Genomic DNA, 46,986 nt, shown 5'->3' with positions numbered 1-46,986 from the left:
TACATGAGCCGTATACGAGGCCCGTATGTACGGTTCTGTGAGAGGGATGAGGCGGTGACGCCTCACCCTACTCGATGATCCCGGTGGTTGAAAACACAGGCACACGCTAACGTGCCCCTGCGGCTGCGCCGCGCGTTGCAATCCCGGAGCGAGGCACCATTATTCAGAAAGCCCTGCATGAAAATGCGGGGCTTTTTGTTTTAGCAGTCTAACTTTATTTTACTGTGAGTAAGTTTGAAGTTTCGGTAATTGAATATGTGTATAAAATCTTCAGAGAATTTATACAAAGTAGATTTAGGGTCTTTGATATTGTTATTAGGATAATATCCTTTCCCAAAGAATTTGCTTAATATAATTTTGACAGTCTTATGTAGGCGGCCGAGAATGGAAAGGATGATCTGCGTGGACTATTCCAATGTTGTCAAAGTTCGTTTCAATAGATATCGAAAGAGGTAACTTGTTAGCTAAGTTAAAATATTTATTCTTAAGCTCATTGTCTAAGTATTGCCACCATTTACCTTCATTCTGATACCAAAGCTCAGATTGGTATAGCTTGCTCAAATTGATTTCTAATATTAGTTTTTCATGATTCCCTAATACAGAAAAGAATCATTTCTCATCTAATAAATTCAAACACCTCTCAGAATTTAGGTTTCTGTCAATAAGGTCGCCGACATCAAAAACTCTATCTGTCAGAGCGCGAGTTCCTCAAGCATTTATTTGTCAGCCTCCTCAATTTTTTGTGTAAGTCCGGGTACCTCCTGTTATAACGTTAATGGAACTGGACAAAGAGAAAGCATTGTGGCAACTACTTAGAGCGTTCAAGTTCTATCGCAGTATCTGAATTACGGATTTAGTGGCGCGGCTAAAAATTTGCATTGTTGTAGGCTATTTCTCTCATCATGACTATTTCTAAAATTCTGCCGATGAATGGGCTATTCTGATTACAAATTAGTCTCGACTGTTTACCAATTCGAAAAAATCCATTATTCTCCGTATAGGTTATGTTCAATGCTTAAAAAATGTCTAAATCCCTATCAAAATTAATACTAGTATTTACAGTGCTATCTGCCCTCGTTGGGCAAGCTATGGCTATAGATACTATGAGTTTTGAAATGGCTATTGACAACAAACACTACAATAGCAATTCTGAATCGAATTGCTCTATGAACATGAGCCATGGTATGAGAGTAGATTCTAGCAGTTCCGAGAACGCTAGTATTAAAGATTGTTGCAACACGTCGGAATGCACATGCCCACCAGGTGGTTGTACTCATGCTCCCGTCCTTATAGCTTTCATGATGATTGTTCAACGCCCAGTGGTGCCGGACGCTTCATTTGGCTTATTCTTCCAACAACCAGTTACAGTAACTTCCTCACTTTTTCGCCCCCCGATATTTGCCTAACACAGGGTTAGTGCGTCCAAATTTCACGCACAATTTGTTTCAGTTCCTGTTTATTATCTAGGTGCTAATGTACCTATATGTGCCAGCTTTGTCTGGAGGCAAAAATGTTAAAAAAAATCACCTATCAAGCTGCGGTATTACTGCTAATTCTACCTGGCGTTGCCATGGCAAATATCCACCATGGCGCAAACGATGTCTTCGAATTATTAGTTTATAAATCACCATCGTGTGGATGCTGTAAAAAGTGGATAACCCATCTAGAAAGCCAAGGGTTTCACCTACGTACAAAGGACTTTCATAACTTGAGCAACATCAAGAACGAATACGGAATTTCGCCAAGTCTTCGCTCTTGCCATACCGCTGTTACAGAAAGTGGCTTTGTATTTGAAGGCCATGTCCCTTCTAAGTTTATAAAACGATTTTTGTTAGAAGAACATCCAAAGGCTATCGGGTTATCTGTTCCGGCTATGCCAGTAGGTTCACCCGGAATGGAAGTAGCAGAGCAATTTATGCCTTATACCGTTTTCATTATATATCAAGATGGGAGCTACGAACCTTACGCGAAAGTAGATAGCTACGACAGTCAATTCGATTGAAGTCAAAGTTAAACAAATAAATGCGCACTTTTGACAATCAAAGTAATTTTAATTTTTAAAAACCGAATATTAACCAAAGATAGAGGTAATCATGAAAGCACTTGTTAAATCATTTGCAATATTTAGTGTACTGCTAAGCAGCATGGCATTCGCTACTCTCAGAAGGTGCAAACATATATGAAGATAGTTTATTTTGGAAGTGACTTATTCTCGAATTGTTTGTCACTTCTAATCAAAATTAGATTGAACATTGAGCTCGTTTTCATAAACGATGTTCAGGAAAATGCGAGCTTTATCAAACGAATTTGTCGTACACACAATATTGTTTATTCCACCGAACGCCCAAGTGTCGTGACTCTTAAAGAATATTTAAATGACGAGCAGACAGTCTTTGTTGTAGCAGATTACGGATACAAACTACCCATAAACGAAATAAAATATGCGATTAATATCCACCCATCTTTACTACCCAAAAGTAGAGGCCCAACCCCACTAACCTACATTATCGACAACCCTGAGAACGCGGGTGTTAGCATTCATAAACTTACTGAGAAACTTGATGCAGGTAGCATCCTAATCCAAGAGAAATTTGAGGTCGAAGACAATGAAACGATATCATCATTGATGGTCAAGTCTCAGTTACTCGCAGAAACTCTGTTAGAAGAATTACTCAATAACTTTAATGAGCTTTATAATAACGCCACACCTCAATTGGAAAAGCTAGCGTCATTCCAAAGTCTACCTCCAGTAAAAAGAAGGTTTGTAAATTGGGATCAAAACACCACTCAATTTAGTCATGCTCTTCGACAATACGGGCACTTTGGGATTCTTATTTCGTTAGATAACGCGTTATATATCGCAAATGATGTCGAAGTCACAACTTTCAGTCACGATTTCACGTGCGGTAGCGTAATCTTTGAGGATGCACTAATTAAAAGCATTGCTATAAATGATGGCTATGTTGTACTTTCTAAGCGTAGTTTAAGGCTATATGAATCAAGAGTACTAAACTAGTTGATTACGGCTTTAATATTTAAAGGCCCTACGCACTTTTTTGTGTTGATCTGCGTCAAAGTAAGAATAACGGAATACCGCTACTATTTCCTTACTCACTGATGGAGTTTATTTGTGTCAGGCATTTATAAATGGTTTAAATTAGTACTAATAGCTGCGCTGCTTTCACAGCATGGCTTTGCTATGACGAACCCAATTATATGTGATGGTCACGACACATCAGAATCTCATATATCCTCAAATGATTCCTTATCAAACGTAGAACATACTAATTTAAATAATCACACACTTCATTCAGAAAAAGAACCAAGATGCACAGCACTGCGAAGGAAATGATCAATCGATATGCGCGTGCTGCATAGGTGCTTACTGTGCAACTTCTTTAACCCAATTTTTTGCTCCTGCGCAATCCGTTTTTTCGAAAAATAGCATTTTGGCTTTTTATAAACATACACAATAGCACTGATATTTGTGGCGTCACCGTCCGAGCGTGTGGGAAAATTTCAAACGATGCGAATGAAATAGTCCTAAGTGTGATTGGCCAAAATGAGTCAATGATGACGACTATTATAGCAGCTGAAACAACACGACAGATGTGCGTTTTCCATCTGGCTCCAGGTGTTTTTCACAGTGAGCAGGTTATCATTCTTTATCCAATAATTGAGGAACTGAAAAATGAGTTTCCCAATTTGGTAGTGAGGCTCTAGGCTTGGTTTTTTCCGAAGGTATTAATCAACTTATTCCGAACTGTTAGATCAATCGTTGATACACACAAGTAAAGCCTATACCAGCAACTGTATTAAGATTAATGATGAAATGTCCAGTTTTATGAAGAAGGTGTTGGAAAGTGCAAACATGACAAATGAGGGGAAGTGGCCGATACATCAGCTTCAGAAAGTGACCACCTGTTTAGAGTCCAGGACGAAGTTTGATTGATTATTTGTGGAATGATACAACAAATACGGTTAAGTTGTCATCTGAGCTAACCGTTAGTTTAGCTCCGTTCATGTGAAGCAATGAACGAGCGATAGTCAATCCTAAACCAACGCCTTGACCATGATTTTTTCGTGAAGGGTCTGCTCTAAAAAAGCGATCAAAAAGTCTCTGAAGATGGTCATCAGAGATTTTCGGGCCTGGATTTGAAACGGTAATTTTTGTATGTTCATCGTTGGTAGATACTGCTACCTTAACAATCGCGTTTTCGAAGGAATATCGAATTGCGTTTGACAATAGATTACTCATAGCTTGTCGAAACATGAACCTATCGCAATCAATTGTGGCATCGGCCCCTCGGATGCGAATTTGAATTTGTCTTTCTTCTGCCAGTAGTTCAAAATACTCAACTAATTCTTGAAGCTCTGCCCGGCAATTTAGTCGCTCTAACTGTGGCTTGACGAGTCCATGTTCCGTTTTGGCTAGAAGTAACATGTCACTGACCATCTTGGTCATACGTTCGTATTCTTCCAAATTAGAATATAAAATTTCAACATATTCACTTTCAGTGCGCGGTTGATTCAGAATAACCTGCGTTTGAGTTGTCAGATTTGTGACCGGTGTTCTCAATTCATGCGCAATGTCCGCAGAAAAATATGAAAGTTGCTCAAAGCCAGCTTCGAGTCGTTCAATCATAGCATTAAACGACCCCACTAATCCTGCGAGCTCGACCGGTACCTCTAAAGGATTTAGTCGGATATCGAGCTTGTCAGCAGTAATAGAACCTATTTTTCTACTCAGTTTTCGTAGCGGCGAGTGGCCTCGATACACAGCAAAACGTGCCACTATTATCGTGATCAAACCAGACACGAAAATAATGCCCCATAACGTCTTTTCAAAGTCTTCCATGTAATTCATGTGAAATTCCATGTTGGAGGCTACCACAACACGGTATGTAGACTTATTCTGACCAGTGCTGACGGTCACGAGAGCTTCAGTTGCTCGCAACATATGGGATCCATCAAAAAAAAGTGTCAACATATCAGGCGTTATGAGATCGTTGTCAAACAATTGACCGGGGTATTTGTGCAAGTCAACGCCTTTACTCGAAAATACGGATTCTCCATCTTCATTTTGCACAAGGTAATAGACTCCATGATGACCAGACACTGCTTCAACGAGGATACTCGAAGGTGCCACCTTTTCAGTGTATGCTTCGCTAAGCTTTCGTTTTACAGCATGGAATACCTCATTTAATTCATCAGCATCCTGTTCAGCAAAATGCGTTGCAATTGATTGTTGAACGATTAAGCTGATTATTGTAAGGCACACAAATACGGTAATGCCAACAAGTATAGTGACTCTAAACGCAAGAGAGTTTGGCCGTTTTAGTTTATTCGTTACTATCATCTACACTCATTTTATAGCCCATCCCCCTGACAGTTTGAATTAGCTTTACAGGAAAGTCATCATCAATTTTTGCACGCAATCTTCGGATAGCGACATCAATGACATTCGTGTCACTGTCAAAATTCATGTCCCATACCTGAGAGGCGATCAAAGAACGGGGCAATACTTCACCTTGACGTCTGACCATTAGTTCAAGCAATGTAAACTCTTTAGTCGTCAGATTGATTACTTTGCCACCGCGCTTCGCAACGCGAGAAGGGATATCAAGCTCCAAATCTGCAATGTGTAACGTGTTGTTAGGGACAGAAGTCCCTCTCCTGATCAAGGTGCGCACTCTTGCGAGGAGTTCCGCGAAAGCAAACGGTTTAACCAAATAATCGTCTGCGCCTAACTCAAGTCCTTTGACTCTGTCATTAACGTGATCGCGAGCGGTTAAAAAAAGAACGGGTGTAAATTTACCAGTCTCTCTCAATGAAGACAGGATTTTCCAACCTTCTATGTCGGGCAGCATTACATCGAGTACGATTAATTCATAATCACCAATCATCGATTTGTGGTGACCATCCAGGCCAGTCCTTACTAATTCTACAACAAAGCCGGATTCAATTAGCCCTTGTTTGATGTAATCGCCCGTTTTTACTTCGTCTTCGACTACAAGTATTTTCATGGTATGTGATTAACCTGCTGCATAGCTTTAATTCAATGGAGTAAGCCTGTTGAATACACCGCAATCGTAAAATGCTGTTAGTATACTAATAATAAAACGTATGCCAGCAACCAACAGAGTATTCAATATACTAATGAGCGCACCACATCGTAGCTCGAAGTCGCAAATATTCAACTAAAAATACACTTTCGCTATCAATATCGCTCATGATTACAAAATTGTAATGTCAAGGTAATCTGTCTGTCAGGGCCATTTGATATTCTCATTGCCGTAGCTAATCCGTGAAAACGCGTTTCATTAAAGGAGTCAGGTTTAAGTGAAACTTTCATTCGTCAAATACCTCGTTGTTATCGCTTTGTTGAGCGTGCAAGTAAGCGGGTCTTTCGCGAGTGTAGCTACGCCATGTGCAAGCGATATGGTGCATGAAATAGATAACAGAATCGGTCATCACATGGCCCACTCAACACATGATGTATCAGAGAATTGTTGCAATCAAGATTGCTGTTGTCCCATGGCTGCCTTTCAGCTCGGCATGTTGGCTGGGGCGAATCTCGAAACATCAAAACTGTTGAACACCCCAGTCCTAACCAGACAAGCAAGGCTGCATAAAGTCTTTATCGCTATACATTTACGCCCCCCAAAATACTCTCTCGTGTAATCAGGTTAGTCGATGTAAAGACTAACAGTTACTGCACGTGATGTTTCCATCGTGAAGCGTGCGAAATTCAATATATGTGAGAGTTGTTTATGAAAAAAAATATACCGTTTTGGGCTCTGGTTTCTGTAGTCCTCTTTTTAACGGCGTGCAGTGATGTCCTGCAAGCAAATAATGATGCAAAGTCTGCAACACAGGCCCCGAAAATTACATTGGATGTCTACAAAAGTAGAACATGTAGATGTTGTCAAAAATGGGTACGACATATTGAAGAACATGGTTTTGAAACAGATGTGACAAATGTCGCGCTAATGTCCAGAGTTAAAGATAAACATGGCATCGAACCCCAGTATCGCTCCTGCCATACTGCTCTTTCTCAGGACGGGTTTGTATTTGAGGGGCACATACCCGCAAAATACATCCAACAATTTTTAGAAAACCCTCCTGAAGGGGTTTTAGGGTTGAGCGTTCCAGCCATGCCAATTGGATCGCCGGGCATGGAAGTTGACGAACGATTCCAACCTTACCTTGTATTGCAACTCAATGTAGATGGTTCAGTTACGACCTTTGCTGAAGTCAACACCTATGAGGAGCAATTCTAATGAACCGGTTTTGTCTTTTTGTTTCTATTTGGGGAGCGTTCTCGTTCTCGATGGTCTCTCCCGCTATCGCGAATGAAAAATTAACGCTCAAACGTGCAGTAGAAATAGCGGTAGAAAATGATCCATGGCTCGTTAGCAGTGCACATCGTGAACGTGCCACATTGTCCAGTAGTGTCGTCGCCTCGAGCCTACCAGACCCCGTTGTCAACATCGGTTTAGCAAATGTACCCACTGATGGTTTTGCGTTTGATCAAGAGCCCATGACTCAGCTAAAAGTAGGTGTGTCACAGATGTTTCCTCGTGGTGATTCGTTAGCCATAAGGTCTCGTCAATTGCGGGAGCAAGCAGCAGAGCATCCCCTGATGAGAGCCGACCGAGTGGCCAAAGCACGCGTTCAAGTATCAAACTTATGGTTAGAAATATATCGGGCGCAGCAAAGTGTAAAGCTAATTGATGAAGATAAAGCGTTATTTGAACAGCTCAGCGATATCGCAAAGGCAAATTATTCAACTGCCTTTGGACGCGTAAATCAGCAAGATATCGTTCGTGCAAAGTTGGAATTAACAAGGTTGGAAGACCGACTTACTAAACTACGAGCATTAGAAGAAAGAGCCACAGGGAAGCTTCTAGAGTGGCTAGTTAGAGATCAAAATTATCCAAGTCAATCGGGATTTGATGCCTTTTCTCGATTAACGTTGCCGCATGCCCTACCTGAGATCAAAAACATGGGGCAGAATATGAGAACAATACTTGAGCGCAGAGATCAACAATCGCTTGCAATGGTTCTCAATCAACACCCTTTGATCCTCTCGATAGAGCAAAGAATTCGCGCCAGCCAAACCGGTATTGACCTTGCCAAAGAAAAATACAAGCCACAATGGGGGGTTAACGCTAGTTACGCCTACAGAGACGACACGCCCGACGGTACAAGTCGAGCAGATTTTTTATCGATGGGTGTAAGTTTCGATGTACCTCTTTTTACAGAAAACCGCCAAGACCAAGAGGTTTCGGCTGCCGTAAGCCTATCTGAAGCCATTAAAACCGACAAGCGCTTAGTCCTCAGAGAAATGATGTCATACATCCAGTCTTTATATGCGGAAAATGAGCGATTAATGGAGCGACAAGCGCTGTACGAACTCGAATTGTTAGAGCAAATGCAAGAGCAAGCTGAGGCATCGCTCAATGCTTATACCAACGACGAAGGAGACTTTGCTGAGGTAGTGCGTGCTCGTATTGCGGATCTTAATGCCAGAATTGACGCACTGGATATCAGTGTGGATTTGGTCAAAACAAAAATTCAACTCAACTATTACTTTGATACCAACGCAGGTATTCCTTTGTCTCAAATCGGAGAACAACAATGAGCACAATTAAAGCACTCGTCATAGGCGGGGTAGCAGGCGGTATTATGACTGCGTTGGCATTCACGTTTCTGATACCATCTTCATCATCCACCGCGAATAATGAGCAAAACGAAGAGAAGCAACCGTTGTATTGGGTAGCGCCGATGGACCCAAATTACCGCAGAGACGAACCAGGAAAGTCTCCGATGGGCATGGATCTCATTCCTGTCTACGAAGAAAGTTCAAGTGGTGATGCGGGCTCAGGAACAATTACTATAGCGCCAAATGTGGAGAACAACCTTGGTGTTCGAACTGCGAAAGTGCAGCGCCGCGCGCTGCATGTCCCTATTAGAACTGTCGGGTACGTTCAATACAACGAAGAAACATTAATCCATGTGCATCCTCGCGTTGAAGGCTGGATAGAAACACTGCATGTAAAAGCATCAGGAGAATATGTTAAAAAAGGGGAACCACTTTACTCTCTATACTCGCCTGAGTTAGTGAATGCACAAGAAGAATTGCTGCTTGCTATGCGCAGAAACAACAAAGATCTGATCGTAGCTGCTCGTTCTCGCTTAAATGCATTGCAAGTGCCTGAAGACGTCGTGGAGACGTTAACAAAAACAAAAAATGTTCAGCAAACCGTTACCTTTTCCGCACCCCAAACCGGATTCGTAGATAATTTAAACATTCGAGAAGGTTTTTTTATAAAACCTGGCGTTACAGTCATGTCGATTGGTGCATTGGATGAGGTTTGGGTTGATGCAGAGGTATTTGAGCGACAAACCGCCCAAATAGTGGAAGGGCTGCCTGTTACTATGAAATTAGATTTCCTCCCCGGAAAGACGTGGCAAGGCGTTGTAGACTACGTCTACCCAACCCTTGAACAGAGTACCCGCACACTGCGTGTGCGTCTTCGCTTTGCTAATCAAGATTATACGTTAAAGCCGAACATGTTCGCTCAAGTGACTATCCACTCTGATATGGATTCGACCAACTTGATCGTGCCAACCGAAGCGGTTATTCGAACAGGCAATCAAAATCGCGTTGTATTGGCATTGGGAGATGGAAAATTTAAATCAGTTGCAATCAAAATTGGGCGAGTGGTTGACGAGTTTACAGAAGTACTTGAAGGACTGATCGATGGTGACAGCATTGTCACCTCCGCTCAATTTATGCTTGATTCAGAGAGCAGTATTAGCTCTGACTTTAAGCGAATGGAACCCCCTGAAGAAAGTCCAACATCGGTCTTCACAGAGGTGATGATCACAGACGTGATGCCTTCTCACAACATGATAACTGCAAAACATGGTCCAATTCCAGAATGGGATTGGCCGCCGATGACCATGGATTTTGTGGTAGCGGAGCATATCAATTTAGCAACGGTCAAAGGTGGTTCATCGGCACATATCGAGATCAGTAAGCAAACTGATGGTCAATATGTGGTGACAACCGTGCACATTATCGATTCAGCACAAAGTACACAGGCGACTATGTCTGAAAGCGTTTGGACTGAAGTCAAGATTAATTCTGTAATGGATGGGCATCGAATGATAAATGTCGATCATCCCGCTATAAAAGAGTGGGATTGGCCCGCGATGACGATGGATTTTAACGTGGCAGATAACATTACCTTGTCTGATTTGGCCTCTGGAACGCTTGCGCATATTGAAATTTCAAAATCCTCAAGTGGCGAATATCTTGTTTCTACCATTCATGTTGTTGAAGAGGCAAGTAGTGAAACAAGTACCGCTGTCGACGCTGTGTGGACTCAAGCAACGGTCAATGCAGTGATGAGTGCTAGCAACCAGTTAAGCCTTGAACATGACCCTATTGAGGCGTGGGATTGGCCTGCAATGACAATGGATTTTAACGTCGCTAATGAGGTTGATTTATCTGACATTACCGCTGGTATGCGACTGCACATCGAAATTACCAAAACCCAAGACGGTGCGTACGTTATTACCACAGTACATATACAAGCATCTGATAAAGGAACGATGGATAACAGCCAACATGAAGGAGCGCACGAATGATAGAAGCAGTCATACGTTGGTCGGTCTCAAACCGCTTCTTTGTTTTACTCGCAACCATCATCATAGTCGGTGGCGGTTTAGTTACAATGAAAAATACGCCAGTAGATGCGATCCCAGATTTATCCGATGTCCAAGTGATAATCAAAACGAGTTATCCTGGTCAAGCGCCACAAGTTGTAGAAGATCAGGTAACGTACCCGCTAACGACCGCCATGCTTTCCGTACCGGGTGCACAAACGGTTCGAGGTTATTCGTTTTTCGGTGACTCCTACGTTTATATCATTTTTGATGATGATACCGACTTATATTGGGCAAGAAGCAGGGTGCTTGAATATTTATCGCAAGTTGCCCCCAATCTACCTGAAAACGCCAGGCCGCAATTAGGTCCAGATGCCACAGGCGTTGGTTGGGTTTATCTGTATGCATTGGTCGACAGAACCGGCCAACACGATATTTCTCAATTACGCAGTTTGCAAGACTGGTTCTTGAAATTTGAGCTCCAAACTGTGCCTGGCGTGTCCGAAGTCTCGGCGCTAGGGGGTATGGTGAAACAGTATCAAGTGAAAGTAGATCCTGAAAAACTCCGCGCTTACGGTATACCGCTTTCTCATATTCAGATGGCAATAAAGCGAGGGAATCAAGAAGTTGGGGCCTCTGTAGTGGAGCTTGCAGAAGCTGAGTACATGGTTCGTGCTACGGGGTATATTTCTGATAAGAAGGATATCGAAACTATTCCTCTTGGCGTCAATGACAATGGCACACCGCTTTTAATAAGGGATATTGCCACTGTAGATATCGGTCCACAAATGCGCCGCGGTATAGCAGAGCTAAACGGCGAAGGGGAAACAGTCGGCGGTATTGTCGTGATGCGTTTTGGCGAGAATGCTCAAAAAACGATAGATGGCGTCAAAGCAAAACTAGAGGACTTAAAAAAAGGACTACCTGATGGCGTTGAGGTGGTCACTGTTTATGACCGTTCCGCATTAATTGAAAGGGCCGTTGATAACCTAGCTTCAAAACTATTAGAAGAGTTTATCGTAGTCGCTTTGGTATGTGTCGCCTTTCTTTTTCATGTTCGGTCGTCACTCGTCGCTATCATCAGTATTCCTGTTGGGATCATTACCGCGCTAATCGTTATGTATATGCAAGGTATCAATGCCAATATCATGTCGTTGGGCGGCATTGCTATTGCCATTGGCGCCATGAGTGATGGTGCGATCGTTATGATTGAAAATATGCACAAACACATGGAAAAGACGCCTCTTACCAAGGAAAATCGCTGGCAGGTTGTTATCGATTCTGCGGTCGAAGTTGGACCTGCGTTATTTTTCAGTTTGTTGATCATTACGGTTAGTTTTGTACCTGTTTTTACGCTTGAGGCCCAGGAAGGGAGGATGTTTTCCCCTCTTGCTTATACGAAAACATATGCAATGGCTGCATCAGCGGCACTTGCGATTACACTGGTCCCAGTCTTAATGGGGTATTTTGTACGTGGAAAGGTTTTGCCTGAACACAAAAACCCAGTCAACAAGTTTTTAACGTTTTTATACATACCGACGCTCAAGACAGTTTTGCGCTTTCCAAAGTCAACGATGGTCGCAGCATTGATTGTCTTGGCTATCGGGCTTTGGCCAATTGATAAAATTGGTAGTGAATTTATTCCCCCGCTTGACGAAGGCGATTTGATGTATATGCCAACCACCTATGCCGGCATATCAATCGGGAAGGCACGAGAGCTTCTTCAACAGACCAACAAATTAATAAAAACCGTGCCAGAAGTAGAAACGGTATTTGGCAAAGTAGGGCGGGCGGATACGGCGACGGACCCCGCGCCACTGACCATGATTGAGACATTCATTCAATTGAAACCCAAAGAACAATGGCGAGAAGGGATGACCACGCAGGACCTTATTAAAGAGTTTGATGCAGTGGTCAATTTACCGGGCTTAACCAACGCATGGGTGATGCCAATAAAAACCCGAATTGACATGCTTGCCACAGGAATTAAAACCCCTGTTGGGATTAAAATTGGTGGTCCCGATCTAATGGAAATTCAAAAAATCGGCCAACAAATTGAGTCAATATTAACTGACGTCGATGGCACGGCTTCAGTGTATTCTGAACGCGTCGCTGGCGGTCGCTACTTGAAAGTCGACATTGATCGCGAAAAAGCCGCCCGATATGGGCTCAATATCGCTGATGTTCAGCAAATTGTCTCTAGTGCAATTGGCGGTGTTAACGTAACACAGAGTGTAGAAGGGCTGGAGCGCTATCCAGTAAATATTCGTTATCCGCAGTCATACCGAAGCTCTCCAGAGTCGCTTTCTTTGTTACCTGTAGTGACACCACAAGGAAAACGTATAGCCTTAGCTGATGTTGCTGACGTCTACATCGAAGACGGACCACCGGGTATCAAGAGTGAAAACGCGCGGCTCAATGGATGGGTGTATGTTGATATCGATGGTGTAGACATAGGCACGTATGTGGCTACCGCGCAGCAAGTTGTTGCTGAACAACTCGTTTTACCCGCCGGCTATTCAATTAATTGGTCTGGCCAATACGAGTATATGTTAAGGGCAAAGGAGAAGCTCACTTACGTTGTGCCTTTGACGCTCGCTATAATCGTTATTCTATTGTACCTCAACTTCCGAAACTTCATTGAAGTGGCGATTATTATGGGGACGTTGCCATTGTCGATGGTTGGCAGCATATGGCTTATGTACATCGAAGGCTTTAATTTCTCCGTGGCCGTAGGCGTAGGTTTCATTGCCTTGGCCGGTGTCGCTGTAGAAATAGGAGTCATTATGCTTGTATATCTCAATCATGAATATCAGGCACTGATGGATAGATGCAAAGAAGGGGGTACCTTACCGAGCGCCGAGATGTTGACCGAGGCAGTACTGCACGGTGCAGGATTGCGTGTTCGTCCCGTCATGATGACAACGGCCACTATCATCTTTGGATTGCTGCCGGTTTTATATGGCTCTGGTACGGGGTCCGAAGTCATGAGTCGGATTGCCGCGCCGATGGTGGGAGGAATGGTTAGTGCGATTATTCTGACACTACTCATACTGCCTGCCATTTATTTAATATGGCGCAAACAACAGCTTAAATACTTGGCTGTCGTTGCGTAATGAAAGGACCTGTTCGCCGTTCACATCGTTGGCTTATGCTGCTAGTCGGCGGGCAGGTGTTGTTTTGGTCGTTAAGCGGCCTTTACATGGTCTGGTTTGATATCTACTACATTCAGGGTGAACATTTTTTTACCTGGGCCCAGCGCGATGATGAAAGACGTCACAGGCTTGCTGATCGACAATACCATTGACCCAAATGCCATCAATATTGAAGCATTTGTGTCATCTATAACCCATCAAGTCTAAGGAGACTTCAAATGAAACTAATCTTTTCAATGCTCATGATAGCCTTAAGTTTTTCAACTTTTGCTCACACAACACTCAAGACATCTACGCCTAAGGATAATGCAATGTTGATGTCATCTCCACCTGAACTATCATTGGTTTTTACCAAGCCTGTAAGGTTGGCTAGAGTCACATTGCAATCGAAAAGTGGGGAAACCATTCCGTTTGAGTTTAAGCCAAGTACGGAACTCGCTAGTGCCTTTAGTTACGAATTACCCGGATTACCAGTAGATACATACACTGTCAATTGGATGTTGCTAGGTCAGGACGGTCACAAAATGGAAGGGGCTTTTAGTTTTATGGTGCATGCTTCAATGATGAAACATAACGACAAAAAGCACGACAGCACGCACGGCAACCATTAGAGGACGCTATGGACATTTGGCAGTTGGGGTTGTTGATTTCAAAGTTTGGTGTTTATCTCGGCGTATCAGCGCTGCTTGGTGGTGGTTGGATTTTGTGCATTACCAATACTGATACTGACACCAAATTTACTCTACCCGCAAGCTTACAAACAACGGTAACAAGGCACATGCGTTTGTTTGCGGTCATTGGCATCATTTTTAGTGCTTTTGACTTTTTGTTTCAGGTTGGGCAGCTCGCTCAATCTGGATACGCTGGTATGTTTGACCCCGTTATGCGAGAGATGGTCGCGCATTCAACGCTCGGAGATGTTGCAAAAAGTCGACTAGTGCTGTTCGCAAGTGCGCTACTATATTTAACCTACTTAGGTCATTCAATTAGAAAAAATGCTTTTATTTCAAATCGCTCTCTTGGAATTTTCATTGTTATTGCGTTGGCAGGATTTGGGTATACATTTACATTAACTGGGCATACTCAACAGTTACAACCTAGTTTCAAGTTTATCCTGGCTGCTCATGCCGTTATTGCGCTCGCGTGGGTGGGTTCACTCTGGCCTCTTTCAAGGACGTGCGTAGCGCTTTCTAACCCCAATTTGCACCTCGTCATGACAAAATTTGGGAAATCGGCTGTATACCCCATTGGGGGGCTAATTATTGCTGGTTTACTACTGGCTTGGCAACTTGTGCGTTCTGTTAGCAGTTTGCTTGACACAAACTACGGCTTTGTATTGCTTGTTAAGCTGTTGTTTGTTGGTGCCATCTTTCTGATCGCGTTGTTACACAAACTGCGATTGGCTCCTCAGCTTTTAACCGGCATAACCAGTCCTCGAACGCTTCAAAAATCAATCCAAATCGAACTTTGTATAGGGATATCTATTTTAATGGTGACGGTGGTGTTAAGTACCGCCGTAGGCCCCAATTATTGAAGAAACACAAAATGAAAAAAATCTACTTGTTGTCAATCATACTCGTTCCTTTGCTATTAACTAACAGTGTTAATGCTCATGATAAATCGCATAACGACACCAGCAATAGTCCTATGTTCTCAGGGCTAGACTCCGACGCAGGAATAATAGCAAAACAATTCCACAAAGCACTCTCCGACGCTAATGCAGAGACAGTCATGAGCTTACTTGCCGATAATGTCCTTATTTTGGAAGGTGGCAGAATTGAGCGCAGTGCCGACGAATATCGTGCACATCATTTGCAAGCAGACATGCAATTTTCATCTGCCGTAACCACGAAGACGATTGAGCATCATGTTCGTGTGCATGGTAATACAGCTGTCTCCATTTCAAGAAGTCACACTTCTGGAAACTATAAAGGTCGAGATATTGATAGGACAGGCAATGAAACGCTCTTTTTAACGCTGATCAATGGACAGTGGAAAATCAGTCATATTCATTGGTCTCACTAACTCCCCACCAAATTAAAATAAAAAGGTCAAAACGATGAAACTTTTCTATGCAAGCTGCGTTGTTATTTTTTTAGCCACATCACCATACATTTATGCGTCTGAGCAAACGAACGACGAAACCGAGATACTAGAAATGATCCAAGATATTGAAAAGGGGTGGGAGTCTGGTAACGGTATGCCGTTCTATCAACATTATCTTGGCCAGGTAGGTGCGCGTTACATTGAGTCAGGCGGTCAGAATAAAGGGTTAGAGGATTTGGTCAAAAATCATGTAGAGCCGGAAAAAGAGGTATTGAAACGATTGACCATTGATATTCTAGATATCGAAACAAACGTTGAAGGAGACTTCGCTTGGGCAGTTACGACAGTAAATGTTTCAGGAGAAGTGCGCAAAACCGGCGCAGTTTTTGATAAAAAAGGATTTCAAACCTATTTGTTTCGCCGAACTGATGAAGGATGGAAGGTCATTCATTCGCATTCATCTACCCGTGATAATAAGCCACATAAGCACCGTTAACAACGTTGAATTCCGTGCAAAATCGCAATATCACATTGGATGCAATACGAACGTTAGCCATTGTGTTGATGGTTGTATTCCATTTTGCTTACGACCTTCGTTTCTTTGGTTGGGTTGATTGGAATGTCCCCAATGGAAAAGGGTGGAGGGAGTTTCGGTATGTAATATTGACGCTCTTCTTCGTGAGTGTAGGCGCGTCGCTCGTGCTCGGGAATTATCGAAAATTTAGTCTAAAAATGTTTTTACTGCGGCTGTTTTCCATAGCGTTCTGGGCCGCGGTAATATCGCTTTTTACGTATTATTTTTTTAATGCAAACTGGATATTCTTTGGCGTATTGCATTTTATTGCTGTAGCGAGTGTTTTGTGTGTTCCGTTGATTAGAAAACCCATATTGTCGCTGTTGTTGGGTTTTGTTGCGGTCACGTTGTTTAACATTGGCCTAGTATCCAGTAAATGGCCATTTAATCTGATCAGTTTGTCACTACCTCATTCTCCAAACGATTACGTTGCGATTTTTCCATGGATAGGTGTTGTATTGTTTGGTATTGCGATAGGGCACGTTTTGAAAAGCGGATTTGATCCGTTTGCAAAATGGAATATCCCGAATAACTTGACTCTTCTCGGACGGCATAGTTTAGCGGTTTACATATTGCATCAACCTATCTTTTTTGCGCTGTTTGGTACTATCTATTGGTTTAGCTCATCGGTGTAACTATGCACCTTTTACTTTGCCATAAATCACCTTCAGTAATTAATATCCGCTATGCTGCCGCAGACATAAAATTACGATGAGATATGCACATTATGAGGGAAGGTAGAGTCAAGGCAGCAGAGTAATGCTTGATAAACGCATATGCGCTTGCGCGCAAATGCGTGTGTCGATACACTCTCGATATCAACGCTAATGTGTTTACAGCAACGCAAGATTAATTCGGAGAAGATTGTGCTTTTAGTGCCAACAAACCCAGACTACCGTTAATACTCAAACAGTTTTGGTCGTTCTTCTTTGAAGTTGGTGTATTTTGACCACAAAGAGTTGCATTCTCTTGACTCTATTACGTCAGTTATTTGTCTTACAGTAGCCATATCGTTTTCTACCAGCAATGCAGACACTTGTGATAACATTTCGGCTTTAGCGGGTTGTTATTCAAAAATTTCATGAAGTCTCAAACATCCCCTGATAAAAACCAAGCTGTCTACCATGCAGATTACGCGAAAAATGAAACGCGGTAACCGCTCTGGTGTTTTGTATTCGCTTCGTTTAACCAAAAGAGTAAATTCTGCTCAAAAGCAACAAGGTTTTCATTGATCCGTTGCGTCGCATCGACATTCAATATACCAAACCGCGACATTTCAGCCTCATAAAATGCAAGATCTAGTAATGCTTCGTAATACAGCATTTTAGCATCTTCTAGCTTGTTTTTGACTTTTTCAAACCGTAAAATTGCGTGCTCTTGAATTGAAATCACTTCTCTTAATATGCTTGGATCACACCGAACCGTTGCTGTTTCATCAATTGAAGTAAGCGTTAAGTCGTTAAAAAACCGATCGTAACCATCTTCCACTAAGAACCGGCGAAGATATATGGAGACCGCGAGGTTTTTAAATATCAGCCCATTTTGTGTTTCTGTTTCTCCCATTAGATTTTCAAATGCTGTCTCTGCATATTGAACCTTGTCTAAATTTAATTGCTCAAGACGCCTTACTTCTTCCTTATGGTCTTGAGTGAGGCGAACAATATCGTTTTCGTGCCTCTCAGTCAGTGAATTAATTTGCCGCTGCGTGTTCATTTGTAGTTCTATCAGTTCACGATCCGTTGCTTCTCTCAAGGCAACTAAGTCGCTTTCAGCTTCATCTTTAACTGCCTTCGTTCGCGAACTTTGAACATGGTTCATCCAAGAAGCGAGTAGTGTTTCAGATTTAGTCGATTTATGCAGTTGATTTAAATGGGGTTGCAATTGCATTCGAATGTCTTACATGTTGAGAACCTGCAAAGACCGCTTTACCTGCTCTAACTCTTGAGCACTCAACTCACGTAACTCTGCGTCAGAAGCCTCTGAAATTTTCTTATTTGCGTCATCAATTTGTTGCTCAATCCGAGCCAGTCGCCTGTTGACTTCTGAACTCGAAAGGGTGGCATTTTCCAGCAAAATCAAGTCACGATTAATTTCATCAATTTGTGCTTTAAGACCAGTTAATCCTCTGTAAAAATCGCCATGCTCATGATCATTTGGATGTGCGAGCGAAGATGACATTACAAGAAACAAACATATCCATCTTTTCATAAACTATTTCCTTGTTACAAGAAACCACAATGCCAATTCAATATAGTAGAATACACGTTCACACTATCAAAATCGTCACAGCAATGATTAAAAACTTTTAGTCAGGGCGCAGAAGAGAGCTCATAAACAGACCAGTAGGATCGTATTGTTGTTTTAATAATTTCAAACGAGCTGTGTGTTGGCCGTAGTAAAGAGCAAGTGGCGACCCATTCCCCATGTCATAATTTTGGTAAGAATGGCCATTAAAAAACGGTGATAGCAAATCGAAAGATTTATTTACCCAATCGATAACTTCAGTATCGTCACATTCTGATTGAGTGATCCCTGTGATACTACAGACGAAAGAAGCGTTGCGGTGAATAAATGCCGAACCGTCAGCGTTTACATCCTGAATAGCGCCACAAAGCGGGTCTAGCATAAATCCACCTGAATTTACCGGACAAGCACGGTAGCACGATAAAAGTGTTTCAATGAATTCGTCTGATAGTTCGCCTTCAATTATGCCATTGCGCCAATACAAGTTAAGATCACTATCGTAGCTATTGGATTGGCATTCAACGTATTGCGAACGCCTACTTAACAATTCGGCACCGTCTTGCCATTTGGCTACAGAATCCAAACCGTGCACCGAGTCCTCACTAAACCCCATTATCGAAATTCGTGCTTTATCGTGCGTAGATCGCGAGAGATATGCATATAGAAAAACCGATCTGTTATCACTGAGCACTGTTTCGCTATATTGCCTAAGAATAGATCGTGCGTGACATAACGGCCACTCGAGTATTCGGCCATCAATATTTTGGGGGGCATCGTGTAATTTAAACGTGATATCGGTCACAACGCCAAATTGACCATGGCCACACCCTTTTAATGCCCAAAATAACTCCGCATGTTGAGATTCGGTCACTTGTCTTACTTTACCGTCAGCAGTTATCAATCCAAACGCGAGCACATTGTCGCAACTCAAACCAAGCTTTCTGGACAAAAAACCGATCCCCCCTCCCAATGTTGCGCCGACAACACCAACATCGGGACAGGTACCCAAAGGAACCACTTTATTGTGTTGCGCTAGAAAATGGTCCAATTCACTATTTTTGACGCCTGCGCCGACGTTTACTGAGCTCTTATCAACATTCAGTACAGTTGTTTTAAACATCGACATATCAATTACAATTGCATTGTTAAGGACCGACATGCCACTTACACCATGCCCTTGACCCTTAATTGTAATGGATAAGCGCAACTGCTTTGCACATTTGACAATGTGTATAATATCGGTCTTTGTCTTAGGTTGAATAATTACTAACGGAAAACGCGAAACACCTTGATTGAATACTTTCCTGTTTTCTTCATATTCTGCACTACCCGGTGACCAGAATGCGCCGCCAACAAGACTTGCCAGTTCTACCAGGCTTGTTTCAGTAGCACGCGTGTCAATTGAATCAGTTTTTGTCTGTTTTGCAGGTGAAACTTCAACAATACTCTCTAGTAAATTCCAACTACGACTTCCAAAAGTGTTTGGCGTGACATCGCTTAGCAATTGTCGCAGATATTGTGCAACTAATCGGGGAGGTAAAAGCTTGTTTGCCGAAAACATACTGCGCATTAACTCCGATGCAGGCAAAACTCGATTTGAGGCTTGCCTTATCGTTTCCTGCATCTTCGTGTCGACGTTTCCAGGAGCCACAGTTGTAAAAACAGCAATATCGTTATCGACTTCACGTTGAAAACACTGGCACAGCATATTTAATGATGCTTTGCTCACACAATAAGCTGAGGCGCCAGCAACGGGTTGTACAGGCAAATCACTGGTTAAAAACATCACGCGGCTATGACTAAATTTTTTTAAGCATATCTGCGTTAAAAGGCGAGGTACTTCGACATTTATCCATTGGGTTGCCTCCCACTCATCAGGGGCGACGTTGCTAATACCTCCAAATGGCATGACAACACCTGCGCAATGGATCAGGTAGCTAAAGTGAGTATGCTGATTGACGACGTTTTGAAGGCTTTTAATACAATCCCTATCAGTGAAATCGATACACTCGATTCTGATCCTATCCCCATAAGACCTTTTAAGCTGTTGTAAAGTGTCTGGATTTCTGCACAGTGCTACGATCTGGATAAAAGGGTAGGAGAGTAGAAGCTCTTTTGTAAGCGCAAGTCCTATACCAGAGCTAGCGCCTGATATTAGTGCTGTCTGTTGATACAACATCTTAAAAGCCTATTTCGTAGAAGAGTGAAAGCTCACTTATATGTTTGATAGCTTCAGCATAAGTAAAGTCCTTGAATGGATAAATAAAGTTAATGATTTGATTACAGAAATGTAATCAAACCGTAATCGATTCGTAGTGATGCTTTGATCTGAATCAACTACAGTTGAAATGAAATCACTACGATTAAATACATAAACATTTTATCAAGGTGCCTACGACGAACAAGGACAACTAGATATCACAGCCAATGGGTTTGATATCAACTTTATTAGTACTCACGCCATCATCAGAGGCGAGTATATTAAAACTGAAACGGACTCATTTGTTGAGCGAGATCATGAGCAAACTATTGACTCATTTTCACGCAATGGATGGTTTTTACAAGGTACTTTCTTCGTTGGGCATGCTTTTCAATCCCTAGGTAGTACTGAATTGGTCCTTGAATATGCTGAAACCAATAAAATTGAAGAAGCGGAGCGCTGGATGGTAGGTGTCAACTATTGGTTGGACCCTCGTTCAGTTATTAAGGTGGGCTATGAAGATACAGACGTAGTTGAAGGCCCTGATGATACACGGTTTGCTGTGTAATTCAGCTATGGATTCTAGGGGATATCATGAACAAGAAATTAATTATATGTGCACTAATCACATTTATTTCGTTACCGAACTTGGCAGACGATGAAACCACACTTTCTGGCGCAGAGTTAATTAATAACAACTGTGCGCGTTGTCATAACAGTAGGCCTGTGCGTGAGTTTTCTATCAGTGAGTGGAGAGTGATCATGCCACACATGCGCGAAAAAGCGCATTTAACCGGCAGCGAAGTATAAGCCATTCTTGAATTCATGGAAATAGCTTCTAGTCCTGCTCAACCGGTAGAGGTGACTCTGGCTAAATCATTAACAGTCAATCCACGTGACGTACTCACTCGATATGGTTGTCAGGGGTGTCATCAAGTGCAAGGCGCAGGCGGAACACTCGGTCCATCGCTGGATAATGTTATTAGCGAAAAAGGCAGGGCATTCTTTTTGCGCAAAGTTAAGGAGCCTCAATTTAATAACTCGTCGTCCGCAATGCCGCAAATGCCGATTACAGATGATGAGCTTGAAGCTTTAGCTGAGTTTTTATCGTCCATATAGCCTATTGACCTGAGTCTAAGACATTAGATTAAGGTGACAAGACGTAAACTTTAAACCTAAAACGCTCAACTGAGCATAATCAAAGGAAACAATCTTATGAAAAAGCTTACTTCACTATTACTGGCCAGTGCTTTAGTCGTTGCGCCAATAGCGACTTCTTTTGCATATCAACAGACTGACAAATCTGATATGCCGATGATGGATGGTCAGATGATGCAAAAGATGCAGACGCATATGGAAGAAATGCGCGCAGTATTGGATGCCGTTAAGAGTGAATCGGATCCGGAGAAGCGCGAAGCCATGTTGCATGAGCATGCCCAAAAGATGCAAGACATGATGGGCATGATGGAAGGAAGCGACTCGATGGGGATGAAAGCGGGAAAAGGAATGAAACACAAACACACTGATATGTCCACCGAAGACAAAATGAAAATGATGGAACAGCGTATGTCGATGATGGAAGACATGATGAGCCAAATGATGGGGCACACCGCTGAAAAGTCTAAACCAATACATAAACACAAATAGAGCTAATCACCACGTTACGAGGCAGGAGGTGACCTGCTGTCTCGCTTATTTCAATAATCACAGGAATTTTACATGAATAAATTAATTAAGTTTTTTTCAATTGTAGTCTTGTCAGTTGGACTCCTCGGAGGATGCGCAAGCCAGGTTTATCACGACTACATCATGAGTGGGCAAGTTGTTACAGTCGATGATAAGCAAGCAGTGGTATGTGTATCTGATACGGATGGTTTGAAGGAACATCAAGTTTTTAATGTCTATAGAACTGTCTACGACCCTACAGCAATCTCAGAAGGTGAAAACAGCTATTCACGAGAGTTCGTTGGGAAAATTCGTCTTGGAAAAACTAAGGATAAGCACTTCGCGGAAGCTATTGTGCTGGATGGCGAAATTACGCGTTATGACATGGTCGAGTTTGACCGTGGTTTTTGATTAATATTTTAATTAGGAGTATGCCGTTGTGAATAATAGAGTTTATCACCAACCCTACCGTATAGCGGTTATTGTGACGCTGGTATTAGTGAGTGTCTTATTCACAACCGCGTGCTCAGCAGTACCACAAAGTACTGAGCCAGACAAAAAAAACAATTCATCAGAAACTAAAGAAACTCAGCCTGAGTTAAACGTTGATGACTTCGCTAAAATCCAAACCGCTTTGCGCTCGTTAGACAATTCATTAGCGACCCAGCCAAAAAGCAATGCGAGTGTAAATCCGAGTGATACCAGTGTTTCACTCAATACATCATCAATGCCACTTTCAGCAACAAACACAATGAAAATGGGAAAGAGTAAGAATAAAGGCATGATGCCAATGCGCGGGAAATCGTGCATGGGAATGATGTGCAAAATGATGATGAAAAACAGCTCAATGATGGGTACACCACCTGAACAAAATAAAACACAGATATCTGGTTCTCCATTAAATGAAAGCTTACCCGGTGTCAGTGGAGCGCTGCATTTATACCACGTTGGAGAGCAAGCTTTTTTCTTAAACCACAAAGAGACACTCGAATTGACCGATGGTCAGTACCAAACGCTTCTCACGATCCGAACTGAATGGGAGTCTACTCAACAAAGCTTTACGCTGCAGCGAAGTGCGTTAGAAGCATCGTTGTGGGAATTGACCGCTCAGGGGCTACCTCAATACGACAATATCAAAGACACCATTGCTGAAATAGAAGCCACAAACAGCGCCTTGCGGTTGCAGTTTATTACATCGGTAGGGAAAGCGGTATCAGTATTAACGCCCTCTCAGATCGCTAAGATAAATAGCCTGTGGATGGCCGAACAAACAGGTGAGTTATGAGCATGTGGTGGCCACACACATCATTTTTTCTGCGTTACGCCGTCATTTTGAACGTTATGCTGTTATTCGCAACGACGAGCAGTTACGCACAGCAACAGCCAGAGGATAGTGAGCATGCGAGCCACCATCCTGAAGCTACCAATGATCCCACTGTCAACGCTAATACGGATGTTTTGCCGACTGCTACACAAGGTAAAGGACCGCTGGGCAATGCTGGCGCCATGATGGGACCCGGTATGGCAAAAGGCATGGATAAAATGATGGAGAAAATGGGTGCACCCAAACCTAAAGATCTCTATCCCACGCTAATGCGCATGCATTCAGCTACACCCGAACAAAGAGAGACTGTTCTGATTAAAGCAACCGCAAGAATGCAACAAGGAAGTGAGCAACTTGCTACAGGTTTTGATTGGCTTGCCCGCGCAGCTGCCACTGATGACTATTCCCAAATGCAAATGGCTGTTGAAACAGTTAAAGAGGGTATAGCCCATTTTGACAGTGGTCTTGCTGCGAAACGTGCCATACAAGACGGGCAAGAACCACGAAGAGTGGCATTAACCTGGTTCAAGTCACAAATGAATTTGCTTCCCAGTGCGCCGGAAAAAGGTACTTCAACCCTATTTGGTATGACACCGTTTCACAGCGCAGTGATGCTCGTTTTACTCATATTTACAATTGTTATGGTGTATGTGTATGGATTTAAGATGCGCAGAGCTGCCGCGCTGCTCGAAGAGCTTAAGTCTACTGACACCGCAAGCACATCTGCGCCAACGACAAAAGTTTCCTCTGTTGTCGAATCTAATCCGGCTGCCCAGCAGCATGCTTCGGCACCTGCGCAAAGTAGCGAGCCAGCATTGTCATCCACTGCCTCATCGCGCAAGGGCACGTTTAGTGGCGATATGGTAGTAACCGCGATTTTTAATGAAACCCATGATGTTAAAACGTTACGTCTAGCCAGCCCAGATGGACAAACCATTCCATTTGATTTCGAACCAGGTCAATTTGTCACGTTCACACTGAACATCGATGGTTTTGAAAAGCCAGTTAAGCGCTCATACACCATTGCATCATCGCCCACTGAACAGTATTACTTTGAAGTTACGATAAAGCGAGAGGAGTTCGGTGTGGTTTCTCGTTATATGCATGACGCGGTTGAGGTAGGAAATACGCTTTCAATTAAAGCCCCCGGCGGTAAATTTTATTTCAATGGTCATGGTTCAAACAGCGTGGTGTTGATTTCTGGGGGAGTGGGGATCACACCGATGATGAGCGCTGTCCGCTACTTAACGACGACGTGCTGGGACGGTGATATTTATTTTCTGTTTTGTACGCGAACGTCCAACGACTTTATTTTTGAACAGGAATTAAAATATCTGCAAGCACGTCATCCTCGGTTAAAAGTACTGGTCAGTATGACTCAAGCAGAGGGTACATCCTGGATGGGGCCCCAAGGCCGCTTCTCATCCGCAATGATAAACGAATTTGTGCCAGATATTGCCTCAAAAACTGCGCATATTTGTGGGCCTCCTGCAATGATGGATGCTACGAAAAAAATGCTAGCCGAATTGGGTATGCCTAACACGCATATTAAAACCGAAGCGTTTGGGGCTGCTAAACCAGAGCCCGCTCCCGTTAAACCTCAATTAGCCACTAACACCAACGCAGGCGACAACAGACAAGTACGGTTTAGTCTTTCAGACGTCGAAGCCCACGCGGGTCCGGATGAGACCGTATTAGACGTCGCTGATGGACTCGATGTAGATATAGAGAATTCATGCAGAGCGGGTTCGTGCGGGAGTTGTAAGGTGAAACTGCTACGTGGTGACGTCGATATGGAGGTTGATGATGGGCTGGAGCCTGAAGATAAGCTCAGTGGGTATATTCTGGCGTGCCAAGCTATCCCTAAATCTGATGTGGAGGTTGAGGCTTAATGAATTCTCAAGAGCGCACAATTGTAAGCAGCTTGGTTGTCCTAATGATCCTGCTATGGCTAGGTTTTGTATGGCATAGAGACCCAGCATTCCCAGGCAGTTTTATTGGATTTGGCGTGGGTTTAAGCGCTTCGGTATTAATGCTTATCCCATTGGTATACATGATCATTAAGCGTAACAAATCACTTAAGAAAGTCGTGACGAAGCACATCGCTATGCCAACGCTCCTGCGTATACATATCTATGCTGGTGTGCTGGGGCCTATTCTAGCGCTGATCCATAGCGCCCATCGTTTTGATAGTGCTACCGGAGTTTCGCTTGTTATCTTTATGATGGTCGTTGTGATCAGTGGGTTTGTGGGTCGATATGTACTCGGTCTTATTTCATCGAATTTGAAAGAGAAAAAGCGCCAAGTAAATGAACTCCACGTTGCGCTTTCTAACGCAAAACAGGCGTTGAAAGACGCAGTCTGTGATGTCAGATATTCGACGTTTGCCCAAACATCCGCACGACATATTCCTTACATCACGTTAAATGTGCCTACTTCAGCACAAAGTAAATTGTTCAAACAAGAAAGCCAGGTTCTTTCCATCATTGATACAATTTCCGATGTTGAGTACAGCATTCTCATTCATGACACCGCGAAGGTGTGGTTTGCTCGTTGGTTAAAATTTCACATCGTGATTTCAATGACACTTTATGTAGTCCTGTTTTTTCACATTTTCAGTGAAGTTTACTTTGGACTGCGCTGGTTATGATGAAATGGATAATAATCGTTCTTGGCTTAGTTGCTGCTGGCTTTGGCGTCAGTCATTTCATTCATATGCCTGAAGATAGCGCACAAATTCCATGGGAAAAAATGGTTGAACCCGGTTCACTCAATAAAGCACATGCCTTTCTCGCGGATGACTGTTTGAGTTGTCACACACCGGTGAAGGGCGTTGAGCGTGACAAATGTGTGGCGTGTCATGCAAATGATACGCATATCGTTGCGCGTCAACCCACTGCATTTCATACCGACATCAAAGAATGTGCAAGTTGCCATGTAGAGCACAAAGGTGAATCGGCCAACATTTCGCTCATGAGCCATATAGCGTTAGTCGACATTGGTTTCAATATGCTCCCCAACCCAAATGTCCCGTTTGACGAGGGCGCTGCCACCATGGCGTTTTTGGAGAACATACTAGCGAATAAACAAACTCCTGAGCCCTTGTTTGTGCACCCTGAGGTCAGTGATAAAGAAGCCTTATTAAATTGTACGCAATGTCACAGCAACGATGATCGCCATTTAGGTCTATTTGGAGAGGATTGCGTGCAGTGTCACAGCACAGACAAATGGTCATTGCCAAAGTTTATTCACCCGTCGAGTCAATCACGTGATTGTAATCAATGTCATGAAGCGCCGCCCAGTCACTATATGCAGCATTTTAAAATGATTTCCGCCAAAGTGGCAGGCGAGCCTAAAGCTAAAGTTGAGGAATGCTATGCCTGCCATCAATCTACGTCCTGGAACGATATTAAGCGTGCCGGGTGGTATAAACACCATTAAGGGGTACAAACTGTGATCACAAATTCCATTGCGCTCGCAACCTCGGTGCTGATCGCAATAGTATTGTGTCTGCCTCGCTTACGACAATCTTTCCAATGGCGAGCAACAGTCACACCGTTGGCTTCCATTATTGGTAGTGGCTTTTTGATCATTGCACCACTGCTGCATTCGGTAATGGGGAAATGGGCACTGCTTGGAATAGTGTTGTTGTCCATTCTGGCATATGCGCTGGGGTCGGTTATTCGCTTCAATATACGCCACGCAGAACCTGAGCTAGCTAGCAATCAACAAAGCAGTATTATGACGCTTGAAAAAGCAAGTCAATGGGCGCTTGGTGCGGCATATGCCATTTCCGTGGCGTTTTATATTAGTTTGTTTGCAGCGTTTGTTTTTGATCGTTTATCTATCTCTGATACGACGTACATCAAACTGTTTACCAGTGGGTTGCTTGTCATCATTATGGTGGTCGCTTGGCTTCGAGGTGCTAGGGGGCTAGAGACCATTGAGCTATTCGCCGTGACAATAAAGTTGGCTATTATAGTAGGTGTGCTCGCAGCGCTGGCAACCTACGACATACAAGTACAAAGTGCTTGGTTTCAACATGAAGCGATACAGGCATTGAGCCATTTTGAAACTGTTAGCATGCTCGCAGGGATGCTCATGGTAACGCAAGGGTTCGAGACAACCCGTTTTATGGGGAATAACTATACGCCAGAACAGCGCATTAAAGCGAGTCGTTATGCTCAGTGGATCGCTATTTTTCTCTATGTTGTTTTTATCGGTCTAACGTGTCCTATTTTCCTGAATTTTCCGATCACGGAATTAAACGAAACAACGATTAGCTACACCCTAGGGCAAGCAATATGGGTATTGCCGATTTTATTACTGGTTGCCGCCACGGCAAGTCAGTTAAGTGCAGCATTAGCCGATACTATCGGTGGCGGAGGCCTCTTAAAAGAGCTTTTCCATTTACCTATCTCCCCCCAATTTTACTACGTTTTAGTTATCGCCATCGCAGGTATATTAGTTTGGTCATCTAACGTATTTGAAATTATTAATCTCGCTTCAAAAGGGTTTGCACTTTATTACCTGATCCAAACAATAATCGTGATCAAACTCGTGATGCGTCAAAGCACAGGTCAACGCATTAGGTCAACAAAATTACTTGGTCTATCGGTGATCGTTCTCTGTTTATTCTTTGTGATTGGCTGGTCAATTCCAGCACCTCATAGCTAATAAGGAAAATACCGATGCTATCACTAGAAACTACACCAACAATTGACCAAATTAAAAATGCGGCTAAGCGCTACGCTATCATTGGTGTTGGAAATCTACTGCAGCGAGATGATGGCGTTGGTGTGCACGCGGTTCGTGCTCTGCAACCCCTGCTAAAGTCTTATTCAAATGTATCTTGCATTGACGCTGGGACACTGAGCTATGAACTTTTGGAGTGGGTCGCGAGTTCCGATCATACGATAGTCATCGACGCGGCCTACATGCGCTGTTCGCCTGGTACGGTGAGAGTGTTTGAGGACGAGGCAATTGCGGATCAGTTTAAGCAAGCGACGACCCATTCCGTTCACCAGATCACGTTACGCGATACATTGTTGACCAGCCAAACGTTATATTCAAAACCTTCTGCGGTGACGTTAATTGGCGTAGAGCCTGAGGCGATAGAGTGGGGAACCTCTTTGAGTCCAAAGGTAAATGCAGCGTTATCATCGATCATCGATATCGCATTTGCTTGCTTATCAAGCGACGACATTCAGGCCTATAAACCGGCAACCCAAAAGGAGGCACGATGACCGAAGAACTCATTTTTATGACATCCAATGCTGAAAAAACCGGCAACGTAATGCCGCTTTTGCATCAGATACGTCATGCGTTGTCTCAGTTAATTGAACGACAAGAACAAACCACGATTGATCTGCGACGATTGCCTTTAAGCGCTAGCGAAGAAGCGCAGTTAGAAGCTTTTCTTGGGCATGGAGAGGTTAAAGCTGATATTCAGGCGCTGGGTGATACGGTGCTAATCGAATCACGCTACGCAGGCGTTTGGCTTGAAATTCACTATAACGAAGATGTGGAGATCATGGGCAAATACGTTCATATCTGTACCTGTCCACCAATCATAAAATCTCAGCCAGAAGATATGGTGTTATCGCTCAGCAATATAGTGTCTGACATCCATTCGTTGTCTCATCAATCTTCTGATGAAACGGCTAAGGAGGATTGAAATGGCGCTACCAACATTAAACAAGCAGTTACAAGCGTCCGGTATCTCAAGACGCACATTTCTTAAGTTTTGCGCTACAACGGCGTCTTTACTGGCATTGCCGCAAAGCGCTGTTGCCGATTTGGCGACTGCCCTTGGCAATGCGAGAAGACCCTCTGTGATTTGGTTGCCCTTTCAAGAGTGCACAGGGTGTACCGAAGCAATATTGCGCTCTCATGCTCCCACATTGGAAAGCCTTATTTTCGATCATATTTCGTTGGATTATCAGCATACGATAATGGCTGCTGCGGGAGAGCAAGCTGAAGACGCTAGGCGTGCGGCGATGAACGCGCACAAAGGGCAATATTTGTTGTTGGTTGATGGTTCGGTTCCGGTGGGTAACCCAGGATACTCAACGATCAGTGGCATGAGTAATGTCGATATGCTGAGAGAATCGGCAAAAGATGCTGCGGGTATTATTGCCATCGGTACCTGCGCGTCTTTTGGCGGGATCCCTAAAGCAAACCCAAATCCGACGGGGGCAGTGGCAGTAAGCGACATTATTACAGACAAGCCAATCGTAAACATTTCAGGCTGTCCGCCACTGCCTATCGCGATTACAGCTGTGTTGGTTCATTACCTGACGTTTAAGCGTTTCCCTGATCTCGACGAATTACAACGCCCACTCGCTTTTTTTGGTGAAAGCATCCATGACAGATGTTATCGACGCCCATTTTTTGAACAACGTAAATTTGCAAAATCGTTTGATGATGAGGGGGCAAAAAATGGGTGGTGTTTGTTCGAACTTGGTTGTAAAGGGCCCGAAACCTTTAACGCATGTGCAACGGTTAAATGGAATCAAGGCACGAGTTTTCCTATCGAATCTGGCCATCCGTGTCTTGGTTGCTCTGAGCCCGATTTCTGGGATAAAAGCAGCTTTTACCAAGCCTTGGGTCCATGGGAGTGGTACAAATCCAAACCCGGCAAAGGTGCACAGAAGCATGCTGGGAAAAACTCATAAGATAATAGGCAAGGCTCATGGAAAATACAGCAAGTAACAACCGGTTAGTCGTCGATCCTATCACTCGAATTGAAGGGCATCTTCGAATAGAAGCTGAAATGGATGGGAATACCATCAAACAGGCGTTCTCATCAGGCACGTCTGTTCGGGGAATTGAACTGATTTTACAAGGCAGAGATCCGCGTGACGCTTGGGCTTTTGCGCAACGTATCTGTGGCGTCTGCACGCTGGTGCATGGTATGGCATCGGTGCGTGCTGTCGAAGATGCAATTAGAAAAGCTTGGCGGTCAAACGCAAAATTAGGGGTTGCCATTGGAAAGCCCTCCATGACATCTATGCCAAAAGGACCGATGCAACATGGTAAAAAAGGGCACCGACAGTCACGTACTTCAATAGGCGTACTGAGTGAAGCAGAAATGGCTATCCCTCAAAATGCACAACTGATAAGAAACATCATGATTGCAACCCAATATGTGCATGATCACGTGATGCATTTTTATCACTTGCATGCCCTAGATTGGGTTGACGTTGTTTCTGCACTAGATGCAGATCCAACGAGAACCGCTGCGCTCGCCGGTCAATTGAGTGATTATCCTCGTTCATCGCCGGGATATTTCAAAGATATGAAGCAAAAAGTCAAAACGCTGGTTGAGTCTGGGCAGCTAGGGATATTCAGTAACGCGTATTGGGGGCATCCTGGCTATAAACTGCCACCTGAAGTTAACTTGATGGCATTAGCACATTATTTAGATGCGCTAACGTGGCAGCGTGAAGTTGTAAAAGTTCACACCATATTTGGAGGGAAAAACCCTCATCCTAATTTTGTCGTTGGCGGCGTGCCTTCACCGATTAATCTCAATGCGTCAACGGGTATTAACACGAGTCGATTAGTGCAACTACAAGATGCTATCACGCAAATGAAGAGCTTTGTCGATCAGGTGTATTACCCCGATATTGTGGCGATTGCGGGTTATTACAAAGAGTGGGGGACACGAGGGGAAGGGCTGGGTAACTTTCTTACCTATGGAGACTTACCTATGACATCAATGGATGACCCTGATTCTTTCTTGTTTCCACGAGGTGCAATACTTGGTCGAGACTTGAGTAAAGTGCATGACCTTGATCTAGATGATCCCTCTGAAATTCAAGAATTCGTCTCTTCCTCCTGGTATCGATATAGTGGAGGGAACGCAAGTGGTTTACACCCTTTTAATGGACAAACAACACTCGAGTATACTGGTCCGAAACCGCCTTACAAGCACCTAAATGTAGGGGCTGAATATTCATGGTTGAAAAGTCCGCGTTGGAAAGGCCATGCGATGGAGGTGGGACCGCTGGCTCGCGTGCTAATGATGTATGCTAAAAAAGATGCCGCTGCGCAAGACATCGTTAATCGATCTCTTTCTATCTTGGATTTAGAGACCTCTGCACTTTTCTCCACACTCGGTAGGACGCTCGCCAGAGCAGTGGAAACAAAAATTGTGGTTAACCAGCTACAGTCTTGGTATGACCAACTATTGGATAATATCGCAAAGGGCGATACCGATACGTTTAACCCTCTGTATTTTGACCCTACCAATTGGCCAATTAAAGGCCAGGGGGTAGGCGTGATGGAAGCGCCTCGTGGCGCGTTGGGGCATTGGTTGGTCATGCAAAATGGCAAAATTGAGAATTACCAATGTGTCGTGCCTACGACATGGAACGCTGGACCTCGAGATCCCAACTCACAGGCAGGTGCTTATGAAGCCGCTCTGCAAGATAAACATACGCTACATGATCCTGACCAACCTTTAGAGATTTTGCGAACACTTCATAGTTTTGACCCCTGCTTAGCATGTGCCGTGCACGTAATGGACGAAACAGGGGAAGAGCGTTTGCGTCTAAAAGTTCGTTAACCTTACTTGAGGAATATTATGAAAATCAAAAATAGTATTAGAAAGTCAGTTACTTCTTTAATTGCCTTTTTTTATCTGGTGGTAGGTTCACCCGTTAGTTATGCGCACCCGGGTCATCAAGGCGATCATTCACTACTTTTGGGATCGCTGGTGTCAACAATCGTGCTTGTCACCGTTGCGCTGTTTATTTATCGAGCTAGAGCAAGTAGGCCCTATCAACGGGTAAAACAGTAATGTGTCTCGCTATCCCCATGAAAGTCATTGCAATTAAAGGCTTTAACGCAACGTGTGAAGCGAAAGGTGTCTCTCGCGAGGTGAGTTTACATTTAGTGCAAGGGCTAGAGGTCAAAGTTGGCGACTATGTGATGGTACATGTTGGTTATGCTCTCCAAGTGATCACCTATGATGACGCGCAGGTGACATGGGAGATGCTCGATCAGGTCATTGCTTACGATGCATGAAATTAGTCTTTGCTATAGCTTGCTTGACACAGTCGCTGTTCACCAGCGAGCAAACATGAATAAGTCTGTCAGTCTGGTTCACGTCAAAGTCGGCCCACTGTCAGGTGTTGAGCCTGACTTGCTGCACCATGCGTTCTTGGCGTGTAGAACTCACACCATTGGCGATCAGGCAACGCTTAGAATTGACACAAGCGCTATCAAGATACGCTGTAAATTGTGTGGCGAATTCAGCCGAGTTTCGGTGAATAGCATCCTATGTGCAAGTTGCGGTGCTTGGCAAACCGACCTCATTGAGGGCGATGAATTTATATTGCAACGAATAGAGTTTATCGCACCTGACAATTTTACAGAATCAAAGGAGAGAAAACATGTGCGGTAACTGTGGTTGCGAAACGCAAGTAAAATCAGAGAAAACTGACAAGCCATCAGCAAATATCGTTGAGGTTCACGCAAATTTAAAAAGCAACAATGACAACCAAGCGATAGCAAACCGTGCTTTATTTGACGCACATAATGTACTAGTGATTAATTTGATGTCATCCCCAGGCAGTGGAAAAACCAGGCTACTCGAAGAAACGATACGTGCGCTTAAGTCGCAATACGCGATGGCGGTGATTGAAGGCGACCTCGAAACTGAAAATGACGCAAATAGAATTAGACGTCATGGTGTGCAGGCGGAGCAAATCGCCACGGGCCAAGGGTGTCACTTGGACGCCAGTATGGTGCAAAAGGTACTTGGAAGATTTAGCTTACAAAAACTAGACGTTTTGTTTATAGAGAATGTTGGCAATTTGATTTGTCCAGCGTGTTTTGATTTAGGACAGCACTTAAACATTATTTTGCTGTCCGTGCCAGAGGGTGATGATAAGCCTGAAAAGTACCCAGTGATGTTTCGTGCCGCGGACGTCATGCTTATTTCTAAGACCGATTACTTGCAATTTCACGATGAATTCAATGTACCTCGCGCGATTGAATCATTTCGTAAAGTGGGCAACGATGCGCCCGTTCTCGAAGTGTCTTCATTGAAAAGTCAACATCTAGAGCGTTGGTTTTCTTATTTTACGCACGCCATTACAGCTCATCAGTCTCAGTCGTTACAAAATAGCGGAGTCTAAAGTCTTATGTACAGTGTTGAATCGTTGCTAAGAGACATTAAGAATACCTCGCTTTCAAAACCGTTTCGTATTCTTAATGTTTGCGGTGGCCATGAGCGTGCGATTACGCGCGCTGGATTTAGAACGTTGTTTCAGCACAATATTCATCTGATACCTGGGCCAGGGTGCCCCGTTTGTATTTGCCCCGAAGAGGATATTGCATACGCGATACACTTAGCCATTAACGAAAATGTCGTTATCGTTAGTTTTGGTGACATGCTCCGCGTCCCAGTCGAACACGAAATGGGTGGCTGTAGCTCATTGATAGACGCAAAAAATCAAGGGGCCGATATCCGTCCGATATCTTCTCCTCAAGAAGCGGTATCTATAGCATTGGAAGAACCTCGTAAGGTTATTGTGTTTTTTGCTGTTGGTTTTGAAACGACTATGGCACCGATTGCAGCAACACTGCTTAATGATTTACCCAATAACTTTAAAGTTTTATTGTCTGGACGACTTACTTGGCCAGCAGTTGCCCATGTGCTTGAGAGTCAACCGAATACTTTTGATGCACTGATTGCGCCTGGCCACGTTGCGACAATTATGGGTAGTGAAGAATGGCAGTTTGCAATCGACCATCATAATTTGCCTGTCAGTATTGCTGGTTTTCATCCAGAAAGTTTGCTGTTGTCGCTCCAAACGCTGCTCGGTAATTGTTCAAATAAAGTCGTCACACTGAGTAACCGCTATCCCGAAGTGGTAAAGCAAAACGGCAATGCAGCAGCTAAAGCAATAATCAATAAAGCGTTCACTATCGTTGACGCACATTGGCGAGGAATTGGTGTTATTCCTGGTTCTGGATTTTCCTTTGCTTCGAGACTATCGCACCTAGACGCCACAAACAATTATGCGCCAGTCGATTTCCCTTCGCAATGTGCGCAAAACGTTCCTGAAACCACATCGCCCTGTGAAAAAGTGATCCTCGGAAAAATGACACCTGATGCGTGCCCGTTTTTTGGTCAGGAATGCAAACCAGCATCCCCTAAAGGCGCATGTATGGTGTCTGATGAGGGGGCTTGCCGAATTTGGTATAGCTCTGGTGAGCGCTCGATAACAAATGTTATCAAAAAGGGGAATACGCTAAAGGTGGAGATGAAGTGATGACAACTGCCCGCACATATGTTGCCAATACGAATAAGAGTAAAACTATCGCCTATGAGTTGAACATTACTGGAGTCATCCAGGGGGTTGGGTTCAGACCGTTAGTTTACTGCTTAGCGTATGAAAAAAGTATTGTTGGTTGGGTACAAAACGACTGTGGATGTGTGCGAATACACGCTGAAGGCACTGAGCTAGACGTTGAACAATTTGTATTCGACTTACTGAACAATGGGTCGCTAGTTTCCATATCCTTGCTGGAAAAGAAGCAGGTTAAACTGAGTAATGTAGACTCGTTCACGATAAAAGAAAGCGGTCATGATATAGCGTGCGGGGCGATATCAATCCCCAAAGATGTCTATTTGTGTGGAGCGTGTAAAGCTGAGTTACTGTCAAATACTAACCGACGTGGCACCTATAGCTTTATCGCTTGCAGTAAATGTGGTCCACGATTTTCTATGCTGCGAGCAATGCCATACGACAGAAAGAACATGAGTATGTCAGCATTTCCAATGTGTGAGTTATGTCGTAAAGAATATCAATCGCCAACTGATAGGCGCTTTCATGCTCAACCAATAAGCTGTCGCGTATGCGGGCCTGAAGTATTTTGTTCAACTGTCGGCGGGCGCGTGGTCTCGCAAGGCGATGTTGATGTTGTAGCAACGGTTGTCGCATATTTGAATCAAGGCAAAATTGTCGCGTTAAAAAGTATAGGCGGTTATCACTTGCTCTGTGACGCACAAAGCACTGAAGCGGTAGACCTTTTACGCCAGCGTAAAAATAGACCAGATAAACCTTTCGCGGTCATGCTCCCAGAGCCTCGTGCAGACGAAACAAGTGAGGATTGGTTAGATAAATGCGTTGCTGTAGACAGTCATCAAAGAGCGCTCTTACTAAGCCCCGTGCGACCCATTTTACTTGCAAAAAAGCAATCGAATGTACCCATTGCAGATAACGTAGCGCCCATGCTTCGTGATTTGGGGGTAATGTTTCCGTGCAGCGGACTGCATTTACTCATTATGCAGCAATTCAATCGCCCCATGGTGGCTACGTCAGGCAATATGTACGGTGAACCGATGGTCACATCGACGTCATCGGCACAGCAACACCTTACGATGTTGGCAGACATCTTCGTGCACCATAATCGAGACATTTTTCACAAACTGGATGATTCTGTGCTGCGAACGCTTAAGTCAGGCACCATTCCAATTCGCCTGGGGCGGGGTATAAGTCCGATAGAATTATCATTGCCATATACCGTGCAGGAACCAATGCTTGCTGTTGGCGCGAATCAGAAAAATACAGTCGCAATAGCTTTGAACAATCGACTTATCGTAACACCGCATATTGGCGACCTCGATTCTCCGAAAATGCAAGCGCACTTTGAAAAATGTATCAGTGACTTTCAAGCTCTCTATCATGTTCATCCACAGCGTATTCTTTGCGATAGCCATCCTGGCTATATCAGTTCCCGTTGGGCCAAAGGCAGCGAACTACCGACTACTAAAGTTTTACATCACCACGCTCACGCATCAGCGTGGGCATTAGCTGCTGAAATATCGACACCAAGCTTAGTTTTCGTGTGGGATGGAACGGGATTAGGCGAGAATGGCGAGATGTGGGGAGGGGAAGTTTTTTGGGGGACGCCGGGCAATTGGAAACGCGTTGCCTCATTAGCGCCTATGAAGTTGCAAGGCGGCAACAAGGTTCCAAATCAACCATGGCGAAGTGCAGCATCACTAGTGTGGGGTACTAATTTCACCGGCATTGATTTTAAACCATTTGATCCACAACAATTAAGCTACAACGCATGGCAAAACGAACTCAATTGTCATGTTAGTAGTTCAATGGGAAGACTGTTCGACGCGGCGGCATTTGCCTGCTGTGAACAGAGCGAAGTCTCTTATGAAGGGCAGGCGCCCATGATGTTGGAAAGCGTTGCGTCGACGCCCTCTAAGGTTATGCCGTTATCGTTGGTCCAGAAAAACGACGAATTTATTCAAATGGATTGGCGAACACTGGTACCGGAACTATTTGATTTCAAAGTGTCTCCTCAAACTCGTGCTGCAAATTTCCACGCTTCGTTAATTGAAACGGTATGGGAGGTAACCCTACATTGCCGTAAAAAGTTTAATTTTGATCACATTGGATTGGCAGGAGGCGTCTTCCAAAATCGCATGTTGTGTGACGGTATATCACAACGGTTTTTACAATCAGACATTCCTGTGGTTATTCCAAGTAGTTTGCCATTAAACGATGCCGCAATAAGTGTTGGGCAAATCCACGAATACTGTTCACGGAGGTCATAATGAAAAGCGCAGAGGGCAATAATCATTCATCATCAGAGCCGTTGGGCACGGAATCTATTCAATTAGCTCAGGGGAACGGCGGAACACTGACAAAAAGACTCATTGATCATGTTTTTAAAAATAAAGCGAACAAAGATCTAGATCTGCTTCATGATGCCGCCACAGTAACTTTTGATGGTCCTTATCTGAGTATAACAACGGATAGCTTCGTTGTATCCCCCCCAACATTTCCAGGCGGCAATGTAGGCGCGTTGAGTGTTTACGGTACCGTCAATGATTTAGCAGTCGTTGGGGCAACACCACGGTACATCAGTACTGCATTTATTATTGAAGAAGGCTTTTCCCTTTCAACATTGAAACAAATCGTTAATGGAATGCATCAAGCTGCCGAAGAAACGAAGGTCGCCATTGTAACAGGTGATACGAAAGTTGTCCCGAAAGGCAGTGGTGGCGGCGTTTTTATCAATACAACGGGTGTTGGAGACAGCCGAGATGCGCCGATTTGGGATACCAGTCTTATAAAGGCAGGCGATCATGTACTGGTTAGTGGTTCTGTAGGTGATCACGGTGCGTGTGTCCTGCTTGCTCGCGAGGACTATGGTTTGCAAGGTCAGCTAAAGTCTGATTGTGGAAGCGTTGTTCCTCTTATTGATCCAATCAAGCATTTGGAAGGTGTTCGTTTTGTGCGTGACCCAACTCGTGGAGGGTTGTCAGTATTACTCCATGACGTTGCTAATGAAACAGGCTTCGATATCGAGTTAATTGAAAATAATATTCCGGTGCGACCTGAAGTGGCAAGCGTGTGTGAAATATTAGGCTTTGATCCGTTTGTTTTAGCGTGTGAGGGACGCATTGTTGCTGTTGTTGCCCCTGACATAAGCGGTAAGGTGCTAGAACACTGGCGGAGCATTCGAAACGGGGAGCAGGCCGAACACATTGGTGTAATAGTAAAAAACACCGAATCAAAAGGGCGCGTGACCATTGTTACGCCAATGGGAGGAAGACGTTTCATGAATGAACTCGAAGATGAGCCGCTTCCAAGGATCTGCTGAAAGAATAGGTGTTGACCTGTGAGCAACACATAGGTTTACCCTAGTAACGTGAGAGTAGAACATAGGATTAAAGGCGTGCTTAACCGCATATCTATGTTGATAAAAGAGGAGCGTTAAAATGCGCGTTAAACAAATTGCAGATGCACTAGAGATTAGCGCGGACAGCGTACGGTATTACACGCGCATTGGTTTTTTGGTGCCAAGTAAATCGCACAATGGTTACAAGTATTACAGGCCCGCTGATGTGACACGACTACGGTTTATTTTAAGCGCGCGTTCATTAGGTTTCTCTATCAATGATATTAAGGAAATTCTGTTCACGTCATCACAAACCAACGCGCCATGCCCGACGGTTCGGCGCCTTATTGAACAAAGGTTGAAAGAAACTGAACAGCGGTATCAGGACATGCATGAGCTAAGACTGCGCATGCGAAAAGCAATCTCAGAATGGGAAAATACACCGGATCAGCATCCAACGGCCGATACGATTTGCCATTTGATTGAAGGTTTCACATCACTTAAATCATAACATTATTTAGAGAGGGAGTGGCTCATGAATTCAAAAACGGACGATGCGAAAATTCATTCGTGTTGTGGCGGTGACAAAAAAGTATCAACCGCTAGTAAGGCGGTCGAGAGTGAAACACATACTGAGCAAGTCTCTGCGTCTTCGGGTGAGCTACAACTCAATATCCAAGGTGCAAGTTGCGCCAGTTGTGTGACTAAAATTGAAGCGGCCTTAAAACAGGTCTCGGGTGTCACCAATGCTGAGATGAATTTTGCTGAACGCTCGGTGTTGGTGATGGGCAGTTCATCCTCCCACGCATTGATTAAGGCGGTAGAGCAAGCTGGGTATAACGCAACATTAGCGAATACGGATTCAGATGAGGCTGCCATTGAAGAAAAGGAACAGGCGGACTGGGCATATTATAAAAAACTAATGCGAGACATGGTCATTGCATTATCTCTGGGTGTGCCACTGATGCTTTATGGCTTGGTGACGGGGGAAATGAGCGTCAACACGACCACTGAGCGGATCGTGTGGTTGATTGTAGGGATCATGACATTGGGTGTTATGGTGTTTTCTGGTCGGCATTTTTATGTAGGTGCTTGGAACTCCTTTAAAAATCACGCCGCGAACATGGATACTTTGATTGCATTGGGGACAGGAACAGCCTGGTTGTACTCTATGGTCGTTGTGTTTTTCCCCGGATATGTGCCTGAAATGGCGCGGCATGTCTATTTTGAAGCAACAGCCATGATAATTGGTCTCATTAATTTAGGCTTAGCGCTTGAGATAAAAGCACGCGGTAAAACGTCCGAGGCAATTAAACGACTGATTGGTTTACAAGCCAAAACAGCTCGCGTCATTCGTGATGGGCATGATATAGATATTCCGATTGAAGATGTTCTGCTAAATGATCTTATCCGGGTTCGCCCTGGGGAGCGCATCTCTGTTGATGGCTTAGTTGTCGAGGGCCAGACAAGTATTGATGAATCAATGCTAACGGGTGAACCCATGCCCATAGAAAAACGAAAAGACGATGAGGTCGTTGCCGGCACGATAAACAAATCAGGCTCTATCGTCTTTCGAGCAGAGCGCGTGGGAAAAGATACCGCGCTTGCTCAAATTATTAACATGGTAAAACGCGCACAAAATTCTAAACCGCCTATTGGTCGATTAGCTGATATGATTTCCGCCTATTTTGTACCGGTCGTCATGATCATTGCCGTGATCAGTGCGCTGGCCTGGCTGAATTATGGCCCATCTCCTGAAGTAGCTTTTGCAATCGTTTCTGCGACCACAGTACTGATTATTGCCTGCCCTTGCGCCTTGGGTTTGGCCACACCGATGTCGGTGATGGTCGGTGTGGGAAAGGCGGCTGAAGCGGGGGTTCTTATCCGAAACGGCGAAGCGCTGCAATCTGCATCAAAAATAACCACTATGGTTCTAGATAAAACAGGCACTATTACTGAGGGGGCCCCTAAAGTAACAGATGTCGTTATAGTTTCAGATCATAGTCACAACGATGTGCTTTCTTTGGCGGCTAGCCTTGAGTCTGGTTCTGAGCATCCACTTGCCATGGCGATCGTTGAATCTGCAAAGGAGCAAGGTGTGCCGATCCATTCCGTTACTGATTTTCAGTCCATTGCGGGGAAGGGGGTTGAAGCCATGCTAAATTCTCAACGCCTGCTATTTGGAAATGAAAAATTGATGATAGACCAAGGGATCGAGCTTCATCATTACATCGACAAAGCGCAGAGGTTAGCAGCGGATGCAAAGACCCCTATGTATTTTGCTATTGATTCTACATTAGTTGCCGTAATTGCCGTCGCTGACCCAATAAAATCTGACTCAATAGATGCGATAAAGCGGCTACAGCATAACGGGATACGAGTTGTGATGTTAACCGGGGATAATCGACTGACCGCAAAAGCCGTCGCCCGAAAAGCGGGGATTGCAGATTACGTTGCCGAAGTGATGCCGGAAGATAAGGCAAACAAAATACTTGAGCTTCAACGTGAAGGCGAAATTGTGGGTATGACCGGTGATGGCATAAATGACGCACCGGCCCTTGCTCATGCCAACGTCGGCTTTGCGATTGGGACTGGGACTGATGTAGCGATAGAAAGTGCGGATATAACGTTGATGCGCGGCTCCCTACATGGGTTAGCGGATGCAATTGCCGTGAGCAAAGCAACACTGCGTAACATCAAGCAAAACCTCTTTGGCGCATTTATTTATAATGTCGCCGGAATACCATTTGCGGCAGGCGTCTTTTATCCATTCTTAGGGATACTGCTTAACCCAGTCATTGCTGGTGCAGCGATGGCATTCTCATCACTAACGGTGGTGACCAATGCTAACCGATTACGTCTATTTAAAGCGAAAGAGCACTAGGAGTACACAATGATGATATGGATTAATTTAGCAGGGCTTATCCTGATTGGGCTTATTGTTTGGTGGTTTTGGCTTTACAAAGCACAATCAACCCAGATAAAAGACGGCAGTATCAAAGTCCTTGTAAAAGACGGCGTGTATCAGCCTGCCAATATCACGGTGCCGGCGCATCAGTCCGTTAAGCTTATGTTCGTCAGAGAAGATGCAACGCCCTGTGCAGAAACGTTATTGATCCCGGAGTTGGATATCAATGAAACATTAGCGCTTAACAAGCGAGTGACGGTCACTATTCCTGCTTCCAGTGCCGGCGTTTACCCATTTCATTGTCAGATGCAAATGTATCGTGGCACGTTGGTGATCAAGTGATTAAACGCTTTTTATTAACGTAAAAGATACCAAAGCGAGGTGTATTATGAGTAAACAAAAAGTCCCCTTTTGGCGCACCCCCAGTGGTTGGTCTGCCATAGGCCTTATTACCGCCGCGAGCTACTTCTTGCTGGTTGAGCATGGTGAGCATGTGTTTCCGTATTTACCTTACTTGATCTTGTTGTTGTGCCTTGTCATGCACATTTTTATGCACGGCAGTCATGGCAAAGGACATGAAACACATGAGCACACCGAAAAAACATTTAAAGAACAAACCGAGGACAATGAGCAATATCGAAAAGGCTATATCGAAGGGTTAGAGCAGGCCCGTAAAGGAAAACATAAAACGGAGAATAATAATGCACGGTGATTCTGATTATGGGCTCTGGGCACTAGTCATTATAAACTCAGCCATTTTTATCTTTTTTGCGTTTAGTTTTATCAAGCCGAAGTCGAAAACAGATTGGCGAAGCCTAGGTGTATTTTCCGCTTTTATCGTGGCCTTATTTACCGAAATGTATGGTTTCCCCCTGACAATATATTTTTTGTCAGGGTGGTTAGCGGAAAGTTATCCAGGGGTAGACTTTTTAGCGCATGAAAATGGTCACTTGTGGCATACTTTGCTAGGGCTATCCGGCGATGCTCACTGGGATATTTTACACATCTTAAGTAATGTCATCATCATTTTAGGTTTCTTTTTACTATCCGCTTCTTGGAGTGTCCTACACCACGCGCAAAAATCGCATAGTTTAGCCACTACTGGATGGTACGCTCGCTGCCGGCATCCTCAATATGTTGCATTTATACTGATCATGTTTGGCTTTTTGTTGCAATGGCCAACACTGCCAACCTTACTTATGTTTCCAATTCTTATTGTCGTTTATGCTCGACTCGCCACGCGAGAAGAGCAGCAAGCTGAATCCGAGTTTGGTGATAGCTACAGACACTATAAACAAACGACGCCAGGTTGGTTTCCCCGTATGGGTATTTCAAACGTTTCAAGCACTAATTAAGGATTACAAAATGAACAAAGTACTACTGTCATTACTGTTTGTTGGAGGGGTGTTACCCGCGACATTTGCTGCTGCTCAAACGTCGATGAGTGCGGATGATATGCTTCGAAGTAATGAGCTTGTCATGGATGCACTAATGCAACGCATACAACGGATCAACGACGTCTCTGATAGGCAAACTCTCATCGTTGAGCATATGAAAATGATGGAAATTTATTTAACGAATATTGAGAAGAGACTCCAAAGTGAAACAGACCTGCAACACAAAGCACATCTGGAAGAAACGTACACAAATGGCCTTCAACGAAGTCTCGTTCTTATCGACAGCGGTTTAGCAGGGGGCGACTTTGTAGTCATGGGAAATTCGGTAGACGAACTTTTGTTTTATCTTGAACAAAGAATGTCAATTTTACAATCGTTAATGAAGCAGCAGCTCGGTGCCAATAGTGTTTTAAATAATTAAAGAAATGACGAACATAAACAAGTTAACAATCGATTTATAGGAGGAAAAGATGAGCGATCTAGATCACAGAGTCGGTGTATCAGAGGCGAATTTAGTCGTACGGCATTTAAAGTTGGTTGGTATTACCGAAGATAACATAGAAGCAATTATTGCTGGCATTGATGGGACCTTTGGAATCGATGCAGTTTCATTTGAGGACGCCAAAAGTACCCTGCATATAGGCTACGATGCAACCCACTGCAATTTAGATGGCATTGAGACAATCATTCGTGACAACGGGGCAGACATTTCGGACGACTTTTGGACAAAAATGAAAGAAGGCTATTACCAATTCGTTGACGAAAACATTCGTGAAAATGCAAAACACAAACCCTGGAGTTGCCACCGTGTTCCTCCTGGGCAAACCCATAAAAAGTAATTGGTTCAATAGCAACGATCAGACTTACGTTACGCCTGATCGTACAGCCATAACAAACAAAAACAGGACAACACAGTGGTACATAGTAAAAACGAAGCGGACAGAATTAAGTTACTTAACTTGGGAATAATTGAAAGAAACCCAGCTGAGCATGAAATCCATCAAGCGGTACAAGAATTCACAGGTTCCGTTATGCCTAACGCAAAATATTCACTGGAAAAAGCATTAAAAGCGTTTTCTTCAAGCAAAGACGAATAGAAGCGTGGCAAGTTTTAGCCGCTGGAAGGGGCAATTTTTCTATTACCGGCACATGGGTAAATAAAGTGTTAGTGAGTACTTCAATAGGGGCTTTGGTAGCTGTTTTAATAATAGGATTGGCGAAGTTAAATAAATTCGATAAAGACCGAAGTTTTTATCCAACGCTCACTGTTGTGATCGCGAGTTACTATCCATTGTTTGGAGTGTTAGAAAGTCGATTTATATGGCATGAGTTGTGTGATTCATAGACATCATTTCACTTTTCTCAATTGCAGGTCGCGTTGATAATTTGATAGCTGAATGCGCTCGTCCTCAGTTATATAATCCTCGTGAACCTCTTCTCAAAGTGGGGCTTGTTCAAGTCTTTCACAGACAATATCCATTGGCGTTTTTCCCTTTAACTAACCATGTGCCCGTTGCCAGTTGTAGTAATGCTGCCATTCGGGCAATGTTTCGTTTTTTAGTTCGTCTAGATTCAAGTTTACTGTTGAATAAAACTCTTCTTTGTCGGTTCTTTGCGACCTTTCAACCTTACCATTCAGGTGAGGAGAACCAGGCTTGTTAGGACGAAATTTGATGCCATAATCCATCAGCTTTCGCTGAACTTTCTCTGCGAAGAATTCTGTACCACGGTCGGTTTGTATTCGCTGTATTGGAAATGGCATTTCCTCGATTACCTTATCGATAAAAATAAGGGTGTTTGCTGCCGACCTCCGGTTAAACACATCCAGTACGCGATATCTAGAGCAGTCATCAATAGCAGTATATTGGTAAATTCCAGGAGCGATTTTGCATGTATCCATCTGCACTCGATCACCTGGAATAGGTCTTTGGTAACGGATGAAGTCTTTTTTCTTCCGTTGAAATACTATTGGTTTAACGTCATGTCTGGTCAGCACCTTATGTATGGAAGCAAGCGATAATTGAACACTATGCTCGCGAAGAAGTTCATTTTGGATTCTCCGCGCACCAAGCTTCCTGTCTTTTCTCAGGCTTAGAATCCATTCCTCTATCTGATGGTTTATTTTAGTATTTGGCGAGGTATGAGGGCGTTTAGAAACGTCCTGAAGACCGTCTAGACCATTTTCTTTGTATCGTTTTAACCATTTACGAAGAGTGGGTCTGGATATACCACACCTGCGGCAAACCAGACCTGCATTTTTAGTTTCTTCGTAAAGCTCAATCCACTTGAGTCGCTGTCTAATTTCTTTGTTCTTAGAGTCGTATTATGTTGAAACGATCTCTATGAATCACACACATAAACGTCCTTGTTGTCTTAAATATTCTGACTACTGTTTTCGAAGACCGTAATTAAAGATTCATCCAAATAGGGACCGATCTCGCTAAAATCGTAAATGCTATTTATGTTCTTATTGCTAATGATCCTTTTGCATTTTAATTTAGTTAAAAATGAATCACTACTAGCAACGGTGAGAATATCTTGTTCAAGATCTCCAGCTAGTTTTTCAACCAATTTAGATTCTAACCTTCGCGAAATACTCTCAAAAGAAGGCAAATTTTCTTCGTTAGTGTTATCGACCCAATCTTTGGTCCTCGTTAGATGATTCTCTATTACCTCGAAAGTTTTTTCAATTTTTATGTTTTTCTGCAATCGGTAAGCAAGTATTGGGTCATGTTTTGAAAGCTCTAAAATAGCGCTGTCAAACTGAGAGGAGAAATCTACTCGCAGTTCTTCCTTCATATCAATGATTAACGAATTAAATGCTTTCTCAAGGGCAATTCGTAGCTCTGCTTCGAATGCTGATTTATCTTTAGGCGAGAATGCTTGGTCATTCAATTTCTCTAAATACAGCTTCAAGTAACCGTCAATCGCGCGATCTGTATTAATTACTGAATTGATAAATACATTGCGTAACTCAAGGAGTAAATAAATTATTGTTCGATTACTTTCTTTTTTTTCTCTCTGAATTTTCCATATATATGTTGCTAAGGCTACTAAAATAGTTGCACTAGCGGTAATAAAGGATCCCAAAATCTTAAGTTCTATCATGTAACTCTCGTGCGATAAACTCATCAACTAAAGATGCTAACAAATGCAAAATTAGTTTTTGTTTATGAAGTAGATTAATAAGTATCAGCAATTTTGTAATACTGTGAAGATAGCGTTTTGCGCAGACTCTCTAAATTCACGACCAATTCTTGGTGTGTATGAAGGGTGGGGGGCTGATATTACAGTTGTTTTAAAGTAAGCGATCAATATAGGCCGTCTTCCCCAGATTTAGCTACTCCGTAAAATAGCCTCCGTAGATTTTACTAACGGAGACTTTACTGATGGCAACAAAAAGACGTACACGTGAGCAATGGCAAAGGTTGGTTGACAAGCAAGCAGCAAGCGAGCTGACAGTCAGTGAATTTTGTGCACAGCATGCGTTAACAGTATCAAATTTTTATCTGTGGCGTAAAAAGTTGAGGGATGATAGTCAACCGTTTGCGCAGCAGGATAACTGGCTTGCTTTTGATATGCCAGCGAGCGGGAACCAGAGTATAGATTCAGCGTGGGAGATTGAACTGGTATTACCCGGTGGTGTGGTGCTGCGGATGAACCGAGCGGCCTGATGTTACCCTTATCTAATGGGCGTATTTGGTTGTACACCGGCAATGCCGATATGCGCAAACAGTTTGATGGGTTGGCAGCGCTGGTACAGAGCAAGTTGGGCATGCAGGCGCATTGTGGTGACTGGTTTGTGTTTATCAATAAGCGCCGTACTCAGCTGAAGGTGTTGTATTACTACCAGGGCGGTTATTGTTTGTGGAGCAAACGGTTAGAAAAAGGCACCTTCGCTAACGTGTCTGACGGCAACACCAAAACACCACTCAACAGTGCCCAGTTACAGTGTTTGATTGATGGGATTTACTGGCAAAAAGACAAACAAAACAGGCGATTTAATTAACTGATTTTGTTATAATTTAGCCCATGAAAACACGCTCTATTAGTCACCTTTCACCGTCTGAAATTGAGGCTGCCTTTGCTCATCAAGCCGATGAAATTGCGCAACTCAAGCAGCAACTCG

General features: G+C 43.7%; 48 protein-coding genes and 1 pseudogene. 42 read left to right on the top strand and 7 right to left on the bottom strand.

Features of this window, described 5'->3' with window-relative positions; all coding sequences use genetic code 11:
* Positions 1-1,510: 1,510 nt before the first annotated feature.
* Positions 1,511-2,002 carry a DUF411 domain-containing protein gene (locus tag QME20_RS16260; RefSeq protein WP_012516827.1) on the top strand — a complete coding sequence of 164 codons (492 nt, stop codon included), beginning with the start codon at positions 1,511-1,513 and terminating at the stop codon, positions 2,000-2,002.
* A gap of 177 nt (positions 2,003-2,179) precedes the next feature.
* Positions 2,180-3,016: a formyltransferase family protein gene (locus tag QME20_RS16255; protein WP_012516828.1), complete on the top strand. Its 837-nt coding sequence runs from the start codon at positions 2,180-2,182 to the stop codon at positions 3,014-3,016.
* 936 nt (positions 3,017-3,952) lie between these two features.
* On the opposite strand, the gene QME20_RS16250 is transcribed toward QME20_RS16255, so the two are convergent.
* Both QME20_RS16250 and QME20_RS16245 read right to left on the bottom strand, forming a co-directional pair.
* On the bottom strand, positions 3,953-5,359 hold the full coding sequence (locus QME20_RS16250; protein WP_156079160.1) for a heavy metal sensor histidine kinase: 1,407 nt from the start codon (positions 5,357-5,359) through the stop codon (positions 3,953-3,955).
* Entirely contained in the window at positions 5,343-6,026 is a 684-nt protein-coding gene (locus tag QME20_RS16245; RefSeq protein WP_020742690.1) for a heavy metal response regulator transcription factor, read from the bottom strand. The genes QME20_RS16250 and QME20_RS16245 overlap by 17 nt, the downstream gene beginning before the upstream one ends.
* A gap of 747 nt (positions 6,027-6,773) precedes the next feature.
* Here QME20_RS16245 and QME20_RS16240 point away from each other — a divergent pair.
* The 9 genes from QME20_RS16240 (at position 6,774) to QME20_RS16200 (ending at position 17,090) form a co-directional block, all read left to right on the top strand.
* Entirely contained in the window at positions 6,774-7,283 is a 510-nt protein-coding gene (locus tag QME20_RS16240) for a DUF411 domain-containing protein (RefSeq protein ID WP_049587499.1), read from the top strand.
* Positions 7,283-8,647 (top strand): TolC family protein, encoded by a 1,365-nt coding sequence (locus QME20_RS16235; protein WP_014996986.1) that lies wholly within the window; start codon positions 7,283-7,285, stop codon positions 8,645-8,647. The genes QME20_RS16240 and QME20_RS16235 overlap by 1 nt, the downstream gene beginning before the upstream one ends.
* Positions 8,644-10,662, top strand: a complete 2,019-nt coding sequence (locus QME20_RS16230) for an efflux RND transporter periplasmic adaptor subunit (RefSeq protein ID WP_156079161.1) — start codon at positions 8,644-8,646, stop codon at positions 10,660-10,662. Before QME20_RS16235 ends, QME20_RS16230 begins: the two co-directional genes overlap by 4 nt.
* Positions 10,659-13,796: an efflux RND transporter permease subunit gene (locus QME20_RS16225; protein WP_239241041.1), complete on the top strand. Its 3,138-nt coding sequence runs from the start codon at positions 10,659-10,661 to the stop codon at positions 13,794-13,796. Before QME20_RS16230 ends, QME20_RS16225 begins: the two co-directional genes overlap by 4 nt.
* Before the next feature lie 257 nt (positions 13,797-14,053).
* Entirely contained in the window at positions 14,054-14,446 is a 393-nt protein-coding gene (locus tag QME20_RS16220) for a copper resistance CopC family protein (RefSeq protein ID WP_156079163.1), read from the top strand.
* A gap of 8 nt (positions 14,447-14,454) precedes the next feature.
* Positions 14,455-15,369: a CopD family protein gene (locus QME20_RS16215; protein ID WP_049587497.1), complete on the top strand. Its 915-nt coding sequence runs from the start codon at positions 14,455-14,457 to the stop codon at positions 15,367-15,369.
* Between the two features lie 11 nt (positions 15,370-15,380).
* Positions 15,381-15,860, top strand: a complete 480-nt coding sequence (locus tag QME20_RS16210) for a nuclear transport factor 2 family protein (RefSeq protein ID WP_061487037.1) — start codon at positions 15,381-15,383, stop codon at positions 15,858-15,860.
* Positions 15,861-15,894: 34 nt separating this feature from the next.
* A complete protein-coding gene (locus QME20_RS16205) occupies positions 15,895-16,377 on the top strand; it encodes a nuclear transport factor 2 family protein (RefSeq protein ID WP_012516840.1) in 483 nt (160 codons plus the stop codon).
* Positions 16,378-16,391: 14 nt separating this feature from the next.
* Complete coding sequence (locus tag QME20_RS16200; protein WP_014996994.1) at positions 16,392-17,090, top strand: heparan-alpha-glucosaminide N-acetyltransferase; 699 nt, start codon at positions 16,392-16,394, stop codon at positions 17,088-17,090.
* A 496-nt stretch (positions 17,091-17,586) separates the two neighbouring features.
* On the opposite strand, the gene QME20_RS16195 is transcribed toward QME20_RS16200, so the two are convergent.
* The 3 genes from QME20_RS16195 to QME20_RS16185 form a co-directional block, all read right to left on the bottom strand.
* Positions 17,587-18,342, bottom strand: coding sequence for a hypothetical protein (locus tag QME20_RS16195; RefSeq protein WP_012516842.1), 756 nt, complete (start codon positions 18,340-18,342; stop codon positions 17,587-17,589).
* Positions 18,343-18,351: 9 nt separating this feature from the next.
* Positions 18,352-18,663: a hypothetical protein gene (locus QME20_RS16190; RefSeq protein ID WP_281716258.1), complete on the bottom strand. Its 312-nt coding sequence runs from the start codon at positions 18,661-18,663 to the stop codon at positions 18,352-18,354.
* A gap of 97 nt (positions 18,664-18,760) precedes the next feature.
* Positions 18,761-20,878, bottom strand: a complete 2,118-nt coding sequence (locus QME20_RS16185) for an SDR family NAD(P)-dependent oxidoreductase (protein ID WP_281716257.1) — start codon at positions 20,876-20,878, stop codon at positions 18,761-18,763.
* Positions 20,879-21,311: 433 nt separating this feature from the next.
* On the opposite strand from QME20_RS16185, the gene QME20_RS16180 reads away from it, so the two are divergent.
* The 29 genes from QME20_RS16180 to QME20_RS16040 all read left to right on the top strand — a co-directional run bounded on the left by QME20_RS16180 (position 21,312) and on the right by QME20_RS16040 (position 43,954).
* A complete protein-coding gene (locus QME20_RS16180) occupies positions 21,312-21,467 on the top strand; it encodes a hypothetical protein (protein WP_281716256.1) in 156 nt (51 codons plus the stop codon).
* 26 nt (positions 21,468-21,493) lie between these two features.
* On the top strand, positions 21,494-21,709 hold the full coding sequence (locus QME20_RS16175; protein WP_012516846.1) for a hypothetical protein: 216 nt from the start codon (positions 21,494-21,496) through the stop codon (positions 21,707-21,709).
* 15 nt (positions 21,710-21,724) lie between these two features.
* The gene (locus QME20_RS16170) at positions 21,725-22,018 is read left to right on the top strand and encodes a cytochrome c (protein ID WP_226434253.1); all 294 of its coding nucleotides are present in this window, start codon (positions 21,725-21,727) and stop codon (positions 22,016-22,018) included.
* Positions 22,019-22,114: 96 nt separating this feature from the next.
* The gene (locus QME20_RS16165; RefSeq protein ID WP_012516848.1) at positions 22,115-22,546 is read left to right on the top strand and encodes a hypothetical protein; all 432 of its coding nucleotides are present in this window, start codon (positions 22,115-22,117) and stop codon (positions 22,544-22,546) included.
* A gap of 72 nt (positions 22,547-22,618) precedes the next feature.
* Entirely contained in the window at positions 22,619-22,975 is a 357-nt protein-coding gene (locus QME20_RS16160; protein ID WP_012516849.1) for a hypothetical protein, read from the top strand.
* 28 nt (positions 22,976-23,003) lie between these two features.
* Entirely contained in the window at positions 23,004-23,849 is an 846-nt protein-coding gene (locus QME20_RS16155) for a hypothetical protein (RefSeq protein WP_281716255.1), read from the top strand.
* Positions 23,846-25,780, top strand: coding sequence for a 2Fe-2S iron-sulfur cluster-binding protein (locus tag QME20_RS16150; protein WP_044055653.1), 1,935 nt, complete (start codon positions 23,846-23,848; stop codon positions 25,778-25,780). The genes QME20_RS16155 and QME20_RS16150 overlap by 4 nt, the downstream gene beginning before the upstream one ends.
* Complete coding sequence (locus QME20_RS16145) at positions 25,780-26,538, top strand: hypothetical protein (RefSeq protein ID WP_281716254.1); 759 nt, start codon at positions 25,780-25,782, stop codon at positions 26,536-26,538. Before QME20_RS16150 ends, QME20_RS16145 begins: the two co-directional genes overlap by 1 nt.
* Positions 26,535-27,329, top strand: coding sequence for a cytochrome c3 family protein (locus QME20_RS16140; protein WP_014997000.1), 795 nt, complete (start codon positions 26,535-26,537; stop codon positions 27,327-27,329). The genes QME20_RS16145 and QME20_RS16140 overlap by 4 nt, the downstream gene beginning before the upstream one ends.
* 12 nt (positions 27,330-27,341) lie before the next feature.
* The gene (locus QME20_RS16135; protein ID WP_043959777.1) at positions 27,342-28,565 is read left to right on the top strand and encodes a hypothetical protein; all 1,224 of its coding nucleotides are present in this window, start codon (positions 27,342-27,344) and stop codon (positions 28,563-28,565) included.
* Between the two features lie 14 nt (positions 28,566-28,579).
* Positions 28,580-29,134: a HyaD/HybD family hydrogenase maturation endopeptidase gene (locus tag QME20_RS16130; RefSeq protein WP_020742695.1), complete on the top strand. Its 555-nt coding sequence runs from the start codon at positions 28,580-28,582 to the stop codon at positions 29,132-29,134.
* Complete coding sequence (locus tag QME20_RS16125) at positions 29,131-29,565, top strand: hydrogenase expression/formation C-terminal domain-containing protein (RefSeq protein ID WP_006991848.1); 435 nt, start codon at positions 29,131-29,133, stop codon at positions 29,563-29,565. Before QME20_RS16130 ends, QME20_RS16125 begins: the two co-directional genes overlap by 4 nt.
* A gap of 1 nt (position 29,566) precedes the next feature.
* Positions 29,567-30,565 carry a hydrogenase small subunit gene (locus QME20_RS16120; RefSeq protein ID WP_012516857.1) on the top strand — a complete coding sequence of 333 codons (999 nt, stop codon included), beginning with the start codon at positions 29,567-29,569 and terminating at the stop codon, positions 30,563-30,565.
* Between the two features lie 17 nt (positions 30,566-30,582).
* Positions 30,583-32,460 carry a nickel-dependent hydrogenase large subunit gene (locus QME20_RS16115; protein ID WP_044055662.1) on the top strand — a complete coding sequence of 626 codons (1,878 nt, stop codon included), beginning with the start codon at positions 30,583-30,585 and terminating at the stop codon, positions 32,458-32,460.
* Positions 32,461-32,478: 18 nt separating this feature from the next.
* On the top strand, positions 32,479-32,694 hold the full coding sequence (locus QME20_RS16110) for a hypothetical protein (protein ID WP_012516859.1): 216 nt from the start codon (positions 32,479-32,481) through the stop codon (positions 32,692-32,694).
* The gene (locus tag QME20_RS16105) at positions 32,694-32,921 is read left to right on the top strand and encodes a HypC/HybG/HupF family hydrogenase formation chaperone (RefSeq protein ID WP_015066017.1); all 228 of its coding nucleotides are present in this window, start codon (positions 32,694-32,696) and stop codon (positions 32,919-32,921) included. Before QME20_RS16110 ends, QME20_RS16105 begins: the two co-directional genes overlap by 1 nt.
* Entirely contained in the window at positions 32,914-33,300 is a 387-nt protein-coding gene (locus QME20_RS16100) for a hydrogenase maturation nickel metallochaperone HypA (RefSeq protein ID WP_012516861.1), read from the top strand. Before QME20_RS16105 ends, QME20_RS16100 begins: the two co-directional genes overlap by 8 nt.
* Positions 33,290-34,036: a hydrogenase nickel incorporation protein HypB gene (gene hypB / locus QME20_RS16095; protein ID WP_012516862.1), complete on the top strand. Its 747-nt coding sequence runs from the start codon at positions 33,290-33,292 to the stop codon at positions 34,034-34,036. The genes QME20_RS16100 and hypB overlap by 11 nt, the downstream gene beginning before the upstream one ends.
* A gap of 6 nt (positions 34,037-34,042) precedes the next feature.
* Positions 34,043-35,176: a hydrogenase formation protein HypD gene (hypD, locus tag QME20_RS16090; RefSeq protein ID WP_281716253.1), complete on the top strand. Its 1,134-nt coding sequence runs from the start codon at positions 34,043-34,045 to the stop codon at positions 35,174-35,176.
* Positions 35,176-37,482, top strand: coding sequence for a carbamoyltransferase HypF (hypF, locus tag QME20_RS16085; RefSeq protein ID WP_281716259.1), 2,307 nt, complete (start codon positions 35,176-35,178; stop codon positions 37,480-37,482). The genes hypD and hypF overlap by 1 nt, the downstream gene beginning before the upstream one ends.
* Positions 37,482-38,534 carry a hydrogenase expression/formation protein HypE gene (hypE, locus tag QME20_RS16080; RefSeq protein WP_012516865.1) on the top strand — a complete coding sequence of 351 codons (1,053 nt, stop codon included), beginning with the start codon at positions 37,482-37,484 and terminating at the stop codon, positions 38,532-38,534. Before hypF ends, hypE begins: the two co-directional genes overlap by 1 nt.
* 118 nt (positions 38,535-38,652) lie before the next feature.
* Positions 38,653-39,063 carry a MerR family transcriptional regulator gene (locus QME20_RS16075; RefSeq protein WP_012516866.1) on the top strand — a complete coding sequence of 137 codons (411 nt, stop codon included), beginning with the start codon at positions 38,653-38,655 and terminating at the stop codon, positions 39,061-39,063.
* 24 nt (positions 39,064-39,087) lie between these two features.
* Complete coding sequence (locus tag QME20_RS16070) at positions 39,088-41,436, top strand: heavy metal translocating P-type ATPase (RefSeq protein WP_170826532.1); 2,349 nt, start codon at positions 39,088-39,090, stop codon at positions 41,434-41,436.
* 9 nt (positions 41,437-41,445) lie between these two features.
* Entirely contained in the window at positions 41,446-41,802 is a 357-nt protein-coding gene (locus QME20_RS16065) for a cupredoxin domain-containing protein (protein ID WP_015066022.1), read from the top strand.
* Between the two features lie 46 nt (positions 41,803-41,848).
* A complete protein-coding gene (locus QME20_RS16060) occupies positions 41,849-42,172 on the top strand; it encodes a DUF2933 domain-containing protein (protein ID WP_014997005.1) in 324 nt (107 codons plus the stop codon).
* Entirely contained in the window at positions 42,162-42,815 is a 654-nt protein-coding gene (locus tag QME20_RS16055; protein WP_014997006.1) for an isoprenylcysteine carboxylmethyltransferase family protein, read from the top strand. Before QME20_RS16060 ends, QME20_RS16055 begins: the two co-directional genes overlap by 11 nt.
* A 10-nt stretch (positions 42,816-42,825) precedes the next feature.
* Positions 42,826-43,278, top strand: a complete 453-nt coding sequence (locus tag QME20_RS16050) for a hypothetical protein (RefSeq protein ID WP_015066023.1) — start codon at positions 42,826-42,828, stop codon at positions 43,276-43,278.
* 49 nt (positions 43,279-43,327) lie between these two features.
* Positions 43,328-43,696, top strand: a complete 369-nt coding sequence (locus tag QME20_RS16045) for a hypothetical protein (protein WP_012516876.1) — start codon at positions 43,328-43,330, stop codon at positions 43,694-43,696.
* 75 nt (positions 43,697-43,771) lie between these two features.
* Positions 43,772-43,954, top strand: a complete 183-nt coding sequence (locus tag QME20_RS16040) for a hypothetical protein (protein ID WP_012516877.1) — start codon at positions 43,772-43,774, stop codon at positions 43,952-43,954.
* Between the two features lie 251 nt (positions 43,955-44,205).
* On the opposite strand, the pseudogene QME20_RS16035 reads toward QME20_RS16040, so the two are convergent.
* Together QME20_RS16035 and QME20_RS16030 are read right to left on the bottom strand one after the other, a co-directional pair.
* Positions 44,206-45,159, bottom strand: a pseudogene (locus tag QME20_RS16035) (IS481 family transposase).
* Between the two features lie 71 nt (positions 45,160-45,230).
* The gene (locus QME20_RS16030) at positions 45,231-45,965 is read right to left on the bottom strand and encodes a hypothetical protein (RefSeq protein ID WP_012516879.1); all 735 of its coding nucleotides are present in this window, start codon (positions 45,963-45,965) and stop codon (positions 45,231-45,233) included.
* A gap of 281 nt (positions 45,966-46,246) precedes the next feature.
* Here QME20_RS16030 and QME20_RS16025 point away from each other — a divergent pair, with 281 nt between their 5' ends.
* Complete coding sequence (locus tag QME20_RS16025) at positions 46,247-46,531, top strand: transposase (protein WP_024024495.1); 285 nt, start codon at positions 46,247-46,249, stop codon at positions 46,529-46,531.
* Positions 46,531-46,866 carry an IS66 family insertion sequence element accessory protein TnpB gene (tnpB, locus tag QME20_RS16020; RefSeq protein WP_024024494.1) on the top strand — a complete coding sequence of 112 codons (336 nt, stop codon included), beginning with the start codon at positions 46,531-46,533 and terminating at the stop codon, positions 46,864-46,866. The genes QME20_RS16025 and tnpB overlap by 1 nt, the downstream gene beginning before the upstream one ends.
* The last annotated feature ends 120 nt before the right edge of the window (positions 46,867-46,986 follow it).

The organism is Alteromonas sp. CyTr2 (assembly GCF_947311905.1).
GTDB lineage: Bacteria > Pseudomonadota > Gammaproteobacteria > Enterobacterales > Alteromonadaceae > Alteromonas > Alteromonas macleodii.
This window is presented reverse-complemented; position numbering and strand designations above follow the sequence as displayed.

What these genes read in the sequence shown, in the direction of transcription:
- QME20_RS16195 (WP_012516842.1), bottom strand. Translation starts at nt 18,342, where the DNA reads ATGCAATTGCAACCCCATTTAAATCAACTGCATAAATCGACTAAATCT.
- QME20_RS16130 (WP_020742695.1), top strand. Translation starts at nt 28,580, where the DNA reads ATGCTATCACTAGAAACTACACCAACAATTGACCAAATTAAAAATGCG.
- QME20_RS16215 (WP_049587497.1), top strand. Translation starts at nt 14,455, where the DNA reads ATGGACATTTGGCAGTTGGGGTTGTTGATTTCAAAGTTTGGTGTTTAT.
- QME20_RS16170 (WP_226434253.1), top strand. Translation starts at nt 21,725, where the DNA reads ATGGAAATAGCTTCTAGTCCTGCTCAACCGGTAGAGGTGACTCTGGCT.
- QME20_RS16240 (WP_049587499.1), top strand. Translation starts at nt 6,774, where the DNA reads ATGAAAAAAAATATACCGTTTTGGGCTCTGGTTTCTGTAGTCCTCTTT.
- QME20_RS16185 (WP_281716257.1), bottom strand. Translation starts at nt 20,878, where the DNA reads ATGTTGTATCAACAGACAGCACTAATATCAGGCGCTAGCTCTGGTATA.
- QME20_RS16030 (WP_012516879.1), bottom strand. Translation starts at nt 45,965, where the DNA reads ATGATAGAACTTAAGATTTTGGGATCCTTTATTACCGCTAGTGCAACT.
- QME20_RS16255 (WP_012516828.1), top strand. Translation starts at nt 2,180, where the DNA reads ATGAAGATAGTTTATTTTGGAAGTGACTTATTCTCGAATTGTTTGTCA.
- hypD (WP_281716253.1), top strand. Translation starts at nt 34,043, where the DNA reads ATGTACAGTGTTGAATCGTTGCTAAGAGACATTAAGAATACCTCGCTT.
- QME20_RS16125 (WP_006991848.1), top strand. Translation starts at nt 29,131, where the DNA reads ATGACCGAAGAACTCATTTTTATGACATCCAATGCTGAAAAAACCGGC.
- hypF (WP_281716259.1), top strand. Translation starts at nt 35,176, where the DNA reads ATGACAACTGCCCGCACATATGTTGCCAATACGAATAAGAGTAAAACT.
- QME20_RS16165 (WP_012516848.1), top strand. Translation starts at nt 22,115, where the DNA reads ATGAAAAAGCTTACTTCACTATTACTGGCCAGTGCTTTAGTCGTTGCG.
- QME20_RS16075 (WP_012516866.1), top strand. Translation starts at nt 38,653, where the DNA reads ATGCGCGTTAAACAAATTGCAGATGCACTAGAGATTAGCGCGGACAGC.
- QME20_RS16220 (WP_156079163.1), top strand. Translation starts at nt 14,054, where the DNA reads ATGAAACTAATCTTTTCAATGCTCATGATAGCCTTAAGTTTTTCAACT.
- QME20_RS16230 (WP_156079161.1), top strand. Translation starts at nt 8,644, where the DNA reads ATGAGCACAATTAAAGCACTCGTCATAGGCGGGGTAGCAGGCGGTATT.
- QME20_RS16205 (WP_012516840.1), top strand. Translation starts at nt 15,895, where the DNA reads ATGAAACTTTTCTATGCAAGCTGCGTTGTTATTTTTTTAGCCACATCA.
- QME20_RS16150 (WP_044055653.1), top strand. Translation starts at nt 23,846, where the DNA reads ATGAGCATGTGGTGGCCACACACATCATTTTTTCTGCGTTACGCCGTC.
- tnpB (WP_024024494.1), top strand. Translation starts at nt 46,531, where the DNA reads ATGTTACCCTTATCTAATGGGCGTATTTGGTTGTACACCGGCAATGCC.
- QME20_RS16145 (WP_281716254.1), top strand. Translation starts at nt 25,780, where the DNA reads ATGAATTCTCAAGAGCGCACAATTGTAAGCAGCTTGGTTGTCCTAATG.
- QME20_RS16235 (WP_014996986.1), top strand. Translation starts at nt 7,283, where the DNA reads ATGAACCGGTTTTGTCTTTTTGTTTCTATTTGGGGAGCGTTCTCGTTC.
- QME20_RS16105 (WP_015066017.1), top strand. Translation starts at nt 32,694, where the DNA reads ATGTGTCTCGCTATCCCCATGAAAGTCATTGCAATTAAAGGCTTTAAC.
- hypB (WP_012516862.1), top strand. Translation starts at nt 33,290, where the DNA reads ATGTGCGGTAACTGTGGTTGCGAAACGCAAGTAAAATCAGAGAAAACT.
- QME20_RS16210 (WP_061487037.1), top strand. Translation starts at nt 15,381, where the DNA reads ATGAAAAAAATCTACTTGTTGTCAATCATACTCGTTCCTTTGCTATTA.
- QME20_RS16260 (WP_012516827.1), top strand. Translation starts at nt 1,511, where the DNA reads ATGTTAAAAAAAATCACCTATCAAGCTGCGGTATTACTGCTAATTCTA.
- QME20_RS16175 (WP_012516846.1), top strand. Translation starts at nt 21,494, where the DNA reads ATGAACAAGAAATTAATTATATGTGCACTAATCACATTTATTTCGTTA.
- QME20_RS16225 (WP_239241041.1), top strand. Translation starts at nt 10,659, where the DNA reads ATGATAGAAGCAGTCATACGTTGGTCGGTCTCAAACCGCTTCTTTGTT.
- QME20_RS16120 (WP_012516857.1), top strand. Translation starts at nt 29,567, where the DNA reads ATGGCGCTACCAACATTAAACAAGCAGTTACAAGCGTCCGGTATCTCA.
- QME20_RS16025 (WP_024024495.1), top strand. Translation starts at nt 46,247, where the DNA reads ATGGCAACAAAAAGACGTACACGTGAGCAATGGCAAAGGTTGGTTGAC.
- QME20_RS16140 (WP_014997000.1), top strand. Translation starts at nt 26,535, where the DNA reads ATGATGAAATGGATAATAATCGTTCTTGGCTTAGTTGCTGCTGGCTTT.
- QME20_RS16060 (WP_014997005.1), top strand. Translation starts at nt 41,849, where the DNA reads ATGAGTAAACAAAAAGTCCCCTTTTGGCGCACCCCCAGTGGTTGGTCT.
- QME20_RS16065 (WP_015066022.1), top strand. Translation starts at nt 41,446, where the DNA reads ATGATGATATGGATTAATTTAGCAGGGCTTATCCTGATTGGGCTTATT.
- QME20_RS16160 (WP_012516849.1), top strand. Translation starts at nt 22,619, where the DNA reads ATGAATAAATTAATTAAGTTTTTTTCAATTGTAGTCTTGTCAGTTGGA.
- QME20_RS16190 (WP_281716258.1), bottom strand. Translation starts at nt 18,663, where the DNA reads ATGAAAAGATGGATATGTTTGTTTCTTGTAATGTCATCTTCGCTCGCA.
- QME20_RS16050 (WP_015066023.1), top strand. Translation starts at nt 42,826, where the DNA reads ATGAACAAAGTACTACTGTCATTACTGTTTGTTGGAGGGGTGTTACCC.
- QME20_RS16245 (WP_020742690.1), bottom strand. Translation starts at nt 6,026, where the DNA reads ATGAAAATACTTGTAGTCGAAGACGAAGTAAAAACGGGCGATTACATC.
- QME20_RS16100 (WP_012516861.1), top strand. Translation starts at nt 32,914, where the DNA reads ATGCATGAAATTAGTCTTTGCTATAGCTTGCTTGACACAGTCGCTGTT.
- QME20_RS16110 (WP_012516859.1), top strand. Translation starts at nt 32,479, where the DNA reads ATGAAAATCAAAAATAGTATTAGAAAGTCAGTTACTTCTTTAATTGCC.
- QME20_RS16070 (WP_170826532.1), top strand. Translation starts at nt 39,088, where the DNA reads ATGAATTCAAAAACGGACGATGCGAAAATTCATTCGTGTTGTGGCGGT.
- QME20_RS16250 (WP_156079160.1), bottom strand. Translation starts at nt 5,359, where the DNA reads ATGATAGTAACGAATAAACTAAAACGGCCAAACTCTCTTGCGTTTAGA.
- QME20_RS16055 (WP_014997006.1), top strand. Translation starts at nt 42,162, where the DNA reads ATGCACGGTGATTCTGATTATGGGCTCTGGGCACTAGTCATTATAAAC.
- QME20_RS16045 (WP_012516876.1), top strand. Translation starts at nt 43,328, where the DNA reads ATGAGCGATCTAGATCACAGAGTCGGTGTATCAGAGGCGAATTTAGTC.
- QME20_RS16115 (WP_044055662.1), top strand. Translation starts at nt 30,583, where the DNA reads ATGGAAAATACAGCAAGTAACAACCGGTTAGTCGTCGATCCTATCACT.
- hypE (WP_012516865.1), top strand. Translation starts at nt 37,482, where the DNA reads ATGAAAAGCGCAGAGGGCAATAATCATTCATCATCAGAGCCGTTGGGC.